The following is a 55,542-nucleotide window of genomic DNA, read 5'->3' as shown; positions in this document are numbered from 1 at the left end:
CTGCTGGAGATCGAGCGCGAGCCGTTCAAGCGCCTGCTGGCCAAGGCCAGCGCCAGCAGCTTCGGCCAGGACGTAAAGGCCATCCGGCCTAACCTCGACCGCCCGGATGACGATACCCGGGAAATCAGCCAAGCTGTCCAGGCCTTCACCGCCCGACGCATCCAGAAGCGCCTCGAAGAAACCATCGAGATCCCGCCGCTGGCCGATACCGCGCAGAAAATCATGAAGCTGCGTGTAGACCCCAACGCCAGCATCGACGACATCACCGGCGTGGTTGAAACCGACCCGGCACTGGCGGCCCAGGTGGTCAGCTGGGCGGCATCACCCTATTACGCCTCACCGGGCAAGGTACGCTCGGTGGAAGACGCCATTGTTCGCGTGCTGGGCTTCGACCTGGTCATCAACCTGGCCCTTGGCCTTGCGCTTGGCAAAACCCTGAGCCTGCCCAAGGATCAGCCTCAGCAGGCGACCCCCTACTGGCAACAATCGATCTATACCGCTGCAGTGATCGAAGGGCTCACCCGCGCCATGCCTCGGGCCGAGCGCCCGGAAGCGGGGCTCACCTACCTGGCAGGGCTGCTGCATAATTTTGGCTACCTGCTGCTGGCCCATGTGTTCCCGCCGCACTTTTCGCTGATCTGCCGCCACCTGGAAGTGAACCCGCACGTGTGCCACACCTACGTCGAACAGCACCTGCTGGGCATCAGCCGGGAGCAGATCGGTGCCTGGCTGATGAAGCTGTGGGACATGCCCGATGAGCTGTCGACGGCGCTACGCTTCCAGCACGACCCAGGCTATGACGGGGAGTACTCCGCGTTCCCCAACCTGGTGTTTCTGGCCACCCGGCTGCTGCGTTCTCGGGGCATCGGCTCTGGGCCGCAGGACGAAATACCCGATGAATTGCTGGAGCGGCTGGGCCTGGTGCGGGAAAAAGCCGAGGATGTCGTCAGCAAGGTGCTTGAGGCCGAGAGCCTGCTGCGGGAACTGGCTTCGCAGTTTCAGACGCCGCACTAACATGACAGGGGCCGCCTAGGCGGCCCCTGTTGTTTCAGCGTTTCTTTTTGGGTTTCAGGTATTTCATCAGGCCCTGGAACCACATCACCAACGCCGGGTTGCCCTTGATCTGGATGTGCTTGTCCTGAATACCCTGCATGAATGCCAACTGCTTGTTGGTGGCCTGCAGGGTGGCAAAGCCGTAGGCGGCGTCCTTGAAGGCAATGGCGAAGGCCGGCTCCGGGTATGAACCGCCCTTGCTGCTGACCCGCTCGTTACTGACGATGAAGTGCCGGGCCACCTTGCCGTCCAGCGTTTGCATCTGGAAAACCAGGTCCTTGCCCTTGAGCTGCTGCTGGAAGGCAGGGTTGTTGCGGCTGGCCCTGGCCATCAACAGCCCCATGGCCCAGAGAAGAAAGCGGAACTTCATCAACGCGCCTCGAATAAAAAGTGACTAAGCGCCGCAGTTTATCCTTTTATTGAGCAAATTAATCCATTCCGGGACATTTTCCTGCACCCATGAGAAGGGCGCCCTGAGGCGCCCGTCAGGCCATGTTCAACAGGCGCCAAGCGCAGTTACTTGCTCTTCTTCGCGGGTTTTGCAGGGCTGTTCACACCCTCGCGCAGGTCCTTGCCAGGTTTGAAAGCAACCGTGTTGCTGGCCTTGATTTTCACGGGCTCGCCAGTTTGCGGGTTTTTGCCGGTGCGGGCGCCCCGGTGGCGCTTCTCGAAGGTGCCAAAACCCACCAAGGTCACATTGCCCGTGTTAACGGCAAGGGTGATTTGCTCGAGAATTGTGTTCAACACCTCGTTGGCCTTGTCCTTGGACAGGTCAGCCTTCTCGGCGATGACGTTGGCGAGATCTGGTTTGCGCATGGTAAAGCCTCTTTGACGGAATTCTTGTTGTTATGCCGTGCTGCCCTTGGAGCAGCGCTCAAGGCACCGCAGGCTCTAATCTGCGGCAGACGAGAGTGAGAATGGCACGAGCATCAGGGCCGCGCCAGTATCAGCGCGGCCATTGTGTGGGCCATAAAAAGTCATTAGCGACAAAACATAAGCCATTCACGCCATTACAGGAGGGAGCTGACGATTCAATGCCAGCCGCTCCGTTACGGCCGCGCCGGTCAGCGCATAGCCCAGCAAGCTGCCCTCAACATCGAGGCACAGCGCCTTGATGTCATTGCCTTGGCCCTCTACCTGCCAAGCACCAGGCTGGCTCGTTGGCGGGGGCGACACCACCAGCGGGCATGCCGGTGTCTTGACGGTGATGGGCATTGGGCCGTAGGCGACCGCTGTGGGGTTACCGACCAGGGTCTGTGCCAAGGCCCGTACACAGCTCATCAGCGGCATGACATACAGCAGGTTGATGCCATCGACCTCTGCGCAATCGCCCAAGGCGTGGATGTTGGCATGTGAGGTACGCAGGTAGCGGTCAACGCTGACGCCGCGGCCAGCCTGCAAACCGGCAGCCGTGGCCAGGTCGGTGCGAGGTCGCAGGCCGATGGCCGAAATCACCAGGTCACAATTAACCACCAGGCCATCGGAAAGATGCGCTTGCAGGCCGCCGTCGCAGCGTTGCAAGCGCGTCAGCACCGGCCCCAGGTGAAAGCGCACACCCAGCTGCTGCAGCCCTGCCTGCACCGCTTTGGCCGCCGCAGGCGGCAGCAGGGTCGGCATCAATTGCTCGCACGGCGCCACCACGTCCACCTGGAAGCCGCCCAGGCTCAAGTCATTGGCAAACTCGCAGCCGATCAGCCCAGCCCCCAGAATCAACACCCGCTGCTTCCCTGCGGCCGCCGCGCGAAGGCGTGCGTAGTCTTCCAGGTCGTTGACCGGGAAGACCAGGTCGCCTGCATCACCGTCGACAGGCACTGCAATGGTTTGCGCGCCCACGGCAAGCACCAGGTCGCGATAGGGCACAGCCTCTTCACCCATCCACAGGCGCTTGTGACCCGGGTCGATACCACTGATGCGCGTGTGCGTGCGCACCTCGGCATTCAACTGCTCGGCCATGGCCCCCGGCTCGGCCATGCACAGGCCGTCGGCGTCTTTCTGCTTGGCGAAGCCGGTAGACAGCATGGGCTTGGAATAGGAACGGCCATCGTCCGCGGTTATCAGCAGCAACGGCGTCTGAGCGTCGAGTTTGCGAAATTCACGCGCCAGGTTGTAGCCCGCAAGGCCGGTACCGATGATCACCACAGGGGACGTCATGTGCCGCTCCTTTATCAGCCGATGGAAATCATTTCGAAGTCACCCTTGCCCACGCCGCAATCCGGGCATAGCCAATCCTCCGGCACGTCTTCCCATCGGGTGCCAGGGGCGATGCCGTCGTCAGGCCAGCCAGCGGCCTCATCGTAGATCAGGCCGCAGACAATACATTGCCACTTCTTCATAGAGACGCGTTTCCTCGGTTCAGGCTTGGTCAGGTTCGTGGTGGCACTCAGGTGGTGCCTGCACGGCCGGCTATTATGCTAGCAGCCGGGGCAATCATGCTAAGCTCGCGGCCTCTTTGGTTGTTACAAGCAGACCGACGTGTCGTACGCCTCCCCGCAAGCAGCCGCTGTCGCGTGGCTACCGTATTCACAGCTGGCCACCCCCCTCGACCAGCCCATTCTGGACTGGCTGCTGGATGAGGGGTCACTGACCCGCCGTCTGACCCGCCTATCATCCGACCACTTTTCGGTAACCCCGCTGTTCGAGGGCTGGCAGCCCTTGCGCCTGGATGAATGCCAGGCGCTGGGCATTGCCGAGGGTGCCGAAGGCTGGGTACGCGAAGTGTTCCTGCGCGGTCATGGCCAGCCGTGGGTGTTTGCCCGCAGCGTCGCCAGCCGCAGCGCCCTGGAACGCGGCGGGCTGGACCTGGAAACACTCGGCACTCGCTCACTCGGCGAGCTGCTGTTCTGCGACCAGGCGTTCATGCGCCACCCGCTGCAGGTTTGCCGTTACCCCCCGGCCTGGCTACCCGCCGAAGCGGCCTGCGAAGGCCTTTGGGGCCGTCGTTCGCGTTTTTCACGCGACGGGCTGGACCTGCTGGTGGCGGAGGTATTCCTGCCGGCGCTGTGGCAAGCCGCGCAACAGGAGGCCCGCTGATGTACCTGCAACTGCTCAAGTCGCTCAACCGGTTGCACCCCCGGGCCTGGGATTTCGTACAGCTCAGCCGCATGGACCGGCCCATCGGCATTTACCTGCTGCTGTGGCCGACGCTGTCGGCGGTGTGGATCGCGGGCAACGGCTCACCGACGCTGGCCAACGTGCTGATATTCGGCCTGGGCGTGGTGTTGATGCGGGCCGCGGGCTGCTGCATCAACGACTTCGCCGACCGCAAGGTCGACGGGCACGTCAAACGTACCGCAGACCGCCCATTGGCCAGTGGCCGGGTGAAGCCGCGCGAGGCCCTGGCGCTGTTCGCGATACTGGTGGCCGTGAGCTTTGCCCTGGTGTTGTGCACCAACAGCCGCACGGTGTGGTTGTCATTTGGCGCGGTAGCACTGGCGTTCTGCTACCCATTCATGAAGCGCTACACCTATTACCCGCAGGTGGTGCTGGGCGCGGCCTATTCCTGGGGCATCCCCATGGCGTTCACCGCAGCCGGCGGCCAACTGCCAGCCGCCGCCTGGCTGCTGTACATCGCCAACCTGCTGTGGACGGTGGGTTACGACACCTATTACGCGATGGTCGACCGTGATGACGACCTGAAGATAGGGGTGAAATCAACCGCCATCCTGTTCGGCGATGCCGACCGGGTGATCATCCTGAGCCTGCAGATGCTGTCGCTGGGGTGCCTGTTGCTGGCGGGCAGCCAGTTCGACCTGGGCGGCTGGTTCCACCTGGGCTTGCTGGGCGCGGCGGTGTGCTTTGCCTGGGAATATTGGTCTACCCGCAAGCTGGACCGCGAGTCCTGCTTCAAGGCGTTCTTGCACAACCACTGGGCGGGCATGCTGATCTTTATCGGCGTGGTGCTGGATTATGCGCTGCGCTGAAAGCGTGGGCCGTTCACCGCTACGGCCCCGCCCACCCTGGCCCAGTCATGGAATGTAGCCAGAACCGCCAATACCCTGTCACACAGCTGCAATAATTCCGTTATCTAATGCGGGGCCAAGACAGCGAATCCAGGAGAGGTTTTGAGCATGGTTGGCAGAAACATTCTGATCGTCGACGACGAAGCGCCTATTCGCGAGATGATTGCCGTCGCCCTGGAAATGGCCGGTTATGACTGCCTGGAGGCAGAAAACTCGCAACAGGCCCACGCGATCATCGTCGATCGCAAACCAGACCTGATCCTGCTCGACTGGATGCTGCCCGGTACCTCGGGTATCGAGCTCGCCCGGCGCCTGAAGCGCGATGAGCTGACCGGTGACATCCCGATCATCATGCTCACCGCCAAAGGTGAAGAGGACAACAAGATCCAGGGCCTGGAGGTGGGTGCAGACGACTACATCACCAAGCCGTTCTCGCCGCGTGAGCTGGTGGCGCGTCTCAAGGCCGTGCTGCGCCGCACCGGCCCGAGCGACAGCGAAGCACCGATTGAAGTCGGCGGCCTGCTGCTCGACCCCATCAGCCACCGCGTCACCATCGATGGCAAGCCCGCTGAAATGGGCCCTACCGAATACCGCCTGCTGCAATTCTTCATGACCCACCAGGAACGTGCCTACACCCGCGGCCAACTGCTCGATCAGGTCTGGGGTGGCAATGTGTATGTGGAAGAACGCACCGTCGATGTGCATATCCGCCGCCTGCGCAAAGCCCTGGGTGAGGCCTACGAAAATCTGGTACAAACCGTACGCGGTACCGGCTACCGCTTCTCCACCAAGAGCTAGCTGCAAGCCATTCGTTTCAAGCTAGAAAAAGGACTATCAGCATCACAGATCCGCTTCATCTTGCAGCTTGAAGCTCGCAACGTGCCGCCGGATCCGAAGGATTCCCCCCAAATTGAACCAGAACTGGCACGCGACGCTGATTCGCCACCTGCTGCTGCTGATTACGCTCTGCCTGATCGGCGGGCTGGTCAGTGGCTACTACGGCTGGAGCCTGGCCATCGGCCTGGCGCTGTACCTGGGCTGGACCCTCAAGCAATTGCTGCGCCTGCACGACTGGCTGCGCAACCATCAGCCCGATGAGGCCCCCCCCGATGGCTACGGCTTGTGGGGCGAAGTGTTCGACAGCATCTACCACCTGCAGCGCCGCGATCAGCGTGTACGCGGCAGGCTGCAGGCTGTGATCGACAGGGTTCAGGAGTCCACTGCGGCGCTGCGCGACGCCGTGATCATGCTCGACAGCCACGGCAACCTTGAATGGTGGAACCGTGCTGCCGAAACCCTGCTGGGCTTCAAAACCCCCCAGGATGGCGGCCAGCAGGTGACCAACCTGGTGCGCCACCCGCGCTTCAAGGAGTACTTCGAGGCCGAAAACTACCTTGAGCCCCTGGAAATCCCTTCACCGATCAACGACCGCATGCGGGTGCAGCTGCACATCACCCGTTACGGCAACAACGAACACCTCATGCTGGTGCGAGATGTCACCCGTATTCATCAGCTTGAACAGATGCGCAAGGATTTCGTCGCCAACGTTTCCCACGAACTGCGCACGCCACTGACAGTGATCACTGGCTACCTGGAAACCCTGCTGGACAACGTCGAAGACGTGAACCCACGCTGGCGCCGCGCTTTGCAGCAGATGAGCCAACAGGGCTCGCGCATGCAGACACTGCTCAACGACCTGCTGCTGCTGGCCAAGCTGGAGGCCACCGACTACCCGTCCGACAACCAGCCCGTGGCCGTCGATGCCCTGCTCGCCGCGATCAGGAACGACGCCCAGGCATTGTCCGGCGGGCGCAACCAGCGCATTACCCTGGACGCAACGCCAGGGGTGCGGCTCAAAGGCAGCGAATCGGAGCTGCGCAGTGCGTTTTCCAACCTGGTGTTCAACGCCGTCAAGTACACCCAGGACGAAGGCAACATCCGTATCCGCCTGTGGGTCGATGCCCAGGGTGCGCACCTGTCGGTGCAGGACTCAGGGGTGGGCATCGACGCCAAGCACTTGCCTCGCCTGACAGAGCGGTTCTACCGCGTGGACTCCAGCCGGGCCTCCAACACTGGCGGCACCGGGCTTGGCCTGGCGATCGTCAAGCATGTGCTGATGCGCCACCGCGGCAAACTTGAGATCAGCAGCGTGCCTGGGCACGGCAGCACCTTCACCTGTCATTTTGCGCCGGTACAATTGGCCAGCGACAAAGGCTGAAGCGGCTGCCTCACAGGCAGATGAACCCGTCACCCTTTGCTTTTGCAGCACCAGCCGCTACATTGGACCCCCAGTGCCGGCTGGAGCCGGCATTTTTCTTCCTACCTCATAGACGGACCCCGTAAAAACTCCATCATGGACCCTTCCCCTGGTATCAGCCTCACCTCTCTGTTCGCCGACTTCGGCATGATCATCTTTGCTTTGCTCCTGGTACTGCTCAACGGCTTCTTCGTTGCGGCAGAATTCGCCATGGTCAAACTGCGTGCCACGCGTGTGGAGTCCATTGCCGAGCAGCACGGCTGGCGCGGCAGCATCCTGCGCAAAGTGCACAACCAGCTCGACGCCTACCTCTCGGCCTGCCAGCTGGGTATCACCCTCGCCTCGCTGGGCCTGGGCTGGGTGGGCGAGCCGGCCTTTGCCCACCTGCTCGAGCCGTTGCTGGCCTACATGGGCGTCGATACGCCCGAGCTGATCAAGGCGGTGTCGTTCTTTGTCGCCTTCTTCGTGATTTCGTACCTGCACATCGTGATCGGTGAGCTGGCGCCGAAGTCCTGGGCCATCCGCAAGCCTGAGCTGCTGTCGTTGTGGACGGCGGTGCCGCTGTACCTGTTCTACTGGCTGATGTACCCGGCCATCTACCTGCTCAACGCCAGCGCCAATACCATTTTGCGCATTGCCGGCCAGGGTGAGCCAGGGCCCCACCACGAACACCATTACAGCCGTGAAGAACTCAAGCTGATCCTGCACTCCAGCCGTGGCCAGGACCCCAGCGACCAAGGCATGCGCGTGCTGGCCTCGGCCGTGGAAATGGGCGAGCTGGAGGTGGTGGACTGGGCCAACTCCCGCGAGGACATGGTCAGCATCGATGCCCATGCCCCGCTGAAGCAGATTCTAGGGCTGATACGCCGCCACAAGTTCAGCCGCTACCCGGTGTACGACGCCGAGCGCGAGGAATTCACCGGCCTGTTGCACATCAAGGACCTGCTGCTGGAGCTGGCCGAGTTGGAACAGCTGCCAGAAACCATCGACCTGGAAGACCTGGCTCGCCCGCTGGAGCGCGTCTCGCGGCACATGCCGCTGTCCCAGTTGCTGGAGCAGTTCCGCAAGGGTGGTGCCCACTTTGTGCTGGTGGAAGAGGCCGACGGCAAGGTCATCGGCTACCTGACCATGGAGGACGTTCTGGAAGTGCTGGTCGGCGACATTCAGGACGAGCACCGCAAGACCGAACGCGGCATCCTGGCCTACCAGCCGGGTAAGCTACTGGTGCGTGGCGACACCCCGCTGTTCAAGGTGGAACGCCTGCTGGGTGTGGACCTGGACCATATCGAGGCCGAGACGCTGGCCGGTTTGATCTATGAAACGCTCAAGCGCGTGCCCGAAGAGGAAGAAGTGCTGGAGGTCGAAGGGTTGCGCATCATCATCAAGAAGATGAAAGGGCCGAAGATCGTACTGGCCAAGGTGCTCAAGCTGGACTAAGGCTAACCGGGCTGTGCGTCAGCCCCTCATGCCCTCACGGGTTGCCTGCGGTGTAGTCAGGCGACCCGCTGATCGGCTTGTCGAACCGGTAGGGTATCGATTCCACAGCCAGCCCCACGTTGCGTTGCACCACAAAATGCAGGTGCGGGCCGGTGCTGTTGCCGGTGTTGCCTGATTTGGCCAGCACTTGCCCCTGCCGCACCCGCTGGCCAGGGGTAACTACCACCGAGCCGCGCATCAGGTGCAGGTACACGCCCATCGTCCCGTCCGGGTGCAGGATCCGCACAAAGTTGCCCGACGGGTTCTCGCCCCGCCCGCTCTGGCTGTTCTGCAGGCTCACCACCACCCCTTCCCGCGCAGCCACGATCGTGGTGCCTTCAGGCATGGCGATATCCATGGCATAACGCCCCTTGGGCCCGAAATGGCTGACCCGCCCGTTTGGCCCCTGGCTTATGCGAAAGGGCCCACCTACCCAGGGGAAAGCATAGCGATAGCCCTGCGGGCGCGCCCCGGGGTCGCCCATGGCCTGCAGCAGGGTGGAGCGATAATTGAGCAGGGTACCGGGCCGGCCCCGCAGCACGCTGAGCATTTGCGTTGACCGCGGCGGCAGCACACGCCGCACGATGCGCGGTGCATTGCCACCCTGCGCGTTCACCAGGTTGTCCAGGCGCAGCTCCACCTGCACGGCTACCGGCAGCTCGTTGCGCGCCGAAAAACTCACCCCGCCCTGAAACACGATGGCGTTGAGGCGCACGTCTTCGGGCTGGATCTCGATCATGGATTCGTCCGACAGCATGGGCTTCACCCCAGGCCCTGGGCGGTCGGCATAGGACACCGCACCCGATGCATCGGTGACAGCGTGCAGCGTCACCGCCAGGCTCGACGCCGAGGCCAGGAGCAACGCGCAAACAAGCAGCAGGCGTGCAGGCATGATAGTGGCTTTTTGACAGTTGGCGATCTGTCGAAGCCTAGCAGCGGGTGACGCGATGACCATGGCAGCTGGTCGGATGGCACAAGCCCCTGACGAAGCCCGCCACCCGCCGAACCGTGCGTCAGGCGCCCGGGGTGAAGTGTTTCTGGGCAGTGCCGCGGGCAATCAGCCGCGACAGGTAATCGAGCTTCTGGGCGTCCTGGTCGACGAATTTGAATGTGAGTTGCAGCCAGTCGCTGTCCGGTTTCGGCTCGAATGCAACGATCGCGTGCAGGTAGCCGTTCAAGCGGGCGACCTCGGCGTTCTCACCTTGCTCCAGGTCCAGCACGGCCCCTTCGAGCACCTGGGGCAGGGTTTCACTGCGCCGCACCACCAGCAGCGCCTCCTTCAGGCTCAGCGCCTTGATCACACAAGGCTGAGCGCCGCTGGCAAGGCGCAGCTGGCCCTGGCCGCGCCCACTGGGTGCAGCGGCAGGTGCAGCGGCGGCTGGCCTGGCTGCGCTGGGCACCGGCTTGGCGGGCGCTGGCGCGGCAACCTTCACCGCCTCAGGTCTGCCGGCAGTGAGAGCGTTGAGCGAGTCGTTGGCGAATGCCCCGCTGGAGCGTGCCGGCGCAGGCGCCATCAGGCTGTCGAGCTTGCCGATCTTGGCCAAGGCCTTCTTCACCTTGGTCAGCAGCTGCTCGTTGGTGAACGGCTTGCCGACAAAATCGGAAACCCCTGCCTGGATCGCCTGGATCACGTTTTCCTTGTCGCCGCGGCTGGTCACCATGATGAACTGAAGGTGTTTAAGCTCCGGTTGCTGGCGACACCAGGTGAGCAGTTCCAGGCCAGACATCTCTGGCATCTCCCAGTCGCAGAGCACCAGGTCGAAAGGCTCCTTGCCCAACAGAGCCATGGCTTTACGGCCATTCACAGCGTCATCTATGGTCATGCCGGGGAAGGCATTGCGCAGGCACTTGCGGACCAGATCGCGGATAAACGGGGCGTCATCCACGACCAGCACATTCACTTTACTCATCGATACTCCTTCTGATCCCGACTAGCCTACTGCCAATTGCTGGCCACTTGCTACTGCCTATCCAACGTCGGGACTTTTCCAACGGTTCGCCACGGCCCTGCTGGCTCTACGACCACAAACGAAAACGCCCGGCAGAGGCCGGGCGTCGATGCTCGGGAGCAACCTTATTTATCGTCCGCTTCACCCGGAACATTAGCTTTTTCGCCATGCACCGCCGCGCTGCCCTGCACTTCTGCAGTCATGCGCTTGAGGCCCATGTGGCGCACATCGGTGCCGCGTACCAGGTAAATGACCAGTTCGGAGATGTTACGCGCGTGGTCGCCGATGCGCTCCAGCGAGCGCAGCGCCCAGATCACGCTGAGTACCCGGGAGATCGACCGCGGGTCTTCCATCATGTAGGTCACCAGCTCGCGCAGCGCCGTCTTGTATTCGCGATCGATGGTCTTGTCGTATTGGGCCACCGACAAGGCCAGGTCGGCATCAAACCGGGCAAAGGCATCCAGGGCATCGCGCACCATGTTGCGCACCTGGTCACCGATGTGTCGCACTTCGACGTAGCCACGGGGCGACTCGCCCTCCTCGCACAACTGGATGGCCCGGCGAGCGATCTTGGTGGATTCGTCGCCGATGCGCTCCAGGTCGATCACCGACTTGGAGATGCTGATGATCAGGCGCAGGTCGGAGGCAGCGGGCTGACGACGGGCCAGAATGCGCACGCACTCTTCGTCGATGTTGCGCTCCATCTGGTTGATCTGCTCATCCACTTCGCGCACTTGCTGGGCCAGCCCGGAGTCCGCCTCGATGAGGGCCGTCACGGCATCATTGACCTGCTTTTCCACCAGCCCGCCCATGGCCAGCAGATGGCTGCGCACTTCTTCGAGCTCGGCGTTGAACTGCTGAGAGATATGGTGGGTAAGGCTTTCTTTGTTGATCATCCGGTCGCTCCGCTAAGCTGCAAGCTTCAAGCTGCAAGCTTCAAGTAGTTCGTGTTGTTCACTAGCTCCGTGCTTAGCCGCAGCCGCCTTGACTTGCAGCTTGCCGCTTGTAGCTTGCTGCTTGAGGCTTGCGGCTTGCCGCTGCTAGCCGTAGCGACCGGTGATGTAGTCTTCGGTCTGCTTTTTCGCAGGGTTGGTGAACAGGGTGTCGGTGTCGCCGAACTCCACCAGCTTGCCCATGTACATGAACGCCGTGTAGTCCGAGACCCGCGCGGCCTGCTGCATGTTGTGGGTGACGATGACGATGGTGTACTTGGCTTTCAGTTCGTAGATCAGCTCTTCGACTTTCAGCGTCGAGATCGGGTCCAGCGCCGAGCAGGGTTCGTCGAGCAGCAGCACCTCGGGTTCGACAGCGATGGTACGGGCAATCACCAGGCGCTGCTGCTGGCCACCGGACAAACCCAGCGCCGAGTCGTGCAGGCGGTCCTTCACCTCATCCCACAACGCAGCGCCCTTCAGCGCCCACTCCACGGCTTCATCGAGCACACGCTTCTTGTTGATGCCCTGAATGCGCAGGCCGTACACCACGTTCTCGTAGATGGTCTTGGGGAACGGGTTGGGCTTCTGGAACACCATGCCCACCCGGCGACGCAGCTCGGCCACGTCTTCGCCCTTGCGGTAGATGTTGTTGCCGTAGAGGTTGATCGCACCCTCTACCCGGCAACCGTCGACCAGGTCGTTCATGCGGTTGAAGGTGCGCAGCAGCGTGGACTTGCCGCAGCCCGACGGGCCGATGAAGGCGGTAACGCGCTGCTTGGGGATGTTCAGGCTGACATCGAACAGGGCCTGTTTGTCACCGTAGAACAGGCTCAGGCCCGGTACTTCGATGGCGACCGTTTCTTCGGCCAGGCGCAGGCTCTGCTTGTCGCGGCCCAAGGCAGACATGTCGATGCCGTGGGCGTGATTATCGTGTTGCATCGTCTCACTCCATTCGAAGCTGCAAGCTTCGCGCTGCAAGCTGCAAGTTTGAGCAAAGCGGCAATCAGCTTGATGCTTGCCGCTTGTGGCTTAAGGCTTGAATTAGCTGTCGAGCGCCTTGTACTTCTCGCGCAGGTGGTTACGAATCCACACCGCCGAAAGGTTCAGCGACGCAATCACCAGCACCAGCAACAGCGCGGTGGCGTACACCAGCGGGCGGGCCGCCTCCACGTTGGGGCTCTGGAAGCCCACGTCATAGATATGGAAGCCCAGGTGCATGATCTTCTGGTCCAGGTGCAGGTACGGGTAGTTGCCATCCACCGGCAGCGAGGGCGCCAGCTTCACTACACCTACCAGCATCAGCGGCGCGACTTCGCCGGCAGCGCGCGCCACCGCCAGGATCATGCCGGTCATCATGGCCGGGCTGGCCATGGGCAGGACGATCTTCCACAGCGTCTCGGCCTTGGTGGCGCCCAGCGCCAGCGAGCCTTCGCGCACCGTACGCGGGATGCGTGCCAGCCCTTCTTCCGTGGCCACGATCACCACCGGCACCGCCAGCAGCGCCAGGGTCAGCGATGCCCACAGCAGGCCGGGCGTACCCAAGGTAGGTGCCGGCAGGGCCTCTGGGAAGAACAGGCGGTCGATCGACCCGCCCAGCACGTAGACAAAAAAGCCCAGCCCGAACACACCGTAGACGATCGCCGGTACACCGGCCAGGTTGTTCACCGCGATGCGAATCAGGCGCGTCACAGGGCCCTGGCGCGCGTACTCACGCAGGTACACCGCCGCAAGTACACCGAACGGGGTGACGATCACCGCCATGATCAGGGTCATCATCACAGTGCCGAAGATAGCCGGGAAAATCCCGCCTTCGGTGTTGGCTTCACGCGGGTCGTCGCTGAGGAATTCCCAGACCTTGCCGAAGTAGGTGCCCAGCTTGGTGAAGCCGGACATGGCATTGGGCTGGATGGCATGCACCACCTTGCTCAGGTTGATTTCAACCTCCCGGCCATTGCCATCACGCGCCACCAGGCTGTCGCGGGCGAAAGCCTGGTGCAGGCCGGTCAGGCGCTCTTCCACGGCCTTGTAGCGGCTGTTCAGCTCGGCCCTGTCAGCGTCCATGTCAGCCTGGGCTGCGGCGTCCAGCTTGCCTTCCAGCTCAAGCTTGCGGGCCTGCAGGCGCAGACGTTCCAGGCCATGGTTGATGGCGCCGATGTCTTTCTTTTCCAGCGCCTGCAGCTGCCTGTTGAGCGTGTTGGCGCGCTGCAGGCGAGCCTGCAGTTCACCCCAGGCAGCGGGCCCCTGGGCGACCACGCGGCCTTCTTCCTTGACGCTGACCAGGTACCCGTAGAAGTTGCCCCATTCGCGACGCTCAAGGGCCATCAGCTCGGACGGGCGTTTTTCATCGACCAGCCATTCGCCCACCACCCAGGTGAAGTCGCTGCCGTTGAGGTCGCGGTTACCTACCTTGATCAACTCGCGGGTCATGAACTCAGGGCCCTGGTCGGGCACCGGCAGGCCGGCGCCCTTCAGGCGCGCACGCGGCACTTCTTCCTGCTGCACCACCTCGCCGATGACGGTCTGCTGCGCCTGGCCCGGCACCTTGTAGGTGGCCTGAACCAGGTCTGCCGGCCAGAAGTGGCCCAGCCCGCGTACGGCAATGACGGCCAGCAGCCCGACGGTCATGATCACCGCCATAGCCACCGCGCCGCCGCTCATCCATACGCCGGGGGCGCCGCTCTTGAACCAGCCTTTGAGGGAATCCTTTTTCACGGATCGCTACCTTTCTATCAAAGCGACGAGTATTTCTTGCGCAGACGCTGGCGAATCAGCTCGGCCAAGGTGTTCATGACGAAGGTGAACATCAGCAGCACCAGGGCGGCCAGGAACAGCACCCGGTAATGGCTACCGCCGACTTCCGACTCCGGCATCTCCACGGCCACGTTGGCAGCCAGGGTGCGCATGCCCTCGAACAGGTTCATTTCCATCACTGGGGTGTTGCCGGTGGCCATCAGCACGATCATGGTTTCGCCTACCGCCCGGCCCATACCGATCATCAGCGCCGAGAAGATACCCGGGCTGGCGGTGAGGATGACCACGCGGGTCAGGGTTTGCCAGGGCGTCGCACCCAGGGCCAGCGAGCCCAGGGTGAGGCTGCGTGGCACGCTGAACACGGCATCTTCGGCAATGGAGTAGATGTTCGGGATAACCGCAAAGCCCATGGCGATGCCCACCACCATGGCGTTGCGCTGGTCATAGGTGATGCCCAGGTCGTTGGTGATCCACAACCGCATATCGCCGCCGAAGAACCAGCTTTCCAGGTGCGGGCTCATGGTCAGGGCGAACCAGCCGGTGAGCAGAATGACCGGGATCAGGATCGCCGCTTCCCAGCCATCGGGCACACGCAGGCGCAGGGACTCGGGCAGCCTGCTCCAGGTGAACCCTGCCAGCAGGATGCCAAGCGGCATCAGCAGGAACAGGCTGAACACGCCTGGCAGGTGGCCTTCCAGGTACGGCGCCAGGAACAGGCCGGCGAAGAACCCGAGGATGACCGTGGGCATGGCTTCCATCAGCTCGATCACCGGCTTGACCTTGCGGCGCATGCCCGGGGCCATGAAGTAGGCCGTGTAGATAGCTGCAGCGATGGCGAGCGGGGCCGCCAGGATCATGGCGTAGAACGCCGCCTTCAGCGTACCGAAGGTGAGCGGAGACAAGCTGAGCTTGGGCTCGAAGTCGGTGTTCGAAGCCGTCGACTGCCAGACATACTTGGGCTCATCGTAGTTTTCGTACCACACCTTGCCCCACAGCGCGCTGAAGGATACCTCTGGGTGCGGGTTGCGCAGGCTCAGCGGCAGCAGCTTGCCCGCTGCTTCGATGATGATGCGGTTGGCCCGGGGCGACAGGGCGAGGATACCTGCGCCAGGGGCTACGGGTTCCACCAGCAGGGTGCGGTGCGCGGTGCTGTGGAACACGCCCAGCTTGCCGTCTGCATCCAGGGCGATGAAGCCCTTGCGGCGTTCCTCGGCGTCGATCTGCACGATAGGCGCCGTGCCCATCTGGAACGTCCGAATCTGTTTGAAACGCGACTCGCCATCCGGGTCGCGGGCCATGAACCACTGGGCCAGGCCGCCATCGGAGTTACCCACGACCAGCGAAATGCCACCGACCAGCTGGGTGGTCGCGGTCACTTCGGTGCCGGCGTTTTCAGACAGCTTGTAGCGGCCATTAAGGCTTTTGTCGCGCAGGCTGAACACGTCCGCGCTGGCGCGGCCGTTGATCACGTACAACCACTGCTGACGGGGGTCGATGAAGATGTTCTTCACCGTTTCGGTCATTTGCGGCAGGGCGATACGGTTCTGCTCGGTGGTGACCTCACCGGTCATCATGTTTTCGCTACGGGTCAGCGCCAGTACCTGCAACTGGGCTCCGGTGGAGCCGGCCAGCAGCAGGGTGTCACCATTGACGTTGACGCTGACGTGGTCCAGCCCACGGCCCTGCTCGTCCAGCACAAAGGGCTGTTCCCCATACGGGTAGTCGATGCCGGGGGTGATGGTCTTGTGATTGTCCGGGTAGGTGATCTTGTAGCTGTGGTGGAACACCAGCGCCTGGCCGTTGGACAGGCCCAACACCACCACCGGGCTGCCCGGCTGGTCGGCACCAATGGAGGTGACCTGGGTGCCGGTTGGCACGGGCAAGTCCACACGCTTGAGTTCATTACCCGTCTTGGTGTCGAAGAACAGCGCCTGGCCTTTGTCCGAAACGCGCATGCCGACCAGGTTCTGCTCTTCAAGGGCGATCATCAGCGGCTTGCCGGCATCCTGCTGCAGCCAGGCCGGGGCCAGGGCTTGCTTTTTGGTCAGCTCGGCGCCCTGGAACAACGGCAGCACCACGTAGGCCAGGTAGAAGAAGATCAACGTGATGGCGGCCAGCACAGCCAGCCCGCCCACCAGTACGTACCAGCGGGTCAGGCGGTCCTTCAAGGCGCGAATGCGCCGCTTGCGTTGCAGCTCCGGCGTATTGAAATCAATGCGCACAGGCTGGGAATTTTGGGTCATTGTGGAGTTGGCCAGATCATTCATGGGCACACCCTAGCGGTCCCGTATGACAAAAACATGACAATGCGATGACGCACGGAAGCCCGACGCACAGTAAGCCTGGCTTCGGGCTGGGAGTTGTGAAAGAGGCCGGTTTCCCCCGGCCCCTTCATCGGTCAATTACTGCTTGGCAACATTACCGGCGTGGGACAGGCCCAGGTCAGCCAGGGTCTTGTCGACCACCTTGGCCGGCAGCGGAATGTAGCCGTCCTTCACCACCACCTGCTGACCGGCCTGCGACAGCACCAGCTTGACGAACTCGGCTTCCAGCGGCGCCAGCGGCTTGTTCGGCGCCTTGTTGACGTAGACGTACAGGAAGCGCGAGAGCGGGTAGCTGCCGTTGAGGGCGTTGGTCTCGTTGTCTTCGATGAACTCCCCGCCTTCTTTCTTGGCCAGGGCCACGGTCTTGACGCTGGCGGTCTTGTAGCCGATGCCCGAGTAGCCGATGCCGTTCAGCGACGAGCTGATCGACTGCACCACCGAAGCCGAGCCAGGCTGCTCGTTCACATTAGGCTTGAAGTCGCCTTTGCACAGGGCTTCTTCCTTGAAGTAGCCGTAGGTGCCGGAAACCGAGTTGCGGCCGAACAGCTGGATTGGCTTGTTGGCCAGGTCGCCGGTTACACCCACGTCGCCCCAGGTCTTGATGTCAGCCTTGCCGCCGCACAGGCGGGTGGAGGAGAAGATTGCGTCAACCTGGGCCATGGTCAGGCCTTTGATCGGGTTGTCCTTGTGCACGAACACGGCCAGGGCGTCGACAGCCACCGGGATGGCAGTTGGCTTGTAGCCGTACTTCTGCTCGAACGCCTGCAGCTCCACGTCCTTCATCTTGCGGCTCATCGGGCCGAGGTTGGCGGTGCCTTCGGTCAGCGCAGGTGGCGCGGTGGAGGAGCCAGCAGCCTGGATCTGGATGTTGACGTTCGGGTATTCCTTTTTGTAGGCCTCGGCCCACAAGGTCATCAGGTTCGCGAGGGTATCGGAACCAACGCTGGAGAGGTTGCCCGAAACACCGGTGGTCTTGGTGTAGGTCGGGATTGCAGGGTCGACAGCAGCTACCGCGTTGGCGGTTGCAACGCCAGCGGCGGCAAAGGTGAGGGCCGCCATCAAACGCTTCAGTTTCATGCCTTGCTCCTAGCAGGAATAGGGGTGTGCAGCAGTGGAACGGGGCCCAGTATCAGCAGCTCGCATGAACAGCATATGACCCGATTGTGACAGTTGGATGAAATGCCATCATTGCAACCTGCCCCTCGATCAGCGCTTGTTGACAAGCAGATACACCCCCACTGCCAGCCCTACCCCGCACAACACCGCCACATAATAGGCAGGCGCCATCGGGCTGACTTTCAGCAGGCCGGTCACCGCCATCGGGGTAAGCCCGCCAAAGATCGCGTAGGCCACGTTGTACGAGAACGACAGGCCGCTGAAGCGCACGGCGGCCGGGAACGCCTTGACCATCACGTACGGCACCGCGCCGATCACCCCCACGCACAGGCCGGTCAGCGCATACAGCGGGAACAGCAGCTCAGGCCGGGTGGGCAGGCTGTGGTAGAACGTCCAGGAGCTGGCCAACAGCAGCAGGCTGCCGACCACGAACACCCGGCCCGCGCCAAACCGGTCAGCCAGGCTGCCCGCGCCGATACAGCCGACGCTGAGCAGCACGATGGCCAGGCTGTTGGCCTTGAGCGAGTCGGTGGGGCTGATGTGGTAGAGGCTCTGCAGCAGCGCCGGCGTCATCAGGATGACCACCACGATGCCGGCTGACAGCAGCCAGGTGAGCAGCATCGACAGCAGGATCGGGCCGCGGTGGTCGCGCAGTACGGCGCGCAGTGGCAGCTCTTCGGCCAGTGCCTTGCGCTGCTGCATCTCGGCGAATACCGGGGTTTCGTGCAGCCAACGGCGCAGGTACACCGAGAACAGGCCGAACACGCCACCGAGCAGGAACGGGATTCGCCAGGCGTAATCGGCGACTTCCTCCACGCTGTACACGCTGTTGATCAGCGTCGCCACCAGCGAACCGAGCAGAATGCCCGCCGTCAGGCCGGCGGTGAGGGTGCCGCAGGCATAGCCAGTGTTGCGGGCGGGTACGTGTTCAGACACGAATACCCAGGCGCCAGGCACCTCGCCACCAATGGCTGCACCCTGCACGACGCGCATGAGCAACAGCAGAATCGGCGCCCACAAGCCAATCTGCGCATAAGTAGGCAACAGGCCCATGATCAGCGTGGGCAAGGCCATCATGAAGATGCTCAGGGTGAACATCTTCTTGCGCCCCAGCAGGTCGCCGAAGTGGGCCATGATGATGCCGCCCAGCGGGCGCGCCAGGTAACCTGCGGCAAAGATGCCGAAGGTTTGCATCAGGCGCAGCCACTCCGGCATGTCGGCAGGGAAGAACAACTTGCCCACCACGGTGGCGAAGAACACGAAGATGATGAAGTCGTAGAACTCCAGCGCCCCGCCCAGTGCAGACAGCGAAAGGGTCTTGTAGTCATTGCGGGTCAGCGGCCGTGGGGCCTGCTCGATACTGCTGGGCACGGAAGTCATTGCGGGGCGTTCTCTTTATAAGGCGTGCGGGCCGCTTGGCATGCAGCTTCTTGATGTGGGGACAGGCGAAGATAGCAAATTGCCTGGCCAGGCCGAAAGCGATACAAAAACCATACAGATATTCACGAATGTACGGTCGTCGCTTGGGATGATGCTCTATATACTGGCGTTTCGTAGGAAAAGTGTGCTGCTAGCGTGGGATGTTGTGCGAAAACGCCGGTCACTATACTCAGGCGGTTTCGCAGAGTTTCCCTACGGCCGCCCCGTTATACGAAATCGGCGTAGTATGTTGTCAGCTGAATCGTCTACCCGGCCCTTGCGCCACACCAACGAAAAGCGTCACGGGTCAGAGGCCCCACCGCATGATTGAGCTCGAACAAGAAGATCCAATCCCCCAAGGCGACCTGGCCTTGCAGATCACGGCCCTGCCGCGCGAAACCAACGGCTTCGGCGACATCTTCGGCGGCTGGCTGGTTGCGCAGATGGACTTGGCCGGCACCGCCATGGCCAGCCGCGTGGCCGGTGGGCGCGTTGCCACCGTGGCCATCGACCGCATGGCGTTTCTGGTACCGGTCGCCGTAGGTGCGCAGCTGTCCTTCTATACCCAGACCCTGGAGATCGGCCGCAGCTCGATCCAGATGATGGTCGAGGTGTGGAGTGACGACCCGTTGTCCAGCGAATGGCGCAAGGTCACCGAAGCCGTCTTCGTGTTCGTCGCCATCGACGGCAGTGGCCGTACCCGCTCCGTCCCTCGTCGCTGAGCCCTGCCGGCGGTAAACTCGTTGCCTGTGCCCGGGTCCAAGGCCCACTGGCAATCAACGAGATGAATGCAATGGCTACCTTGCAGGTCGTAACCGAGCAACATGGCGAACTGAGCTGCTGGCGGATCAGCAGCGACCACGCCGAACTCCTGATCGCCCAGCAGGGCGCACAGATCCTCAGCTACCAGCGGCTCGGCGAACCGCCGCTGCTGTGGCTGAGCGACCAGGCCATCTTCCGCCAGGGCAAGTCGGTACACGCCGGGGTGCCGGTGTGCTGGCCATGGTTCGGCAACCTGCAGCGCAACCCCACTGCCGTTCAGGCCATGTACCAGGGTGAACAAGCCCCTGCCCACGGCCTGGCGCGCACCCGCGACTGGCAATTGCTGGGTATCGAGGAAGCGGGGGACGGGCTGCGCATCGAGCTGCAATTGCCCGAAGCGCAGGGGCAGCTCCCCGGCTGGCCCCACAAGGTAGAGCTGAAACTGGTGGTGCAGTTGGGTAATGACCTTGGCCTCACGCTCACAAGCCGCAACACCGGCAGCACCCCGGTGACCATCAGCCAGGCCCTGCACAGCTACCTTGCCGTCAGCGATGTACGCCAGGCGCGTGTGGAAGGCGTCGAAGGGTTGGGGTATATCGAAACCCTGGCGGACTGGGAACAGCGCCAACAGCAAGGCGCCCTGACGTTTACCGGTGAAACCGACCGCATCTACCTGGGCACCCCGAACACGCTGAGTATTGTCGACCCGCAATGGAACCGGCGCATCAACCTGACCAGCAGCGGCTCACGTTCTGCCGTTATCTGGAACCCCTGGACGGACCGGGCCAGGGAACTGCCAGACATGGCCGATGACGGCTGGCAGCGGATGCTGTGTATCGAAACAGCCAATGTGTGGGATGACGTGGTGACGTTGCAGCCGGGGGCGAGCCATTCGCTGGGCTTCAGGGTCGGTTGCGAAGTGATCTGAATATTGCAGTGGGCTGCGGGCCTCTTCGCGAGTGAGCCCGCTCCCAGCGGTACTGCATCAGACTTGAAATGAGTGAAGCGCTTGTGGGAGCGGGTTTACCCGCGAAGAGGCCCGCACAGGCAATCAAAGGTCCGCATCTACCACCACCCTCACTTTCCCCGCATCCAGGGCATAGGCGGCATCGGCCAAGTCATTGCTGACCTTTTCCACCTTCAACTTGCCGCTGACCCACAACGGTGTGTAGATGTCGTCGATCTTCAACCCCTTGGGGTAGCGCACCAGCACCAGCTGGTTAGGTGGGGGCGGCGGTACATGGATGCACGCGCCAGGGTATGGCACCAGGAAAAACAGCGTGCTGTTGCCCTTGGCGTCGCTTTCCAACGGCACCGGGTAACCGCCCAGGCGTATGTCCTTGCCATTCATGGCCGCTACGGTCTTGGTGGAATACATCACCGCAGGCAGGCCCTTGCCCTGCTTCATCCCGCCCTTGGCCGTGAAGGTCCCCATGGCTTCGGGTGAGTTGTGGTCGATTTCGGGCATCGCTTCGAGCGCCTTCTGGTCCGACTTGGGCATCAGCTCCAGCCAATCGGTTTCGGGCAGCTCGGCATGGGCCAGGGCACTGGCCAGCAGCAGGGGGAAGAGGAAAAAGGCACGCATGCTCGGCAACTCGGAAGAATTGCCGGGCATTCTAACCAGAATTCAGCGTTTCTTGATGAATCCGTAGATCACCAGAAGAATGATGGCACCGACCAGCGCACCGAAGAAGCCAGCCGCTTGCCCAGCCTGGTAGATACCCAGCGCCTGGCCGCCATACGTGGCCAGCAGCGAGCCTGCAATACCCAGCAGGATGGTCATGATCCAGCCCATGCTGTCGTCACCCGGCTTGAGGAAGCGGGCCAGCAGGCCGACGATGAGGCCGATGAAGATGGTTCCGATGATGCCCATGGCTATCCCTCTGCAGTGAAGATGAAGCACGTCAACGCATGGGTGCGCGTTGACGTGTTGCCTCTTCAGAGGGCCCGACGCCTGCAGAAGTTCGATACCTGCGCGTGATCACTCGCCGATCAGTGCTTGCACTTCGGCGATCTTGTGCTCCAGGGTAGCCATGTCGCTGCAACGCAGGGTCGCGTGGCCGACCTTGCGCCCGACCTTGAACGCCTTGCCATAGTGATGCAGGTGGCAGTCATCGATGGCGATCACTTTAGCCACAGCAGGCACTTCGCCGATGAAGTTGAGCATCGCGCTCTCCCCCACCTTGGCGGTGGAGCCCAGCGGCAAGCCGGCGACGGCACGCAGGTGGTTCTCAAACTGGCTGCACTCGGCACCTTCGATGGTCCAGTGGCCGGAGTTGTGTACCCGGGGTGCGATTTCATTGGCCTTGAGGCCACCGTCCACCTCGAAGAACTCAAAGGCCATGACGCCGACGTAGTCCAGTTGCTGCAATACGCGGCCAACGTAATCCTCGGCCAACGCCTGCAACGGGTGCGCCTGGCTGGCCACCGACAAGCGCAGGATGCCGCTCTCGTGGGTGTTGTGCACCAGCGGGTAGAAACGCGTTTCGCCGTCGCGGGCGCGCACGGCGACCAGCGACACTTCACCCGTGAACGGCACGAAGCCTTCCAGCAGGCAGGGCACGCTGCCCAGTTCGGCGAACGTACCCACGACGTCTTCGGGCGTGCGCAGCACCTTCTGGCCCTTGCCGTCGTAACCCAGCGTGCGGGTTTTCAGCACCGCCGGCAGGCCGATGCTGGCAACTGCCGCGTCTAGGTCTGCCTGCGACAGGATATCGGCGAAGGCCGGGGTGGGGATGCCCAGGTCACGGAACATGCTCTTTTCGAACAGGCGGTCACGGGCGATGCGCAGCGCCTCGGCGCTGGGGTACACCGGCACGAACTGCGAAAGAAACGCCACGGTCTCGGCCGGGACGCTCTCGAATTCGAAGGTGACCAGGTCGACCTCGTCGGCCAGCTGGCGCAGGTGATCCTGATCGCCGTAGTCTGCCCGCAGGTGCTCGCCCAGCGGCGCGGCGCAGGCATCTGGCGCCGGGTCGAGGAAGGCGAAGTTCATGCCCAGCGGGGTACCCGCCAGAGCCAGCATACGGCCCAGCTGGCCGCCACCGATAACACCGATCTTCATGGGTTGGGCCTCAAGCCTGACGCGGGTCTGGGTTGTCCAGCACGGTGTCGGTCTGTTCCGTACGGAACTGCTTCAACGCGGCGTGGAACTGCGGGTGCCTGGCACCGAGGATGCTGGCCGACAGCAGGGCAGCGTTGACTGCACCGGCCCGGCCGATGGCCAGGGTGGCGACAGGGACGCCAGCGGGCATCTGCACGATCGACAGCAACGAATCGACACCCGACAGCATCGACGACTGCACAGGTACACCCAGCACCGGCAGGTGGGTCTTGGCGGCGCACATGCCTGGCAGGTGCGCGGCACCACCGGCACCGGCGATGATCACCTCGATGCCACGGCCATCGGCCTCTTCAGCGTACTGGAACAGCAGATCCGGGGTACGGTGGGCGGAAACCACCTTCACCTCGTAGGGAATGCCGAGTTTTTCCAGCATATCGGCGGTGTGGCTAAGGGTGGACCAATCGGACTTGGAGCCCATGATCACGCCAACCAGTGCACTCATCGTCGAGCCTCTTCGCTTGTGCGCCCGCAGGCGCGTCAAAAAACAACAAGCCACGCGGGACGACCGGCGTGGCTTGTTTGCTGATCAGGACCGGACGCATCCGGTCAGAAGGCCGCGCAGTATACCGTAAGCAGGTGCGGTTAAGGCACCCCGGCGACCAACTGTCGGCCTTATTTTTCGGGGCTTTGGCTGACTTTCAGGTCAACCGTGGCGCCCTCCAGTTTGCGCCACAGCAGGCGGACATTGGCCTTGCGCACCAGCGCGCAGCGGTACAGGCGGATTTCCAGCGGCACGTGCCACTGGCTGCCGCCACAAATCACCAGTTCGCCACGCTCCAGCTCGCCACGCATCGACAGCCGGGGCACCCAGGCGATACCCATGCCTTCGAGCGCCATGCTTTTCAGGCTGTCGGCCATGGCCGTTTCATACACGGTGGTGTAACGCAGGTTGCGCTGGCGCAGCAGCAAACTCACCGAGCGCCCCAGAAATGCCCCGGCGGTATAGGCCAGCAGCGGCACGCTGGCGTCACCTTCAAGGTCGAACAACGGCTTGCCCTGAGCATCCACCGCGCACACTGGCAACATCTCGGTGGTTCCCATGTGCAGCGACGGGAAGATCTCGGCATCCATCTGCAGCGCAGCATCAGGGTCGTAGAACGCCAGCATCAGGTCACACCCCCCTTCACGCAGGGCATGCACGGCATCCCCGACGTTGGTCGCAACCAGGCGCGTGGCGATATTCAGGCCATCATTGCGCAACTGCGCCACCCAGCGAGGGAAAAACCCTGACGCCAGGGAGTGCGCGGCAGCCACCTGCACCACTTCACCCTGCCCCCCTTCCAGATGATGCAAATGGCGCAGAATTTCGCTCAACTGGTCGACAACGGTACGTGCGGTGACTAAAAAAAGCTGCCCCGCCTCGGTCAGCTCAATAGGCGTGCGCGACCGGTTGACCAGCTGCAGCCCAAGGGCGGCCTCCAGGCTGCGTATGCGCCGGCTGAACGCCGGCTGGGTGACAAAACGGCGTTCCGCCGCCTGGGAAAAACTGCGCGTGGCAGCCAGGGCACTGAAGTCTTCCAGCCATTTGCTTTCAAGGTTCATGAAGCACATCTCCCGGCGCGCACCAAAATGGACCACGCTCGAATATCAATCGGCGTCACATCAATCCCTATGCCGTTTGTGCATAGGTTAGCGTGCAACAGCATTGGCCGCAAAAACCCCTTCAGGCCTAGGATTGGCGCCATTCCGGCATGTGCCGGGTCAAACTTGAGATGATATACATCATGTCCTCCGCTGCATCGTTCCGCGTCGAAAAAGATTTGTTGGGTACCCTTGAAGTGCCAGCCGATGCCTACTACGGCATCCAGACCCTGCGCGCTGCCAACAACTTCCACCTCTCCGGTGTTCCGCTGTCGCACTACCCCAAGCTGGTCGTGGCCCTGGCCATGGTCAAGCAGGCAGCTGCCGACGCCAACCGTGAGCTGGGTCACCTGAGCGATGCCAAGCACGCTGCCATCAGTGCAGCCTGTGCACGCCTGATCAAGGGCGACTACCACGAGCAGTTCGTGGTGGACATGATCCAGGGCGGTGCGGGTACTTCTACCAACATGAACGCCAACGAAGTCATCGCCAACATCGCGTTGGAGGCCATGGGCCATCAAAAGGGTGAGTACAAATACCTGCACCCCAACAACGACGTGAACATGGCGCAGTCGACCAACGACGCCTACCCCACGGCCATCCGCCTGGGCCTGCTGCTGGGTCATGACGCCCTGCTGGCCAGCCTCGAAAGCCTGATCCAGGCCTTCGCCGCCAAGGGCAAGGAATTCGACCACGTCCTGAAGATGGGCCGTACCCAGCTGCAGGACGCTGTACCGATGACCCTGGGCCAGGAATTCCGCGCCTTCGCCACCACCATGACCGAAGACCTGCAGCGTCTGCGTTCGCTGGCACCGGAACTGCTCACCGAAATCAACCTGGGTGGTACCGCCATCGGCACCGGCATCAACGCCGACCCTGGCTACCAGGCCCTGGCCGTGCAGCGCCTGGCAACCATCAGCGGCCAGCCGCTGGTGCCGGCCGCCGACCTGATCGAGGCCACCTCCGACATGGGTGCCTTCGTACTGTTCTCGGGCATGCTCAAGCGTACCGCGGTCAAGCTGTCGAAGATCTGCAACGACCTGCGCCTGCTGTCCAGCGGCCCACGCACCGGCATCAACGAAATCAACCTGCCGGCTCGCCAGCCAGGCAGCTCGATCATGCCGGGCAAGGTCAACCCGGTCATTCCGGAAGCCGTCAACCAAGTCGCCTTCGCCATCATGGGCAACGACCTGGCACTGACCGTCGCGGCCGAGGGTGGCCAGCTGCAGCTGAACGTGATGGAGCCGCTGATCGCCTACAAGATCTTCGACTCGATCCGCCTGCTGCAGCGCGCCATGGACATGCTGCGCGAGCACTGCATCGTCGGCATCACCGCCAACGAACAGCGCTGCCGTGAACTGGTCGAGCACTCCATTGGCCTGGTCACTGCACTGAACCCGTACATCGGTTACGAAAACGCCACCCGTATCGCCCGTGTTGCCCTGGAGACAGGCCGCGGCGTGCTGGAACTGGTGCGCGAAGAGAAGCTGCTGGACGACGCGATGCTCGACGACATCCTGCGCCCGGAAAACATGATCGCCCCCCGCCTGGTTCCGCTGAAAGCGTAACCGCGGCTGTAAACAGTCTCACCAGGTCGAGGGACTAGACACCTCTCAACCTTTACCTAGCCCGGGGCGCTTGCCCTGGGTTTTTTTTTGCCTGAACCGGCACGCAACTTGCTCTGGAATGCGCTCCAGCCCGACGGGATCGCCCAGCATGCTGCACAGCCACCTGACCACCCTGAATGCGGTTTCGCTGATCCTCAACGTCTTCCAGGCAGACGGTTGCGAGGCCTCTGCGCTGCTGGCCGGCAGCGGCATCGGCCCGGCAGACCTGGGGCATGCCGATGCCCGTATCACCACCCAGCAAGAGCTGCAGGTGTGTGCCAATGCCGTGGCCAGGCGGCAGGACATCGGCCTTGAACTGGGCCGGCGCATGCATGTGTCCAGCTACGGGATGCTGGGTTACGCCCTGCTGTCCAGTGCCACTTTGGGTGACGCCTTGCGCCTGGCCCTGCAATATCCGGCACTGCTGGGAACAGTTTTCAAGTTGCGCTTGCAGGAAGACGGCCAGCGCGTCTGGCTCAGCGCCAGCGATTATCACGATAGCCCGGCGCTGAGCGCGTTCAACGCAGAGTTCTGCCTGGTATCGCTGAAGGTCATCTGCGACGACCTGCTGGGCCGTACCCTGCCACTGGTCGGCACCCGCTTCGAACACCCCCGGCCCGCTTATCACGCCCTGTACACCGACGCCTTCCAGTGCCCCGTCATCTTCGCCGCAGCAGGCAATGCCTTTGGCTTCGACAAACGCTGGCTGGATACACCGCTGCCGCTGGCCGACCCCATTACCCACAAGGCCATGAGCGAGCGTTGCCGGCGCCTGAACCTGGAGTTCACCGGCCGGCAGGCCTGGCTTGGGCGGATCCGCCACCTGCTGGCGCAACAACTGGCCGCAGCACCCGGCCTGGAAGGGCTGGCCCGGCAAATGAACTGCTCGTCACGCACCCTGCGCCGCCATTTGCAGGCGCTAGGTAGCAGTTATCAACAGTTGCTGGACGAGTTGCGCTTCGAGCGGGCCAAGCAGTTGCTGGCCGATGAGCAAATGCCCATCTACCGGATTGCCGAAGCCCTTGGCTTCAGTGAAACCGCCAGCTTCCGGCATGCGTTCCAGCGCTGGAGTGGTGTAGCACCCAGCCAGTTTCGCGGCTGACGTGTGCGTAGCAGGCCCTAACAGGCCACAGCACTTGGCCACATCGATCCCCTTTTGGCCATTTGGGTCGTTCTCGCGCGCTGGGCAGCCCGTGACAATTGGCCCACGCCAGTCCTTACCGGAGAACAACAATGCTGACGATCTATTCCGATGACCACCGCCTGCACCATGGCCGCTGCGAGCTGATCGATGGCAAGCTGATGCCCTGTTTCGAAATGCCGTCGCGGGCCGACCATGTGCTGGAGCAGGTCAAAAAGCGCAACCTCGGCGCCATTCAGCCGCCCACCGACCATGGGCGGGCGCCTCTGCTGAGGGTTCACAGTGCCGAATACCTGGCCTTCTTCGAGGGCGCCTGGGCGCGCTGGGCCGCGCTGGGGCAGGAAGGCGACCTACTGCCGTTTACCTGGCCGGCCCGCACCCTGCGGCAGGTAAAGCCCACAGGCCTGCACGGCGAACTGGGCTACTACAGCTTCGATGCCGGCGCCCCAATTACCGCCGGCACCTGGCAGGCCGCCTATAGCGCAGCGCAGGTAGCCCTGACTGCCCAGGCGGCGATTGAGCAAGGCGCGCACGCAGCCTTTGCGCTGTGCCGCCCGCCAGGGCACCACGCGGCCGGTGAGGTCATGGGGGGCTACTGCTACCTCAACAACGCCGCTATCGCCGCCCAGGCGTTTCTTGACCAGGGCCGGCGCAAGGTCGCCATCCTGGACGTGGACTACCACCATGGCAACGGCACGCAGGACATCTTCTACCACCGCAGCGACGTGTTCTTCGCATCGATCCACGGCGACCCGCAGGACGAGTTCCCCTATTTTCTGGGCTACGCCGATGAAACCGGCGAGGGCGCTGGCGAAGGCTGCAACGTCAACTACCCCCTGCCTGCCGGCAGTGACTGGGCTGCCTGGAGCACCGCCCTGGAAGACGCCTGCCAGCGCATCGCCGGCTACGACGCCGACGTGCTGGTGGTCTCGCTGGGTGTGGACACCTTCAAGGATGACCCGATTTCGCAATTCAAGCTCGACAGCCCCGACTACCTGGAGATGGGCAAGCGTATTGCCCAGCTGGGCAAGCCCACCTTGTTCGTGATGGAGGGTGGCTATGCCGTCGAGGAAATCGGCATCAACGCAGTCAATGTGCTGGAAGGCTTCCAGCGCGCCCAGCCTGGAGCCCAACCATGATCCGTCTCAAGCATCTGCTCGCCCCGTTGGTGGCTGCATCGCTGTTCACCGGCGCACTGCACGCGCAGGCCGAACAGCGCACCCTGCGGGTGTATAACTGGTTCGACTACATCACGCCGCAGACCCTGACCGGCTTCCAGCAGGACAGCGGCGTGAAACTGATCTATGACATCTTCGACACCAATGAAGCCCTTGAGGCCAAGCTGCTGACCGGTAATTCCGGCTATGACGTGGTGGTGCCCTCGAACGTGTTTCTGGCCAAGCAGATTGAGGCCGGGGTGTTTCAGCCACTGGACCGCAGCAAGCTGCCCAACTGGCAACACCTTGACCCGGCCCTGATGAAACTGATCGAGGCCAACGACCCTGGTAACCAGTTTGCAGTGCCCTACATGTACGGCACCGTACTCATCGGCTTCAACCCGGCCAAGGTCAAGGCGGCGCTGGGTGACAACGCGCCGGTAGACAGCTGGGACCTGATCTTCAAGGAAGAGAACATCGCCAAGCTCAAGCAATGTGGCGTGGCGCTGCTCGACTCACCGTCGGAAATCCTGCCGTTGGCCCTGCAGTACCTGGGCCTGCCGCCCAACAGCGACAAACCTGCGGACTATGCAAAAGCTCAGGCGTTGCTGCTGAAGATCCGCCCGTACATCACCTACTTCCACTCTTCCAAGTACATGGCTGACATCGCCAATGGCGATATCTGCGTGGCGGTCGGGTACAGCGGCAGCTTCTCCCAGGCCGCCAACCGCGCACACGAGGCCAAGAACGGCGTGGTCGTGGACATGCGCCTGCCGAAGGAAGGCGCACCGATCTGGTTCGACATGCTGGCGATTCCGAAGAACGCGGCCAACCCCGAGGATGCCTACACGTTCATCAATTACCTGCTGCGCCCTGAGGTGATTGCGCCGATCAGCGACTTTGTCGGGTACCCCAACCCGAACAAGGATGCGACCAACAAAGTGGACCCTGCTATCCGCAACAACCCCAACCTGTATCCGACCGCAGAGGCCATGGCCAAGCTGTATACGCTCACGCCGCTCGCTCGCGATGCTGAACGGGCGCGGACACGGGCCTGGACGCGGATCAAGTCCGGCACCTGACGGCGCGGGCCTTTGGCAGCGGGGAACCGTGGCGAGTCTCAGGCTCGCCACGCTCTGCGCAGGCGCATCAGCGCTTCGGCGATCTCCCCTTCCGGTACTGCCGCGAACCCCAGCACCAGCCCTGCCTGCTTATCAACAGGCACCGTGCTGTCGCCCAACCAGAAGTTGCTGAGCGGCGTCACCTCTACCCCGGCTGCACGGGCTTTGCCTACCAGAGCCTGCTCACGGGCGAAGTTATCCACATCCACCTTCACGTGTAGCCCTGCCGACACGTCGGGCATCGCTGCCAACCCGGGAATATCCACAGGCCAACCGGCCTTGAGCATGTTGCGCCGGCTCAGCGCGGCCTTGCGCATGCGGCGAACGTGCCGCTGGAAGTGCCCTTGGGCCATAAACTGCGCCATCACACATTGCGAACTCACTTCTGAGTGGCGCACGGCCAACGCCTTGGCCTGCCCGAACGCTTGTGCCAGCGGTGGGGGCAATACCAGGTAGCCCATGCGCAACGCCGGGAAGGCGATCTTGCCAAAGGTGCCGACGTACAGCACCCGCCCCTGTGTGTCCAAGGCGGCAAGCGGAGCCAAGGGGGCACCGCTGTAGCGGTATTCCCCATCATAATCGTCTTCGATGATCCAGCCCTGGTTGCGCTCCGCCCAGGCAAGCAACTGCAGGCGTCGGGCCAGGCTCATGGTGACGCCGGTGGGGTACTGGTGCGCCGGGGTCACATAAGCCAGGCGGCACGCCGGCCATTGCTCAAGCTGATCGCAGGCGACCCCTTCCTCATCCACCGCCACGCCGTACAAACGCGCACCCGCCAACGCAAAGGCATGCCCCGCTGCGCGATACCCGGGGTTTTCCACAGCCACAGCCTCACCCGGCTGCAACAGCAGCTGTGCACAAAGGCTGATGGCTTGCTGCGCACCACTGGTGATCACAATTTGTTCAGCAGTGCATACAAGGCCCCTTGAACTGCGCAGGTAGGCTGCGATCAATTCACGCAGCTCACGCTCACCTGCAGGGTTGCCGTAGCCCAGCTTTGCAGGGTCGGGGTTGCGCCAGAAACCCGCCTGCAGCTTGGCCCAGACGCCGAACGGGAAGAGGTCGAAGGCAGGCAGACCCAAACGAAATGCCTTGGGTGAGCCCTCCGGGGGTGGCACCAAATGATGTTTTTTCAGCCGCTGCAAAGGCCCGTTACTGGCGCCTGAACTGGATAAATCATCAGTGTCAGACGGTGAATTTGTGGATAAACCTGTTGATAAGCACTGGGATAACCCTGTGGACAACTGTGTGGACAGTTTTGGCAGCTGGCTTACGTAGGTACCGTCCCCAACCCGGCTCTCGATGTAGCCTTCTGCATACAATTGATCATAGGCACGCACCACGCTGTTACGCGACAGGGCCAGCATGGCGGCGAGTTCGCGAGTGGCCGGCAAGCGTGTGCCACTGCCAAGGCGGCCATCGAGCACGCGAATCCGCAGCGCCTGGTACAACTGCCGGCTCAGCCCACGGCTACGGTCCAGGGTGATGCCCGTGGGGTCGAACGGTAACGGGGGGCGAGTTTCACTCATGAATTGGACCTTCCAAATTTGCAGTCAATGGCTCTTACCCGGAGCCAATCATCTGCCTAGGATGGCACCATTGCATAAGGAAACCGAGCATGTACTCCAGCAAGCCTCATCAAGAGCACGATGTTGCACAGTTGCACGCAGCGATGCTGGCTACACGCCTGGCCATTCTGATCACCCATGGCGCACATGGCTTGCTGGCTACCCACCTGCCTGTGCTGGTCGAAACGGCAGAAGGTGAATTGGGTACCGTGTATGCCCACCTGGCACGGGCCAACCCCCAATGGCAGGATTTGGCCCAGGCAAGCGAGGCGCTGCTGGTGTTTCCGGGTGCCGATGCCTACGTCAGCCCCGGTTTCTATCCCAGCAAGCAAGCCAACCCCAAAGTCGTCCCTACCTGGAATTACCTGGCTGTGCATGCCTACGGCACCGCCGAAGTTATCCACAAGCCCGAGTCGCTGTTGGCGATCGTCCGCCGGCTCACCGACCTGCATGAACAAGGCGCCAGCATGCCTTGGCGCGTCAGCGACGCACCGGCTGATTACCTGGCCAGCATGCTCAAGGCCATCGTGGGTGTGCGCCTGCCCATCAGCCGCGTGCAAGGTGCTCGCAAGCTCAGCCAGAACCGCCCGCCGCAGGACATTGCCGGCGTGCGTGAGGCACTGAGCGCCAGCCCCGACCCTCTCGACAACCAACTGGCGGCGCACATGCGCCACCTCTAAGGAAGGCATCGCCCATGACCAGCGTTACCCTGCGCCCTGTAACCGCCCAAGACCATGCAGCCTGGCTTGAACTGTGGCAGGCCTACCTGTGCTTCTACGAGTCCGAGGTGGCAGACCCGGTCAGCCTCAGCACCTGGCAGCGCCTGCTCGACCCCAACGAGCCCACCCACTCGGCCTTGGCCTGGGCCGATGGCAAGGCCGTCGGCATGGTCAACTGGATCTATCACCGCTCCAACTGGAGCATCGAGAACGCCTGCTACCTGCAGGACCTCTACGTCGACAGCGCCCAGCGCGGCCTGGGTATCGGCCGCCGCTTGATCGAGCACGTGTATGCGGCGGCCAAGGCCGATAACTGCATCAAGGTGCACTGGCTCACCCACGAAACCAATGCCACGGCCATCAGCCTGTACCAGCAGGTGGCCGAACGCTCTGGCTTCATCCAATTTCGCAAAGGGCTGGAGGGCAACCATGACTGATGCCTTGAACTGGAAACCGGCCGCGATACCCAAGGCCGACACCCTCGAGGGCCGCTTCGTGCGCCTGGAAAAGCTCGCCCCCGCGCGCCATGGCGATGACCTGTGGCAGGTGCTGCAAGGCCCCGGGGCAGACCCCTCCCTCTGGGATTACCTGCCCTACGGCCCCTTCACCGAGCGCGGAGCCTTCGACCGCTGGCTGCAAGCCAATGCGGCCGGTACCGACCCATTGTTCTATAGCGTCATCGACCGCAGCAACGGGCAGGCACAGGGCATCCTCAGCCTGATGTCGATCGTGCCCGATCACGGCCGCATCGAAATAGGCCACATCGCCTTCGGCGCGGCCATGCAGCGCACGCCCAAAGGCACCGAGGCGGTTTACCTGCTGGGCAAGCTGGGTTTCGCACTGGGCAACCGGCGCCTGGAGTGGAAGTGCAACAACGCCAACGCCCGCTCCAAGCGCGCGGCCGAGCGCTTCGGCTTCACCTTCGAAGGGGTGTTCCGCAAGCATCTGGTGGTGAAGGACCACAACCGCGATACGGCGTGGTATTCGATTACCGACGATGAATGGCCTGCCGTGGCTGCAGGGTTCGAGCGGTGGTTGGGGGATGCCAACCAACAACCGCAAGGCCAGGTTGAAACGCTCGAAGTGTGCCGTAGAGGCTGAGGGTTGGCTTCACTGCCCAGCACGCTTCGGGGTGGGCCATGCGACCGAAAAAAAGGGGAGCATGCGCTCCCCAGAGGTAAACCGTTATAGCCCCGGGCGTTTATCAGCCCTCGATTTCGATCAGGATCTCGCCGGGCGTGACGCGGTCGCCCTTGGCCACGTGGATAGCCACGACCTTGCCGGCGATGGCCGCCTGCACTTCGGTTTCCATCTTCATGGCTTCGGTGATCAATACAGCCTGGCCAGCCTTGACCGTGTCGCCCTCCTTCACCAGCACATCGACGATGTTGCCAGGCATGGTGGTGCTGACATGGCCGGGTGCGCTGGCTTGCTTGCGCTTGCTGCCGCCACCACCGACGAACTCGTTCAAAGGCTCGAATACCACCTCTTCGGGCATGCCATCAATCGACAGGTAGAAGTGGCGTTTGCCTTCGGCCTTGACGCCGACCCCGGTGATATCCACCCGGTAGGTTTCACCGTGCACGTCGATGACGAACTCGGTGGGCACACCCTCGCCACCCGGGGCAGCGACGGCGCCAGCCTCAGGAATGGGCAGCAACACTTCTGGAGTGAGCGTGCCGGCCTCGCGCTCTTCAAGGAACTTGCGCCCGATGTCCGGGAACATGGCGAAGGTCAGCACGTCCTCTTCGCTGCGGGCCAGGGCACCGATCTCGGTGCGCAGCTTGGCCATTTCCGGCTTCAACAGGTCGGCCGGGCGCACGTCGATCACATCTTCGCTGCCGATGGCCTGGCGGCGCAGTTGCTCGTTCACCACGCCAGGTGCCTTGCCGTAACCGCCTTGCAGGTAAAGCTTCACCTCGTTGGTGATGGTTTTGTAGCGCTCGCCGGCCAGCACGTTGAAGAACGCCTGGGTGCCGACGATTTGCGAGGTTGGCGTGACCAGCGGCGGGAAGCCCAGGTCTTCACGCACACGCGGGATCTCGGCGAGCACTTCGCTCATGCGGTTGAGGGCGCCCTGCTCCTTCAACTGGTTGGCCAGGTTGGAAATCATGCCACCCGGCACCTGGTTGACCTGCACGCGGGTGTCCACGGCGGTGAACTCGCTTTCGAACTGGTGGTACTTCTTGCGCACGGCGTAGAAATACAGGCCGATTTCCTGCAGCAGTTCCAGGTCGAGGCCAGTGTCGAACTCGCTGCCCTTGAGCGCGGCGACCATCGATTCAGTACCCGGGTGGCTGGTGCCCCAGGCAAAGCTGGAGATGGCCGTGTCGATATGGTCGGCGCCGTTTTCCACAGCCTTGAGCTGGCACATGGCAGCCAGGCCTGCAGTGTCGTGGGAGTGAATGAACACCGGCAGCGACTGTTCGGCTTTCAATGCCTTGACCAGTTCGCCCGTGGCGAACGGTGTCAGCAGGCCTGCCATGTCCTTGATTGCCACCGAGTCGCAGCCCATGGCTTCCATCTGCTTGGCCTGGTTCACGAAGGCTTCGATGGTGTGCACCGGGCTGGTGGTGTAGGCGATGGTGCCCTGGGCATGCTTGCCCGCCGCCTTGACCGCTTCGATGGCCACGCGCAGGTTACGCACGTCGTTCATGGCGTCGAAAATGCGGAATACATCGATGCCGTTTACAGCAGCCTTGGCCACGAAAGCCTTGACCACGTCATCGCTGTAGTGGCGGTAGCCCAGCAGGTTCTGGCCGCGCAACAGCATCTGCAGACGCGTGTTGGGCAGGGCGGCGCGCAGCTTGCGCAGGCGCTCCCAGGGGTCTTCCTTGAGGAAGCGCACACAGGCGTCGAAGGTGGCACCACCCCACACTTCCAGCGACCAGTAGCCAACCTTGTCGAGCTTGTCGCAGATCGGCAGCATGTCTTCGGTACGCATGCGGGTCGCCAGCAAAGACTGGTGGGCGTCGCGCAGGATCGTGTCGGTTACGTGGATTTTCTTGGACATTGTTATCTCCTTTTAGCGGCAAGCTCGTAGCGGTAAGCCGCAAGAAAAGCCGATTCGCTTCTACTTGCAGCGTGCCGCTCGCAGCTTGCCCCTGCATTCAGATGCCGGCGTGGGCGGCGATGGCGGCGGCGATGGCCAGGGCCAGCTCTTCGGGTTTGCGCTTGATCGAGTAGTTGGTCAGTTCAGGGTGGCTTTCGACAAAGCTGGTGTTGAACTGGCCGCTACGGAATTCCGGGTTGCGCAGGATTTCCTGGTAGTACGCGGCGGTGGTCTTCACGCCTTGCACGCGCATGTCGTCCAGGGCCCGCAGGCCGCGGTCCATGGCTTCTTCCCAGGTCAACGCCCACACCACCAGTTTCAGGCACATGGAGTCGTAGAACGGCGGAATGGTGTAGCCCGTGTAAATGGCCGTGTCGGTACGCACGCCAGGGCCACCGGGGGCGTAATAACGCGTGATCTTGCCGAAGCTGGGCAGGAAGTTGTTTTTCGGGTCCTCGGCGTTGATCCGGAACTGCAACGCGTAGCCGCGGTGCTGGATGTCTTCCTGTTTCACCGACAAAGGCAGGCCGGAGGCGATGCGGATCTGCTCGCGGACAATATCGATGCCGGTGATTTCTTCGGTGATGGTGTGCTCTACCTGCACCCGCGTGTTCATTTCCATGAAATACACTTCGCCATCGGCCAGCAAGAACTCGACGGTACCGGCGTTCTCGTAATCCACTGCCTTGGCTGCGCGCACGGCCAGGTCGCCGATGTAGGCGCGCTGCTCAGGCGTGAGCTGTGGGCTGGGTGCGATTTCAATGAGCTTCTGGTTGCGGCGCTGAATGGAGCAGTCACGCTCGAACAGGTGCACCACGTTGCCGAAGCTGTCACCGAGAATCTGCGCCTCGATGTGCTTGGGGTTGACGATGCACTTCTCCAGAAACACCTCGGCCGAACCGAATGCCTTGGTGGCCTCGGAGATGACCCGCGGGAAGTTCTGTTCCAGCTCTTCGCGGCTGTTGCAGCGGCGGATGCCACGCCCGCCGCCACCGGAGGTCGCCTTGAGCATCACCGGGTAACCGATGCGCTCACCCTCGCTGAGGGCTTCGTGGATGTCGGCCACGTTGCCTTCGGTACCCGGGGTTACCGGTACCCCCGCCGCGATCATGGTGCGACGCGCTTCCGTCTTGTCGCCCATGCGGCGAATCACGTCGGCGGCCGGGCCGATGAACTTGATGCCACGCTCTGCACAGATCTCCGCCAGTTCGGCGTTTTCCGACAGAAAACCATAACCCGGGTGCAGCGCATCACAGCCGGTTTCCACCGCCAGGTTCACCAGCTTGCGCGGGTTCAGGTACCCGGCCAGCGGCTCAGCACCAATGCTGTGGGCTTCGTCGGCGCGCTTCACATGCAGGGCGTGCCGGTCGGCGTCGGAAAAGATCGCTACCGAGCGGATGCCCATCTCGGCGCAGGCGCGCACGATCCGAACTGCAATTTCACCTCGGTTGGCGATCAGGATTTTTTTTATCACTGGAGTCTTCCCAAAGCCGTAGGAACAGTCGAGCCGGTTCTACCGGTCGGCGCGTGGCCAGGCGTTGCTGGCCAGTCGCACTTTCACCCTAGCGCTGTGGGTTGATAAACAAAAATCAATATTTGTTAGAGGCAGTATTAGCAAAAGCTTATAGTGAAGTAACAAGGTATTGCCCAAGAGCCCAATAAAATGCGTAAGTCCTTGATGCGTATGACATTGCGTCAATTACAGATCTTCAATGAGGTGTGCGACCTGCGGTCTTACAGCCGCGCCGCAGAAGAAATGGCGTTGACGCAACCCGCCGTAAGTCTACAGATACGCCAGCTGGAAGAGCTCATCGGGCAGCCGCTGTTCGAATACGTGGGCAAGAAGTTGTACCTGACCGAAGCCGCCGAAGCCTTGCAGCGCGCCAGCCATGACATTTTCGGGCGCCTGGAGAGCCTGGACATGCAACTGTCGGACATGCAGGGGTCATTGCAGGGGCAGTTGAAACTGGCCATCGAGTCCAGTGCCAAGTACTTCGTTCCACACCTGTTCGCCGCCTTCAAGCAGCGTCACCCGGAGGTGAACCTGACCTTGACGGTGGTCAACCGTGCCCAGGCCATCCGGCGCCTTTCCGACAACCGCGACGACCTGATCATCATGTCCATGGTGCCGCAGGACATGGGCCTTGAGTTCCTGCCTTTCCTCAATAACCCGATCATTGCCGTGGCCCCGCCCGATCACCCGCTGTGCAAGCTGGCGCAGTTGCGCCTGCAGGACCTGGAGCCTCATACGCTGCTGATCCGCGAGCAGGGGTCGGGAACCCGCAGGGCCTGCGAGGAATACTTCAAGGAAAAGCGCGTGCACTTCACCCAGACCCTGGAGGTGGCATCCGCCGACGCCCAGCGCGAGTGCGTGATCGCCGGCCTGGGCATCGCCCTGCTGACCCGGCATGCGGTCAACCTTGAACTGGCTACCGGGGCGCTTGCGGAACTGCCGGTAGAAGAACTGCCGTTGTACCGCAGCTGGTGCGTGGTGCAGTCCAAGGCCAAGCGGCAATCGCCAGTGGCGCTTGCCTTCCAGGCATTCATCCGCAGTGAACGAACGTTGATCAGCGGCCTGGTTGAGCGTTTTTCGGGGCGCTTGCCGCCGACGCCTGCCACACCGTGAGTTCTTGCAGTTCGGGGTAATCCACCAGGTCGCGCAGCAGCTGACGCTGATCGCAGTAGCTTTCGATCGCGCGGCGGTATTCCATGCGGCGCTGGTCCTTTTCCTGCTGCTTGCGAGCTTTGGCGTTGGGTTGGTAGATACCGTCGTGGTCACGAGCCATTGCCTGTCTCCCTGGTAGGATGCGGGAGTTTCAGACTGGCCCAGGGGGTTTACGGTTTTGCGCCGAAATGGTGACAGGATCGTGAATTTTCACTGCTACAGGGTACTACCGCATGCACAGTGCTGCCTGGCTGAACAGGCGCGCAGGGTGCTGCTCAGTCGTCGGTCGCCTTGATCGATTTAGGCGACAGGCGCAGGCTGCGCAAACTGCGCTTCACGCTCTTGAGGTGGTTGACCAGGCTGGGACCCCGCGCCATGGCAACGCCCATGGCCAGCACGTCGATGACCACCAAGTGGGCGATGCGTGAGGTGAGCGGGGTGTAGATTTCGGTGTCTTCGTGCACGTCGATGGCCAAATTGACCGTGGACAGCTCGGCCAGCGGGGTCTGGCTGGGGCACAGGGTGATCAGGTTGGCACCGCTCTCGCGTACCAGGTTGGCAGTGATCAACAGGTCTTTGGAGCGGCCCGACTGGGAAATGCACACTGCCACGTCACCTGGCTTGAGCGTGACGGCCGACATCGCCTGCATGTGCGGGTCGGAGTACGCCGCCGCGCTTAACAGCAAGCGAAAGAACTTGTGCTGAGCATCCGCCGCTACCGCACCGGACGCACCAAAGCCGTAAAACTCCACACGCTGTGCCTGGGCCATGGCACTTACCGCCTGCTGCAGTGCGTGCGCGTCGAGGTGCTCGCGCACCTCCATCAGGGTATGCAGGGTGGTGTCGAAGATCTTCAGGCTGTAGTCGGCGACGGAGTCGTCTTCGTGAATGGCAAACTGCCCGAAACTGGCCCCGGCGGCCAAGCTCTGCGCCAGCTTGAGCTTTAGGTCCTGAAAACCCGTACACCCAATGGCCCTGCAGAAACGTACGATGGTCGGTTCGCTGATACCGACGCTGTGCGCGAGGTCGGCCATGGAGCTGTGCATCACGGCAGCCGGGTCGAGCAGCACGTGGTCGGCCACTTTCAGTTCCGATTTGCGCAGCAGGTGGCGCGATTGGGCGATATGTTGCAACAGATTCACGGGCTGGACTCGGTTATGATCGGCTGGCCGGGTTGTAGCTTTCTTGTAGTTATACTACATGGACGCCAACCCGCCCAGTTAAACGAACGTGGAGCGTGGTGGTTTGACTATTCCTTGCGACATTCTGGTCTTCGGCGGCACTGGCGATCTGGCCCTGCACAAATTGCTCCCGGCGCTCTACCACCTGTTTCGCGAGGCTCGCCTGGACCCGGCCGTCAGGGTCATCGCCCTGGCCAGGCGGCAACTGCCACGCAACGAATACCTCAAGCTCGCCGAGCGCCACTGCCGCGCGCAGATTGCCCGTAGCGAATTCGACGATGAAGTCTGGCGGCGTTTTTGCGCACGCCTGGACTACTTCGCCATGGACGCCTCGCAAAGTGCAGACTTCGGCCGCCTGGCACGCTACCTGGGTGAGCCCGGGGGGCTGACGCGTATCTTCTACCTGGCCACGGCGCCCTCGCTGTTCGTGCCTATCGCCACGCACCTGCGCATCGCCGGGCTGGCTGACAGTGAAGCACGCATCGTGCTGGAAAAACCCATCGGCCATTCGCTGGCGTCGGCCACGGCCATCAACGAATCGATCGGTGCCGTGTTCGAAGAGCGCCAGGTGTTTCGCATCGACCATTACCTGGGCAAGGAAACCGTGCAGAACCTCATGGCCCTGCGCTTTGCCAACGCCTTGCTGGAGCCGGTATGGCGCAATAGCCAGGTCGACCATGTGCAGATCAGCGTGGGGGAAACCCTGGGGGTAGAAAACCGCGGCGGTTACTACGACCGCGCAGGGGCGACGCGCGACATGCTGCAGAACCACCTGCTGCAGCTGTTATGCCTGGTGGCCATGGAGCCCCCGGCGCAGTTCGAAGCAGAAGCGGTGCGTGACGAAAAGGTGAAGATTCTGCGCGCACTGAAACCGATCACCGGGCAGGATGTGCAGGACAAGACCGTACGCGGCCAGTACGGTGCCGGGCATATCGGCGGCCAGGAAGTGATGGCCTATTACTTCGAAAAGGATGTGGATAACGATAGCGACACGGAAACCTTTGTCGCGATCGAGGCGCACATCGACAACTGGCGCTGGGCTGGCGTGCCCTTCTACCTGCGCACAGGCAAGCGCATGGCGCGGCGCTCTTCGCAGATCGTCATCCAGTTCAAGCCGGTACCCCATGAGCTGTTCAACGGTGGCCAGGTAAACCAGTTGCTGATCCAGCTGCAACCGGACGAGCGCATCAGCCTGCGCATGATGACCAAGACCCCTGGGAAGGGCATGCGGCTGGAGCCGGTAGACCTGAACCTGAACCTGGCGCAGGTGTTCAGCCAGACCCGCCGCTGGGAAGCCTACGAACGGCTGCTGCTGGATGTGCTGGAGGGCGACTCGACGCTGTTCATGCGCCGCGACGAAGTGGAAGCGGCCTGGGCGTGGGTGGACCCGATCATCGCGGGCTGGGAAGAGCACTTCCAGGCGCCCCGCCACTACGCGGCCGGCAACAACGGGCCGGAGCAGGCCAACAGCCTGCTGGCCCGTCATGGCAGAACCTGGCACGGGTGAAGCATTGCCAAATCCAAGCCTTGCGCAGACTAGGGGAAAGTGGCTGTGCGCTCCGGCGCTACTTTCACCCCCTACAGGACTCTACCTAAAATGGCTAAATGCACCGATTTTGTCGCTTACAACCAAACCGCTGCGGGCGAACAGACCTTCCGCGTCCACGGCACCGTCACTGTACCTAGCCCGGCATTCGAGCCGGTACTGGTCGAGCCGGACGTCCGCCACCGCGGCAATTGGGAGGTACTGCATCTGGAGCTGGTGGATACCGGCGTGGTAGCCAATGCCGTTCTGACCGAAAAAACCGTCGAATTTCTTCGCGACGGCGCCTGCCCGTTCAGCCAAGTAGAAATCATTCATTCGGAAGGTTCCTTCAAGGTTGAGATCGAACCGGCCCAGGCCTGCGATTGATACGCCCAGCCAGGTGGCATACGGTTGCCGCCTGGCTTCCCACCGCTGGCCGTCGGCCGGGGTGAATATTCATACAGTAGGCGTTTGCCCCCGGGTCAGCCTCCCCCTAGAATGGCGGGATGCACACAGACGACCTCTCCCTCCTGCTGAACTCCCTCAACGATGCCCAACGCCAGGCCGTAGCCGCCTCGGTCGGGCGTCAACTGGTGCTTGCCGGCGCCGGTTCCGGTAAAACCCGCGTGCTGGTTCATCGCATTGCCTGGCTCATCCAGGTAGAGCAGGCCTCGCCGCATTCGATCCTGTCGGTGACGTTCACCAACAAGGCGGCGGCAGAAATGCGCCACCGGATCGAGCAACTGCTGGGCATAAACCCGGCGGGCATGTGGGTGGGCACGTTCCACGGGCTGGCCCATCGCTTGCTCCGGGCCCACTGGCAGGAAGCAGGCCTGGTGCAGAACTTCCAGATTCTCGACAGTGACGACCAGCAGCGGCTGGTCAAGCGGGTAATGCGCGAGCTGGGCCTGGACGAGCAGAAGTGGCCGGCACGCCAGGCACAGTGGTTCATCAACGGGCAGAAGGACGAGGGCCTGCGGCCGCAGCATATCCAGCCTGGGGGCGACCTGTTCCTGTCCACCATGCGCGACGTGTACAGCGCCTACGAGCAGGCGTGCGAGCGGGCCGGGGTCATCGATTTCTCCGAGCTGCTGCTGCGCGCGCTGGACTTGTGGCGGGACCACCCCGGTTTGCTGGAGCACTACCAGCGGCGCTTCCGCCATGTACTGGTCGACGAGTTCCAGGACACCAACGCCGTGCAGTACGCCTGGCTGCGCCTGCTGGCGCGCGGCGGCGACAGCCTGATGGCGGTGGGCGACGACGACCAGTCGATCTACGGCTGGCGCGGCGCCAAGATCGAGAACATCCACCAGTACACGGCCGATTTCCCTGACGCCGAGCTGATCCGCCTGGAGCAGAACTACCGCTCCACAGGCGGCATCCTCAAGGCTGCCAACGCCTTGATCGCCAACAACAGCGGCCGCTTGGGCAAAGAGCTGTGGACCGACATGGGTGAAGGCGAACCGCTCACCTTGTACGCCGCCTACAACGAGCATGATGAAGCGCGCTACGTGGTGGAAACCATCGAAAGCCTGATCAAGCAGGGCAATACCCGCAGCGACATCGCCATTCTGTACCGCTCCAACGCCCAGTCGCGGGTATTGGAAGAAGCCCTGCTGCGCGAGCGTATTCCTTACCGTATCTATGGCGGCCAGCGCTTCTTCGAGCGTGCGGAAATCAAGAATGCCATGGCCTACCTGCGCCTGATCGAGGGCCGGGGCAACGATGCCGCCCTGGAGCGGGTAATCAACGTCCCGCCTCGCGGAATCGGTGAGAAAACCGTCGAGGCCATCCGCGAGCATGCGCGTCACAGCCAGGCTTCAATGTGGCAGGCCATGTGCCAGCTGATTGCCGCCAAAGCGCTGAAAGGCCGCGCCGCCAGTGCGCTTGGCGCGTTCATCGAGCTGATCGAAGGGTTGGCTGCCAAAGTGGCGGACATGCCGCTGCACACCATGACACAGACCACCATCGAGCAGTCGGGCCTGATTATCTACCATCAGGAAGAAAAGGGTGAAAAGGGCCAGGCACGGGTAGAAAACCTTGAGGAACTGGTGAGCGCGGCGCGTAATTTCGAATCCACCGAAGAAGACGCCGACCTTTCGCCGCTGTCCGCCTTCCTCGGCCATGCCTCGCTCGAAGCGGGCGATGCGCAGGCTGACGAGCATGAAGACAGCGTCCAGCTGATGACCTTGCACAGCGCCAAAGGCCTGGAATTCCCTTATGTGTTCCTGGTGGGCATGGAAGAAGGCCTGTTCCCGCACAAGATGAGCCTGGAAGAACCTGGGCGCCTGGAAGAAGAGCGTCGCCTGGCCTATGTGGGCATCACCCGGGCCATGCGCCAGCTGGTCATGAGCTATGCCGAGACGCGTAGGCTTTACGGTAGCGAAACCTACAACAAGGTTTCACGGTTCGTACGTGAAATTCCGGCAGGCCTGGTTCAGGAAGTGCGTTTGTCCAACAGCGTCAGCCGCCCGTTCGGCGGGGCCAAAACAGCTGCTGGCAGCAACCTGTTCGCCAACGCCAATATCCCGCAGACCTCGTTCAACCTCGGCCAGCGCGTACAGCACGCGGTATTTGGCGAAGGCGTGATCCTGAATTTCGAAGGCTCAGGCGCCCAGGCACGGGTTCAGGTGAATTTCGACGAAGGCAGCAAGTGGTTGATGCTGGGGTATGCCAAGCTGGAAGCGATCTGAACCCTGGGCCGTCCCTTGCGGGTGCGGCCCTGCAACATTTAGGCAAAAGCTCGAAACATTATGTCGCTGGTCATGTGCCCAGGAACCTGTGCACCATGACGCGCGTGCAATCCACAACAGGGGATATCCCACTTATGCAACGTTTTCTTAGCATCGCACTGGCGCTTTGCGTCGGCCTGACGCTGAGCCTGGACGCCAACGCCAAACGCTTTGGCGGCGGCAAGAGCTCGGGCTCCGCGCCTATCCACCAGACCCGTCAAGCTACGCCAACCACGCCCGCTGCCACGCCGACCGCGCCTGGCCGTGCACCGGCAGCTGCCAGCGGTGCTTCGCGCTGGCTGGGCCCACTGGCAGGCTTGGCCGCCGGTGGCCTGCTGGCGTCCATGTTCATGGGCGACGGCTTCGAGGGCTTCCAGATCATGGACTTCCTGATCGTCGCGCTCATAGCCTTCCTGGTCTTCCGCTTCATTGCCGCACGACGTCGCCAGCAGCAGCCACACATGGCCGCGCCTGGCCATGCGCCGATGCAGCGTGAGGTGTACGGCCAGCCTGCGCAGCCCTCCATCTTCGGCGGCTCGGCGGCACCTGCTGCGGCAGCGGCCCCGGTGATCAACGCGCCAGCCTGGTTCAACGAGCAGAGCTTCCTGGCCGCTGCCCGCAACCACTTCCAGTCGCTGCAGCAGCACTGGGATGCCAACGAAATGGACAAGATCGGCGAGTTCGTTACCCCGCAGATGCTCGAGTTCCTCAAGCGCGAGCGTGCCGAACTGGGTGATGGCTTCCAGTCGACCTATATCGACAACCTCGAAGTGCAGCTGGACGGTGTTGATGATCGCGCCGACCGCACCGACGCTACCCTGACCTTCCGCGGCGTGTCGAAAAACTCGCGCTTCGACCAAGGTGAGGCATTCAGCGAAAGCTGGCACATGGTTCGCGCCCAAGGCGATAACCAGCCATGGCTGGTTGCCGGTATCCGCCAAAACGGCTAACCGCGCACGCTGCACCCAAAAACCCCGGGGCCATCCCCGGGGTTTTTGCTTTTGTCATAGCGGCCTACTAGGGTATAACCCGCAGCGTTGTCATCTAGGTCTGAGGAAGTGAACCGTGGAAGAAGTGATCGAACAACTCCGTGAAGCCAACGAGCCAGTGCCGGTGCCCCTCGAGCTTCCGGATGAGGAATTGTTGGTCGAGATCGAAGAACAACTGTTCATCAACATTCCGTTTGTGTTCAAAGAGTTCTTGTTGAACGTAAGTGACGTTGTATACGGCTCACTGGAGCCTGTTACGGTCACTGACCCGCAATCCCACACCTACCTGCCTGAAGTCGCCGCCAATGCATGGGACGCCGGCGTACCGCGTGAGTTGATCCCGCTGTGCCAGGATGGCGAGAACTACTACTGCGTTGAAGAGGACGGCACGGTGGTGTTGTGGGATGCCGACGAGGAGCTGGTCGGTGAAGAGAGCTGGGAGTCGGTGTGGCACTGGGCGCGGGATGTCTGGCTGGAAAGCTGAGCCAATGGCCGGGTGATTGGCCTGTAAGAGCGGGCTTGGCGGCGGGATGGGGCGGGCGCCGCTCTCGCGGCGCATCGCGAGCTTTGCTCGCTCCTACATGCGGTGTTAGTGGGTGTTCTCCCGGCTGTTCTCCAAGGTTTCCAGCAAGGCGATCTGCATGCGTGTATGGACGCGGATGAACCAGCGCCACAGCAACGCCACTACTACCGCCGCAACCACCGCGATAATCAGCAACAGCTCGTTGGTAGGCAGAATGCTCGCCGACAGTGCCGAGAGCAGCAGGAAGATCACCAGCAGCGACAACAGCGGTATCACCTCTGCGATTACACGCCGTACACGTTGGGTATGGCGCCCGGCCATTTCTGGCTTCACACCCATCTCGGCCAACAGCATCGACAGCGCCTTGAGCTTGCGATAGGCCGCAATCAGGAAGGGCAGCGACAACAACAGTGCCGCCCCCCAGATCATCGCCTTTTGCTGGCTGATATCGCCCACCCATTGCGTGAGCCAGGCACCGATACGCCCTGCAAAGTAACCGCCACTGAAGAAGATGGCGATCACCAGGGCCAGGTTTACCCCGACCTGCATGAGGATGCGCCGTATCATCGCCGCCACCATGGCACCCTCACCCTGGGGCTGGATGCTGCGCAACCACTCGCCATATAACGACAACACCCTGGCCAGACGACCAGGCACCACCTTGCCCAGCTTGATAGACAACGGGTCAGCGGCACGAATCAGGTAGGGGGTAAGCAGTGTGGTGATGGCCGATACGGCAACGGCTACCGGGTATAAAAAGTCACTGGTGACCTGCAGGGTCATACCCAACGCGGCGATGATGAATGAAAATTCGCCAATCTGGGAAAGGCCCATGCCAACCCGTAACGAAGTGCGCCCATCATTACCGGCGATAAAGGCCCCCATGCCGCACGACAGCATCTTGCCCAGCACCACCGCCAAGGTGATCACCACGATGGGCCAGGCGTAATCTATCAGCACCTGCGGGTCGATCATCAGGCCGATGGCGACGAAAAAGATGGCGCTGAACATGTCACGCACCGGCTCGATCAGGCGTTCGATTTTCAGCAACTGACGGGATTCAGCCATGATCGCGCCAATCAGGAACGCCCCCAGCACCATGCTGTATTCCAGCTTCACCACCAGCAGGCAGAAGCCGAAACACAGGCCCAGCACGGTGATGAGCAGCATCTCGTTGCTTTCGAACTTGGCCACATAAGCCAGCAGGCGCGGTACCAGCAAAATGCCGATAACCAGGGCAACGATCATGAACAGCGACAACTTGCCAACGGTGGAGAACACCTCACCGGAGCTGACCGTGCCACTGACGGCAATCCCCGAAAGCAGCGCAATGATGCCGATGCCCAGAATGTCCTCGACAATCAGCACGCCGAAGATCAGCTGGGCAAAGCGCTCGTTTTTCATCTTCAGGTCGTTGAGCGCCTTGACGATGATGGTGGTTGAAGAAATGGCCAGGATGGCGCCCAGGAACAGCGAATCCATGGTGTTCCAGCCAAACCAGCGGCCAATTTCGAAGCCGATCCATATCATCAGCACGATTTCCAAGAAGGCCGCGATGAACGCAGTAGCGCCAACCTTGAACAACTTGCGCAAGCTGAATTCGAGCCCAAGGCAGAACATGAGGAAGATCACCCCCAGTTCGGCCAGGGTCTTGATGGTGTCCTCATCGTGGATAAGGCCGAAAGGCGGGGTATGCGGGCCGATGATGAAACCGGCAACGATGTAGCCCAGTACCACAGGCTGCTTGAGGCGATGAAAAAGGATGGTGACCACGCCCGCGACCAGCATGATGACCGCCAGGTCCTGGATGAAGCTGATGGCATGCATGGCGCGATACTCCTTTTCTCGTCATTTGGTGAATACCCAGGCAGACCGCGCCTGCGCCGAGGCAAGCCAAGCAAGCAGTACAGACTGTATTGAACACTGGAAGGCCCGTGGTTCACGGGTGTACTCAGGTTAACATTGCACCCGGGCGCAAAATGCCAGTGCAATATGATGAAACAGATCGACCGGGTAAACGCCGCCGATGGCAGTATCGGCGTGACGCCCGCGCGCCCACCGACGTCCCGTATTGGCCTGGCAACTCAACGAGAGGGGAACTGCGATGCCTGAAGATAACGCCCCCCATTTGCCCGATTCAGCGCAACCACACCGTGAGCACACTATGGAACCTGGAAACGCCCAGCTGAGCATGACTGTCCTGATGACCCCGGACATGGCCAACTTTTCTGGCAACGTACATGGCGGCACCCTGCTCAAGTACCTCGACGAGGTGGCCTATGCATGCGCCAGCCGCTATGCCGGCTCCTATGTGGTGACCCTGTCGGTCGACCAGGTGATCTTCCGCGAGCCCGTGCACGTGGGCGAGCTGGTGACCTTCCTGGCGTCGGTGAACTACACCGGCAACACGTCCATGGAAGTAGGCATCAAGGTGGTGACCGAGAACATCCGCGAGCGCTCGGTACGCCATTCCAACAGCTGCTTCTTCACCATGGTGGCCGTGGATGACAACCGCAGGCCGGTGTCGGTCCCGCCGCGCCAACCGCAAACCAGCGAAGAAAAGCGCCGCTTCCTGCAAGGCCAGCAGCGCCGTGAGATTCGCCAGGAACTGGAAAAGCGCTACCAGAACCTGAAAACCGACGCGAACTAGAACGCCAGCGGCTGCGCCTCGAAGCGTACCCGGGGGTGAGCGATGCGATCCTGGGCACGCACCAGTTGCAGTTCGTAGCTGGCGCACGCCTGGGTTTCCAGCAGCACCTCGTGCACGGCCGCTGCGGCGAATTCGAAGGCCTGCTCCCAACTGTCGCCCAGCAGCACCCGGGCCAGAAAAAGGCCAGAGGTAAGGTCGCCAACCCCTACCGGCTGACGCGGGAACGTCAGCAAAGGCCTGCGCAGGTGCCAGCTGTGCTCAGCGGTTACCAGCAGCATTTCGAAGTGGTCTTCGCCACGCCCGGGGTAGGCCAGGTGCTTGACCAGCACTACCTTGGGCCCCCGTTGCAACAGGCTGCGTGCCATGCCAACGCAATCCTGCAGGGACTGCGCGCGGCGCCCGAAGAAGCTGTCCAGCTCCAACTGGTTGGGGCACAGGATATCGGCCTTGCCAACGGCTTCTTGCAGCAAAAATTGGCTGACTTCCTGCGGCACGCTGCAGCCCTTCTCCGGGTGCCCCATCACCGGGTCGCACACATACAGTGCTTTGGGGTTTACCGCCTTGATGCGCGCCACACCAGCCAGAATCGCCCTGCCCTGTTCGGCACTACCCAGGTAACCGGACAACACCGCGTCACAGTGCCCCAACTCACCGATATTGGAAATGCCTTCCACCAACGCAGGAATTTGCGCAGGGGCGAGCACTTCGCCGGCCCACTGGCCATACTGTGTGTGGTTGGAGAACTGCACGGTATTGAGCGGCCAGACATTGACCCCGATACGCTGCATGGGAAACACCGCAGCGCTGTTGCCGGCGTGGCCGAACACCACATGGGACTGAATGGCGAGCAGGTGCGGAGTACGTTTCATGCAGGGGTTCCAAAGCGGTTTCAAGACTGCGCAGTATGAACTCGATTGCCATCTGTACGACAGGCCAGGGACGCAGTTAAGCTGGATCTACCTGTTTGGAGCATACGCAAATGTTGACCCTGGAGAACCTCTTCCTGCTGATGCTGGTGGCCACAGCAGGCGCCTGGCTGTGGCACAACCACGGCTTGCGCGAAAAAGCCCTGGAACGGGTCAAGCAGCATTGCGCCAAGCTGGACCTGGAGTTGCTGGACGATGCGGTCGCCCTCAAGCGCATCGCCTTCGTGCGCGATGCCAAGGGCCGCAAACGGCTGGCGCGCATCTATGGGTTCGAATTCACCGTGACCGGCGAGCAGCGCCACCCGGGGACCGTGACCCAGTTCGGCGCGCACAGCGTGCAAATTGAGCTGGCGCCCTACCCGTTCGAAATCAAGACGCCGCCGCGCACCGATAACGTCATCGAAATGCAGCAGTGGCGCCAGCAGCATAACCGCTGGCATAACTGATCAGCTCACCCGGCACGCAGCGAACACGGCCTGAAGCGACGCCTCGGGTTGCGGTTCATCGAAAATCAACTCGATACGGCTATCGGTGCGCCAATCGCTGGGTTGCCAGGCTGGGACACTGCCATCCAGCCCATTGAAAGACTGCCAACCAGCCGCAGTGTGGATAACCCCCTTCGCTCGCCGCCACGGCAGGCGCTCCAGCGCGGCTGCGATGGCTTGTGGATAAAAATGCTGGCTCGGGTGCCAGCGCCAGCCAATGCTCCAGCCGCCCTCCCCCTGCTGCGTCATGGACAGTGGCAGCGTAGGATCCGCCCAGACGACCAAGGGCCTGCCGTGCAGATTGTCGACAATCTGGTTATCCACAGGTGAATGCTGGATAACGCCGCCACTGCGCAGTGGAAGGTTTGCCAGAGGCAGGCGTCCCTGCTCCACCCAAGCAAGCTTAACTGTTGATAATTTGTTATTTATCAACAGTTTAGTATTTTCATCCACAGTGTCTGACTTGTTGATTACCAGTAGCTCGCAAGCTGCCAGAGCACGCCTTTGTGCATCCGAAAGCAGATCATCCACCAGCAGAGAGCGGGCATCGACCACCATGATCAGAGGCTGCACCGTCAACACATGCTGCCAAGGTTCGCTTTTCAGCTGATTTAGCAACTGCAACGGGTGCCCCAACCCGGAAGGCTCGATGAACAGCCTGTCGGGCTTGGCCTTACGCAGAAGCCGACCCAAACCAACCTGGAAAGGCACACCACTCACGCAACACAAACAACCGCCAGCCACTTCGCCTATCGCGACGCCATCCTCGTCGCGGGCCAGCAAAGCGGCGTCCAGGCCCACCAAGCCGAATTCGTTCACCAGCACTGCCCAGCGCTCGCTGGCAGGCCGTTGTGCCAGCAAATGGCGGATCAGAGTGGTCTTGCCGGCCCCCAACGGGCCTGCAATCACGTGGGTGGGGATATCGTGGAACATGGCTGATCTATGGCTGGCTGGGGTAGCCCACTATGCGCCGTCACGCCAGCCAGTCAAGGCTGAGCAGCAGGCGGCGCTGTGGCCCGGCAGGTGATCGGTGCACAAGCCCCGCCCCCTCATTGCCCTGCCACTTCTCACCTTTGAGCAAGGCCACCTCACCCGCGTGCAAACGCTTTATCCTGTGCAGATCAACCACCGCTGTGGATAAGTTTTCTCGGGTGTGGGTATCACTCTCCAGCCATTCGCTCCCTGGCCCTGAGTAGGTACACAGCAGCCTCACAGGCACGTTATCCACATGGAAGCGTGGGCACATCGGCCCTTCCAGCACGCGAATGCGCAGCCCTACCCGGCGAGCGCCCAGCAGGCAGGTGAAGGCCTCGACCAACCATGTCACATCAGCCACGAAGGCCCCGTAACCCTCCACGTCGGCGGCCTCCGACAACAGGTCGGCAAGTACCGGGGCCCTGTGCTCATCCACCTCGATCACGCTCTGGTCTGCCAGTGATGGGCCAAGGCCCACCACGACTGCGGCGAAGTCCTCCAACTGCGGCGGCAAATGCCTGCGCCACACAGACATGTTCACACCGTCCTGCAGCACATCCGCCAGTATCTGAGGAGAATCGCCGAATGCCTGGCGGATATCCACAAGCTGAAGGGCCTGACTCATGCGGCGGCCTGCTCAAGCCATGGCCCAAACGGATCCCCCAGCCGCAGCCAGCCCATCGGGCCAAGTTCCATCTCCTCATCGGTGAGCAAGCAAGCCTCCAGCGCTGTGGATAATTCATCGAAATCGATGTTTTGCCCTATAAACACCAGCTCTTGCCGGCAGTCGCCGGTGTCAGGCGTCCAATGCTTAAGAATGGCAGCGGTGTTATCCACATCCTCCGGCCACTGATCCTTGGGTACGAATCGCCACCATCGCCCTGCCAAGCCATGACGCATCATGCCGCCCGCCTGGGACCAGCTACCCGCCTCCTGATACTTACTGGCCAGCCAGAAGAAGCCTTTCGAGCGCAGTAGGCGCCCATTGGTCCAAGGGGTGTGGATAAAGTCGAAGAAGCGCTGTGGATGAAGCGGGCGCCGTGCCTGCCATGTGCTGGCGGCGATGCCGTATTCCTCGGTTTCAGGCACGTGCTCGCCGCGCAGTTCCTGCAGCCAGCCCGGCGCCTGGGCTGCCTCGTCAAAATCGAACAGGCCGGTGTCGAGAATCCTGGCCAATGGGACTTGGCCCATGACCATAGGCACAATCTGCGCCCGGGCGTTGAGGCTACGCAGAATCGCGATGAGTTCTTCCCGTTCTGCCTGGCTGATCAGGTCGATCTTGCTCAGCAACAATACGTCGGCAAACTCCACCTGCTCGATGAGCAGGTCGGTAATCGAGCGCTCGTCTTCATCGCCTAATGTTTCGCCACGGCTGGCCAGGCTATCGGCAGCTTGATAATCACTCATGAAATTCAGGCCATCGACAACGGTGACCATGGTGTCCAGCCGCGCCAGGTCTGACAGGCTGCGCCCTTGCTCGTCCCGGAAGGTGAAGGTTTCTGCAACGGGTAGCGGCTCTGAAATGCCCGTCGACTCGATAAGCAGGTAATCGAAACGGCCTTCTTCAGCCAGCCGCGCAACCTCCTCCAGCAGGTCTTCGCGCAATGTGCAGCAGATACAACCGTTGCTCATTTCCACCAGCTTTTCTTCGGCACGGTTCAAGCTGACGTTGCGTTGCACCTCGCTGGCATCAATGTTGATTTCACTCATGTCGTTGACGATAACCGCCACCCGAAGGTTGTCGCGGTTACGCAGTACATGGTTGAGCAACGTGCTTTTGCCGGCCCCCAGAAAGCCGGAGAGCACGGTAACGGGAAGGCGATCAGACATGGCAAACCTCTACAGGCAGAAGCATTCGAAACGATGCATTGCACAATGTTATAAAGTAACAATACAATTTCGCCAAGCTGTTCCTGACAAACGAGAGCTCGCCAGTGCCCCAGATGAACGTGCAACGCATCCTCATGCTACTGATGCTCGCCTTGCCCTGCAGCGCGTTGGCGATGCCTCCCAGCCCTAAACTCGCCCTTTGCACCCGTAGCGCCACGCTGCTGGCCTGCCAGGACCGCGCTGGCGGCTACTACAGCGTGCGAACAGAGGGCAGCACGTTTTATTTACGTGGCTACGACGTGCAGAGCAGGCGCCTATGGGCACAGACCAATAGCCGCTACGGCAGCCTGACTTTCTTCACAGGCCTGGCAAGCAATGGGGAAGCATGGGTTGGATACAGCCGCAGGGTGGGCTGGACCACGTTGAATAGGGTATCCAGCTCAAGCGGCCAGCGTTTCAACCTGCACTGCAGCCTGGTAGGCGGATGCCTCTGAAAACACTACTTTCTGGAATACCCAATGACTCAGCTGAAGCTACCCGATATCGCCGCACAGAACCTGGACCAGTCCCAGCCGTTGGATTGGGTAGGCATGTGCGGCATCGCTTTGCCCATCATCTTCGAAGGGCGTACGGCGGCTGCAAAGATCGACGCGGGAGTAAGCCTGGTGGATGGCAGCTCCAGAGGCATTCACATGTCACGGCTTTACCTGGCGCTGGAATCTCTAGAGCAAGTGCCGTTGACGCCTGTCGTACTACGACGGCTACTGGCCAACTTCCTCACGAGCCATGAGGGGCTTTCATCCGCGAGTTACATCCGCCTACGCTTCGAGCATTTGCTGAAAAGACCTGCACTGGTTAGCCCTCTAGCTGGCTGGAAGAGCTACGAAGTAGAAGTGAATGCGCGTATCGAAAACGAAATGTTCCACGTGGAACTATCCGTGTCAGTCCCCTACTCGTCTACCTGCCCATGCTCGGCGGCCTTGGCCAGACAACTCATCCAGCAGCAGTTCCAAGCCTCATTCACGGCTGAGCACGTGGACCGGGAAGCGGTAATGAGGTGGCTGGGAACGGCAGAGGGCATCGTTGCAACCCCCCATAGCCAAAGAAGCCTGGCCAAGATTCAAGTCAGGCTGCGGAGTAATCAGGCGACGTTACCCATCACCGAACTGATCGATCAGGTGGAGACCAGCCTGGGTACTGCCGTGCAAACAGCGGTAAAGCGTGCTGATGAGCAAGCTTTCGCGCTGGCCAATGGCCAAAACCTGATGTTCTGCGAAGACGCCGCGCGAAGGCTGCATGAAACATTGAAGCATGCGCCGTGGAGCAGCGCGTTCAAGATACGCGTGGAGCATGCAGAAAGCCTGCATGCCCACGACGCTGTGGCGACAAGCCAGTGGGGCTGGGAGGTCAGGTGCGAGGCTTGACCGCGCCGCAATCGTTGCCCAGCCATACAGCGCGGGTATTCATGCTGCCCTGCTGCTGCACCCCAGAGGCATTAAAGGTACCGTTCACCTGCGTGGTGAATTCCCTGTCACTGAGGAACGTGGCCTGACCGCTGCCTTGGGCTTTGGGGCAGCTGAACTGAAACTTCCAGACGTTGCCCGTGCGGTCGGTGATTTTCTGCGTGCAGCCGGACTTGGGGTCCTGCAAGGGGATGTCGTTGGTTGCCACCTGCTGCGGGGTCAGGCAAGAGCGCACGCCCTTACCGCCAACGGTAACGCCCTGTTTGGCCAACACACCTTCCATCATTGCCCGTTGCTCGGGTGGCAGGTTTTTCAACTGGCTGAGCATGAATTCCATATCGGGTAGCGGTTTACCGTCCACCTGCATGTTGCTGGTGGTCAACTCCCACAAACCCGGTTGCAGCATCTGGGCCTGCGCACCGGCACTGCTCAAACCCAGGGCCAACGCCAACAGTGGCAGACGAATCTTCATGGACAAACGCTCCTGAAAAAAGCCGGACGACCCGGACAATATCCCGCTTAGACGCTAAAAATAAGCGGTTGTTGCAGGCGAACCCGGAACGTGTTCTGTTACCTAAGGTGTATTCAATAAGCAGGATGCATATGGATTACCACAGCCCCTACTTCTTCGGTTACCTCTTGGGTGTTGTTCACCTGTTGGGGGTCGTCGCCGCACTGCACGCGCTGTTTACCGTGCGCACTGCCCAAGGTGCGATCGCCTGGGCGATGCCGCTGTTTTTCATCCCGTACTTCACGTTGATCCCTTACCTGATATTCGGTGCCCGCTCGTTCTACGCCTACATCAAGGCCAGGCGCCAGGCCAATCAGGAGATGCACGTGGCAATGGCCAACCTGAACTGGCGACCGTGGGTTGAAGAAGCGCTGGCGGCCCGCGCCTCGGCCAGCTACGCCGCGCTAAGGGCGATGCCCAAGCTCAGCCGCATGCCATGCCTGGCCAATAACCAGGTGGAGTTGCTGATTGATGGCAAGCAAACCTTCGATGCGATCTTCGAAGCCATCGAGAACGCCAAGGAAGTCGTGCTGGTACAGTTCTTCATCATCCACAACGACGCTTTGGGTAAAGCGTTGCAAGCGCTGTTGCTGCGCAAGGCTGCCGATGGCGTGAAGGTGTTCGTGCTGTACGACCGGGTAGGCAGCCACGCTTTGCCGGCGAGTTACAGCCAGCGGTTGCGCGAAGGCGGTGTACAGATCCATGCCTTCGCCACACGCCGAGGCTGGTTCAACCGCTTGCAGGTCAACTTCCGCAACCATCGCAAGATCGTCGTGGTGGACGGCGTGGTGGGCTTCATCGGCGGGCACAACGTCGGTGACGAATACCTGGGGGCCGACCCCAAGCTGTCACCCTGGCGGGATACGCACGTACGCATCAACGGGCCTGTGCTGGCCTGCCTGCAGGAATCCTTTGCCGAAGACTGGTACTGGGCCACCCGCCAGCTACCGCCGTTGATTCTGCTGGATACCTACCCCGATAACGGCGTGCTCTGCCAGGCCCTTGCCAGCGGCCCGGCCGACTCGCAGGAGACCTGCGCGCTGTTCTTCCTGGAAGCGATCCACTCCGCCACCCGGCGAGTCTGGATCACCAGCCCCTACTTCGTTCCCGACGAGGCGGTATTCGCCGCACTGCGCCTGGCGGTGTTGCGGGGTGTGGACGTGCGGGTACTGATCCCGTCACGCCCGGACCACCGTGTGGTCTACGCCGCCTCCAGCCTATTCGCGTTCGAAGCCGTGCGCGCGGGTGTGCGCATGTTCCGTTATCAGCCGGGGTTTCTGCATCAGAAAGTGGTGCTGGTGGATGACGAGATCAGCGCGATAGGCAGCGCCAACCTGGACAACCGTTCGTTCCGCCTTAATTTTGAAATTACCTTGCTGACCGTGGACCGAGACTTCGCCGACAAGGTCGAGCAAATGCTCAATGACGACTTTGCACAAGCACGGGAGATAACCGCCGAAGACAGCCAGACCACTCACCGGGTGCAGCAATTGGGCATGCGCATTGCGCGCCTGATTTCACCCGTTCTGTAGGCGCCATACACAACCAAGGCGACCCTGCCATTTCGGTAGGGTCGCCCGGTTTGCGACGGCGGTCAGCGATACAGGTGTTCGCGGGTCCAGGGCAGCTCGTGGTGCCCATCTGCGTAGGGCTTCACTGCCAGTATCTGGTGCAGGTTGATCCAACCCTTTTCGAAGGCATAGGCACAACCTGCCAGGTACAGCCGCCAGATACGCAGGGTTTTTTCCGGGACCAACGCAGCGGCATTGTGCAGCTGGTTTTCCAGGTTCTCGCTCCAGTGGTGCAAGGTCTTGGCGTAGTGCATGCGCAAGCTCTCGACATCCACCACCTCAAGCCCCGCTTCGCACACGCTGGCCGTAATCATCGACAAGTGCGGCAGCTCCCCATGGGGGAATACGTAGCGGTCGATGAACTCACCCGCCCCCCGCCCTACAGGCCGACCATCCACATGCTTGGCCGTGATGCCGTGGTTCATTACCAGGCCGCCTTCACGTA

Annotated in this window: 55 protein-coding genes (2 of these 55 running past the window's edge); 26 read left to right on the top strand and 29 right to left on the bottom strand. The window is 61.9% G+C overall.

Annotation, left to right across the window (positions count from 1 at the left end; genetic code table 11):
* Positions 1-1,014, top strand: partial view of an aminoacyl-tRNA deacylase and HDOD domain-containing protein gene (locus tag PPA02S_RS02545; RefSeq protein ID WP_028632879.1) — the 3' portion only. 390 nt of this gene lie to the left of the window's left edge; the window shows 1,014 of its 1,404 coding nt (coding positions 391-1,404); its start codon lies beyond the left edge, outside the window; its stop codon occupies positions 1,012-1,014.
* Positions 1,015-1,048: 34 nt separating this feature from the next.
* Here the strand turns inward: PPA02S_RS02545 and PPA02S_RS02540 are convergent, their stop codons facing one another.
* The 4 genes from PPA02S_RS02540 to PPA02S_RS02525 form a co-directional block, all read right to left on the bottom strand.
* Positions 1,049-1,423 carry an SCP2 sterol-binding domain-containing protein gene (locus PPA02S_RS02540; RefSeq protein ID WP_028632878.1) on the bottom strand — a complete coding sequence of 125 codons (375 nt, stop codon included), beginning with the start codon at positions 1,421-1,423 and terminating at the stop codon, positions 1,049-1,051.
* Positions 1,424-1,569: 146 nt separating this feature from the next.
* Positions 1,570-1,869, bottom strand: coding sequence for an HU family DNA-binding protein (locus PPA02S_RS02535; protein WP_028632877.1), 300 nt, complete (start codon positions 1,867-1,869; stop codon positions 1,570-1,572).
* Positions 1,870-2,055: 186 nt separating this feature from the next.
* Positions 2,056-3,204 carry an NAD(P)/FAD-dependent oxidoreductase gene (locus tag PPA02S_RS02530; protein ID WP_028632876.1) on the bottom strand — a complete coding sequence of 383 codons (1,149 nt, stop codon included), beginning with the start codon at positions 3,202-3,204 and terminating at the stop codon, positions 2,056-2,058.
* Positions 3,205-3,218: 14 nt separating this feature from the next.
* A complete protein-coding gene (locus PPA02S_RS02525) occupies positions 3,219-3,386 on the bottom strand; it encodes a rubredoxin (protein ID WP_028632875.1) in 168 nt (55 codons plus the stop codon).
* A 139-nt stretch (positions 3,387-3,525) separates the two neighbouring features.
* Between PPA02S_RS02525 and PPA02S_RS02520 the strand changes: the two genes are divergently transcribed.
* The 5 genes from PPA02S_RS02520 to PPA02S_RS02500 all read left to right on the top strand — a co-directional run bounded on the left by PPA02S_RS02520 (position 3,526) and on the right by PPA02S_RS02500 (position 8,706).
* Positions 3,526-4,083, top strand: a complete 558-nt coding sequence (locus PPA02S_RS02520) for a chorismate--pyruvate lyase family protein (RefSeq protein ID WP_028632874.1) — start codon at positions 3,526-3,528, stop codon at positions 4,081-4,083.
* Complete coding sequence (gene ubiA / locus PPA02S_RS02515; protein ID WP_028632873.1) at positions 4,083-4,973, top strand: 4-hydroxybenzoate octaprenyltransferase; 891 nt, start codon at positions 4,083-4,085, stop codon at positions 4,971-4,973. The genes PPA02S_RS02520 and ubiA overlap by 1 nt, the downstream gene beginning before the upstream one ends.
* Positions 4,974-5,120: 147 nt before the next feature.
* The gene (phoB, locus tag PPA02S_RS02510) at positions 5,121-5,810 is read left to right on the top strand and encodes a phosphate regulon transcriptional regulator PhoB (protein ID WP_003253341.1); all 690 of its coding nucleotides are present in this window, start codon (positions 5,121-5,123) and stop codon (positions 5,808-5,810) included.
* 112 nt (positions 5,811-5,922) lie between these two features.
* Positions 5,923-7,230 (top strand): phosphate regulon sensor histidine kinase PhoR, encoded by a 1,308-nt coding sequence (gene phoR, locus PPA02S_RS02505; protein WP_028632872.1) that lies wholly within the window; start codon positions 5,923-5,925, stop codon positions 7,228-7,230.
* Between the two features lie 135 nt (positions 7,231-7,365).
* Positions 7,366-8,706 carry a hemolysin family protein gene (locus tag PPA02S_RS02500; protein ID WP_028632871.1) on the top strand — a complete coding sequence of 447 codons (1,341 nt, stop codon included), beginning with the start codon at positions 7,366-7,368 and terminating at the stop codon, positions 8,704-8,706.
* 34 nt (positions 8,707-8,740) lie between these two features.
* On the opposite strand, the gene PPA02S_RS02495 is transcribed toward PPA02S_RS02500, so the two are convergent.
* The 8 genes from PPA02S_RS02495 to PPA02S_RS02460 all read right to left on the bottom strand — a co-directional run bounded on the left by PPA02S_RS02495 (position 8,741) and on the right by PPA02S_RS02460 (position 19,200).
* The gene (locus PPA02S_RS02495; protein WP_028632870.1) at positions 8,741-9,637 is read right to left on the bottom strand and encodes a M23 family metallopeptidase; all 897 of its coding nucleotides are present in this window, start codon (positions 9,635-9,637) and stop codon (positions 8,741-8,743) included.
* A 121-nt stretch (positions 9,638-9,758) separates the two neighbouring features.
* On the bottom strand, positions 9,759-10,655 hold the full coding sequence (locus PPA02S_RS02490; RefSeq protein ID WP_028632869.1) for a response regulator: 897 nt from the start codon (positions 10,653-10,655) through the stop codon (positions 9,759-9,761).
* A 164-nt stretch (positions 10,656-10,819) separates the two neighbouring features.
* Complete coding sequence (gene phoU / locus PPA02S_RS02485) at positions 10,820-11,590, bottom strand: phosphate signaling complex protein PhoU (protein WP_028632868.1); 771 nt, start codon at positions 11,588-11,590, stop codon at positions 10,820-10,822.
* Positions 11,591-11,734: 144 nt separating this feature from the next.
* On the bottom strand, positions 11,735-12,568 hold the full coding sequence (gene pstB, locus PPA02S_RS02480; RefSeq protein WP_028632867.1) for a phosphate ABC transporter ATP-binding protein PstB: 834 nt from the start codon (positions 12,566-12,568) through the stop codon (positions 11,735-11,737).
* 102 nt (positions 12,569-12,670) lie between these two features.
* Entirely contained in the window at positions 12,671-14,287 is a 1,617-nt protein-coding gene (gene pstA / locus PPA02S_RS02475) for a phosphate ABC transporter permease PstA (protein ID WP_174435874.1), read from the bottom strand.
* A gap of 71 nt (positions 14,288-14,358) precedes the next feature.
* Positions 14,359-16,647 (bottom strand): ABC transporter permease subunit, encoded by a 2,289-nt coding sequence (locus PPA02S_RS02470; RefSeq protein WP_028632865.1) that lies wholly within the window; start codon positions 16,645-16,647, stop codon positions 14,359-14,361.
* Between the two features lie 135 nt (positions 16,648-16,782).
* Positions 16,783-17,781 carry a phosphate ABC transporter substrate-binding protein PstS gene (locus tag PPA02S_RS02465; RefSeq protein ID WP_028632864.1) on the bottom strand — a complete coding sequence of 333 codons (999 nt, stop codon included), beginning with the start codon at positions 17,779-17,781 and terminating at the stop codon, positions 16,783-16,785.
* 129 nt (positions 17,782-17,910) lie between these two features.
* Positions 17,911-19,200 (bottom strand): MFS transporter, encoded by a 1,290-nt coding sequence (locus PPA02S_RS02460; protein WP_028632863.1) that lies wholly within the window; start codon positions 19,198-19,200, stop codon positions 17,911-17,913.
* Positions 19,201-19,562: 362 nt separating this feature from the next.
* Between PPA02S_RS02460 and PPA02S_RS02455 the strand changes: the two genes are divergently transcribed.
* Positions 19,563-19,961, top strand: a complete 399-nt coding sequence (locus tag PPA02S_RS02455; protein WP_003253317.1) for an acyl-CoA thioesterase — start codon at positions 19,563-19,565, stop codon at positions 19,959-19,961.
* Positions 19,962-20,032: 71 nt separating this feature from the next.
* Positions 20,033-20,929: a D-hexose-6-phosphate mutarotase gene (locus PPA02S_RS02450; RefSeq protein WP_028632862.1), complete on the top strand. Its 897-nt coding sequence runs from the start codon at positions 20,033-20,035 to the stop codon at positions 20,927-20,929.
* Positions 20,930-21,052: 123 nt separating this feature from the next.
* Here PPA02S_RS02450 and PPA02S_RS02445 read toward each other — a convergent pair whose 3' ends face one another.
* The 5 genes from PPA02S_RS02445 to PPA02S_RS02425 form a co-directional block, all read right to left on the bottom strand.
* Positions 21,053-21,586: a DUF3299 domain-containing protein gene (locus PPA02S_RS02445; protein ID WP_028632861.1), complete on the bottom strand. Its 534-nt coding sequence runs from the start codon at positions 21,584-21,586 to the stop codon at positions 21,053-21,055.
* A gap of 42 nt (positions 21,587-21,628) precedes the next feature.
* On the bottom strand, positions 21,629-21,874 hold the full coding sequence (locus tag PPA02S_RS02440) for a GlsB/YeaQ/YmgE family stress response membrane protein (protein ID WP_028632860.1): 246 nt from the start codon (positions 21,872-21,874) through the stop codon (positions 21,629-21,631).
* Positions 21,875-21,982: 108 nt separating this feature from the next.
* The gene (locus tag PPA02S_RS02435) at positions 21,983-23,065 is read right to left on the bottom strand and encodes a 5-(carboxyamino)imidazole ribonucleotide synthase (RefSeq protein WP_028632859.1); all 1,083 of its coding nucleotides are present in this window, start codon (positions 23,063-23,065) and stop codon (positions 21,983-21,985) included.
* Between the two features lie 10 nt (positions 23,066-23,075).
* Complete coding sequence (gene purE, locus PPA02S_RS02430; RefSeq protein WP_028632858.1) at positions 23,076-23,567, bottom strand: 5-(carboxyamino)imidazole ribonucleotide mutase; 492 nt, start codon at positions 23,565-23,567, stop codon at positions 23,076-23,078.
* A gap of 170 nt (positions 23,568-23,737) precedes the next feature.
* Positions 23,738-24,667 (bottom strand): LysR substrate-binding domain-containing protein, encoded by a 930-nt coding sequence (locus tag PPA02S_RS02425; RefSeq protein ID WP_028632857.1) that lies wholly within the window; start codon positions 24,665-24,667, stop codon positions 23,738-23,740.
* Between the two features lie 182 nt (positions 24,668-24,849).
* Between PPA02S_RS02425 and aspA the strand changes: the two genes are divergently transcribed.
* From aspA to PPA02S_RS02405, 4 genes are all read left to right on the top strand, one after another.
* Positions 24,850-26,274 (top strand): aspartate ammonia-lyase, encoded by a 1,425-nt coding sequence (gene aspA, locus PPA02S_RS02420; RefSeq protein WP_028632856.1) that lies wholly within the window; start codon positions 24,850-24,852, stop codon positions 26,272-26,274.
* Positions 26,275-26,422: 148 nt separating this feature from the next.
* Positions 26,423-27,415 carry an AraC family transcriptional regulator gene (locus PPA02S_RS02415; RefSeq protein WP_028632855.1) on the top strand — a complete coding sequence of 331 codons (993 nt, stop codon included), beginning with the start codon at positions 26,423-26,425 and terminating at the stop codon, positions 27,413-27,415.
* Positions 27,416-27,546: 131 nt separating this feature from the next.
* A complete protein-coding gene (locus tag PPA02S_RS02410; protein WP_028632854.1) occupies positions 27,547-28,593 on the top strand; it encodes a histone deacetylase family protein in 1,047 nt (348 codons plus the stop codon).
* On the top strand, positions 28,590-29,693 hold the full coding sequence (locus tag PPA02S_RS02405; protein ID WP_028632853.1) for a polyamine ABC transporter substrate-binding protein: 1,104 nt from the start codon (positions 28,590-28,592) through the stop codon (positions 29,691-29,693). Before PPA02S_RS02410 ends, PPA02S_RS02405 begins: the two co-directional genes overlap by 4 nt.
* Positions 29,694-29,731: 38 nt before the next feature.
* On the opposite strand, the gene pdxR is transcribed toward PPA02S_RS02405, so the two are convergent.
* A complete protein-coding gene (gene pdxR / locus PPA02S_RS02400) occupies positions 29,732-31,261 on the bottom strand; it encodes a MocR-like pyridoxine biosynthesis transcription factor PdxR (RefSeq protein ID WP_028632852.1) in 1,530 nt (509 codons plus the stop codon).
* 89 nt (positions 31,262-31,350) lie between these two features.
* Between pdxR and PPA02S_RS02395 the strand changes: the two genes are divergently transcribed.
* The 3 genes from PPA02S_RS02395 to PPA02S_RS02385 are packed head-to-tail and all read left to right on the top strand — an operon-like array spanning position 31,351 to position 33,120.
* Complete coding sequence (locus PPA02S_RS02395) at positions 31,351-31,980, top strand: FMN-binding negative transcriptional regulator (protein ID WP_028632851.1); 630 nt, start codon at positions 31,351-31,353, stop codon at positions 31,978-31,980.
* A gap of 14 nt (positions 31,981-31,994) precedes the next feature.
* A complete protein-coding gene (locus PPA02S_RS02390; protein WP_028632850.1) occupies positions 31,995-32,456 on the top strand; it encodes a GNAT family N-acetyltransferase in 462 nt (153 codons plus the stop codon).
* Entirely contained in the window at positions 32,449-33,120 is a 672-nt protein-coding gene (locus PPA02S_RS02385) for a GNAT family N-acetyltransferase (RefSeq protein ID WP_028632849.1), read from the top strand. Before PPA02S_RS02390 ends, PPA02S_RS02385 begins: the two co-directional genes overlap by 8 nt.
* A 103-nt stretch (positions 33,121-33,223) precedes the next feature.
* Here the strand turns inward: PPA02S_RS02385 and oadA are convergent, their stop codons facing one another.
* Both oadA and PPA02S_RS02375 read right to left on the bottom strand, forming a co-directional pair.
* The gene (gene oadA, locus PPA02S_RS02380) at positions 33,224-35,032 is read right to left on the bottom strand and encodes a sodium-extruding oxaloacetate decarboxylase subunit alpha (protein WP_028632848.1); all 1,809 of its coding nucleotides are present in this window, start codon (positions 35,030-35,032) and stop codon (positions 33,224-33,226) included.
* 97 nt (positions 35,033-35,129) lie between these two features.
* Complete coding sequence (locus PPA02S_RS02375; protein WP_028632847.1) at positions 35,130-36,545, bottom strand: acetyl-CoA carboxylase biotin carboxylase subunit; 1,416 nt, start codon at positions 36,543-36,545, stop codon at positions 35,130-35,132.
* Positions 36,546-36,734: 189 nt separating this feature from the next.
* Here PPA02S_RS02375 and PPA02S_RS02370 point away from each other — a divergent pair, with 189 nt between their 5' ends.
* Positions 36,735-37,697 carry a LysR family transcriptional regulator gene (locus PPA02S_RS02370; RefSeq protein WP_028632846.1) on the top strand — a complete coding sequence of 321 codons (963 nt, stop codon included), beginning with the start codon at positions 36,735-36,737 and terminating at the stop codon, positions 37,695-37,697.
* Here the strand turns inward: PPA02S_RS02370 and PPA02S_RS22340 are convergent.
* Both PPA02S_RS22340 and hexR read right to left on the bottom strand, forming a co-directional pair.
* Positions 37,639-37,857, bottom strand: a complete 219-nt coding sequence (locus PPA02S_RS22340; RefSeq protein ID WP_028632845.1) for a PA3496 family putative envelope integrity protein — start codon at positions 37,855-37,857, stop codon at positions 37,639-37,641. The genes PPA02S_RS02370 and PPA02S_RS22340 overlap by 59 nt on opposite strands.
* Before the next feature lie 154 nt (positions 37,858-38,011).
* On the bottom strand, positions 38,012-38,878 hold the full coding sequence (gene hexR / locus PPA02S_RS02360) for a transcriptional regulator HexR (RefSeq protein ID WP_028632844.1): 867 nt from the start codon (positions 38,876-38,878) through the stop codon (positions 38,012-38,014).
* 103 nt (positions 38,879-38,981) lie between these two features.
* On the opposite strand from hexR, the gene zwf reads away from it, so the two are divergent.
* The 5 genes from zwf (at position 38,982) to PPA02S_RS02335 (ending at position 44,647) form a co-directional block, all read left to right on the top strand.
* Positions 38,982-40,424 carry a glucose-6-phosphate dehydrogenase gene (gene zwf / locus PPA02S_RS02355; protein ID WP_028632843.1) on the top strand — a complete coding sequence of 481 codons (1,443 nt, stop codon included), beginning with the start codon at positions 38,982-38,984 and terminating at the stop codon, positions 40,422-40,424.
* Between the two features lie 90 nt (positions 40,425-40,514).
* A complete protein-coding gene (locus PPA02S_RS02350; RefSeq protein ID WP_028632842.1) occupies positions 40,515-40,829 on the top strand; it encodes a hypothetical protein in 315 nt (104 codons plus the stop codon).
* 119 nt (positions 40,830-40,948) lie between these two features.
* Positions 40,949-43,135 carry a DNA helicase II gene (gene uvrD, locus PPA02S_RS02345; RefSeq protein ID WP_028632841.1) on the top strand — a complete coding sequence of 729 codons (2,187 nt, stop codon included), beginning with the start codon at positions 40,949-40,951 and terminating at the stop codon, positions 43,133-43,135.
* A 134-nt stretch (positions 43,136-43,269) separates the two neighbouring features.
* On the top strand, positions 43,270-44,124 hold the full coding sequence (locus PPA02S_RS02340) for a Tim44 domain-containing protein (protein WP_028632840.1): 855 nt from the start codon (positions 43,270-43,272) through the stop codon (positions 44,122-44,124).
* A gap of 115 nt (positions 44,125-44,239) precedes the next feature.
* Positions 44,240-44,647 carry an SMI1/KNR4 family protein gene (locus PPA02S_RS02335; RefSeq protein ID WP_028632839.1) on the top strand — a complete coding sequence of 136 codons (408 nt, stop codon included), beginning with the start codon at positions 44,240-44,242 and terminating at the stop codon, positions 44,645-44,647.
* Positions 44,648-44,752: 105 nt separating this feature from the next.
* Here PPA02S_RS02335 and PPA02S_RS02330 read toward each other — a convergent pair whose 3' ends face one another.
* Positions 44,753-46,513: a cation:proton antiporter gene (locus PPA02S_RS02330; RefSeq protein WP_028632838.1), complete on the bottom strand. Its 1,761-nt coding sequence runs from the start codon at positions 46,511-46,513 to the stop codon at positions 44,753-44,755.
* A gap of 337 nt (positions 46,514-46,850) precedes the next feature.
* Between PPA02S_RS02330 and PPA02S_RS02325 the strand changes: the two genes are divergently transcribed.
* A complete protein-coding gene (locus PPA02S_RS02325; protein ID WP_028632837.1) occupies positions 46,851-47,336 on the top strand; it encodes an acyl-CoA thioesterase in 486 nt (161 codons plus the stop codon).
* Here PPA02S_RS02325 and pdxY read toward each other — a convergent pair.
* Positions 47,333-48,205, bottom strand: a complete 873-nt coding sequence (gene pdxY / locus PPA02S_RS02320; RefSeq protein ID WP_028632836.1) for a pyridoxal kinase PdxY — start codon at positions 48,203-48,205, stop codon at positions 47,333-47,335. The two genes, PPA02S_RS02325 and pdxY, sit on opposite strands and share 4 nt — an antisense overlap.
* Positions 48,206-48,315: 110 nt before the next feature.
* Here pdxY and PPA02S_RS02315 point away from each other — a divergent pair, with 110 nt between their 5' ends.
* Entirely contained in the window at positions 48,316-48,708 is a 393-nt protein-coding gene (locus tag PPA02S_RS02315; protein WP_028632835.1) for a DUF3301 domain-containing protein, read from the top strand.
* Here the strand turns inward: PPA02S_RS02315 and PPA02S_RS02310 are convergent, their stop codons facing one another.
* From PPA02S_RS02310 to zigA, 3 genes are read right to left on the bottom strand one after another with little or no spacing between them, the layout of a single operon-like run.
* Complete coding sequence (locus PPA02S_RS02310) at positions 48,709-49,680, bottom strand: CobW family GTP-binding protein (protein ID WP_028632834.1); 972 nt, start codon at positions 49,678-49,680, stop codon at positions 48,709-48,711.
* A 40-nt stretch (positions 49,681-49,720) separates the two neighbouring features.
* Positions 49,721-50,347 carry a DUF1826 domain-containing protein gene (locus tag PPA02S_RS02305; RefSeq protein WP_028632833.1) on the bottom strand — a complete coding sequence of 209 codons (627 nt, stop codon included), beginning with the start codon at positions 50,345-50,347 and terminating at the stop codon, positions 49,721-49,723.
* Positions 50,344-51,552 carry a zinc metallochaperone GTPase ZigA gene (zigA, locus tag PPA02S_RS02300; protein WP_028632832.1) on the bottom strand — a complete coding sequence of 403 codons (1,209 nt, stop codon included), beginning with the start codon at positions 51,550-51,552 and terminating at the stop codon, positions 50,344-50,346. The genes PPA02S_RS02305 and zigA overlap by 4 nt, the downstream gene beginning before the upstream one ends.
* Before the next feature lie 113 nt (positions 51,553-51,665).
* Here zigA and PPA02S_RS23270 point away from each other — a divergent pair, with 113 nt between their 5' ends.
* Positions 51,666-52,046: a hypothetical protein gene (locus PPA02S_RS23270; protein ID WP_028632831.1), complete on the top strand. Its 381-nt coding sequence runs from the start codon at positions 51,666-51,668 to the stop codon at positions 52,044-52,046.
* A gap of 24 nt (positions 52,047-52,070) precedes the next feature.
* Entirely contained in the window at positions 52,071-52,976 is a 906-nt protein-coding gene (folE2, locus tag PPA02S_RS02290) for a GTP cyclohydrolase FolE2 (protein WP_028632830.1), read from the top strand.
* Here the strand turns inward: folE2 and PPA02S_RS02285 are convergent.
* Positions 52,960-53,487 (bottom strand): DUF3617 domain-containing protein, encoded by a 528-nt coding sequence (locus PPA02S_RS02285; protein ID WP_028632829.1) that lies wholly within the window; start codon positions 53,485-53,487, stop codon positions 52,960-52,962. The genes folE2 and PPA02S_RS02285 overlap by 17 nt on opposite strands.
* Before the next feature lie 131 nt (positions 53,488-53,618).
* Here PPA02S_RS02285 and cls point away from each other — a divergent pair, with 131 nt between their 5' ends.
* Positions 53,619-55,058 carry a cardiolipin synthase gene (gene cls, locus PPA02S_RS02280; protein ID WP_028632828.1) on the top strand — a complete coding sequence of 480 codons (1,440 nt, stop codon included), beginning with the start codon at positions 53,619-53,621 and terminating at the stop codon, positions 55,056-55,058.
* Positions 55,059-55,120: 62 nt separating this feature from the next.
* On the opposite strand, the gene cfaB is transcribed toward cls, so the two are convergent.
* Positions 55,121-55,542, bottom strand: partial view of a C17 cyclopropane fatty acid synthase CfaB gene (gene cfaB / locus PPA02S_RS02275; protein WP_028632827.1) — the 3' portion only. The gene runs 763 nt beyond the window's last position; the window shows 422 of its 1,185 coding nt (coding positions 764-1,185); its start codon lies beyond the right edge, outside the window — the gene reads right to left on this strand; its stop codon occupies positions 55,121-55,123.

Origin of the sequence: Pseudomonas parafulva NBRC 16636 = DSM 17004 (assembly GCF_000730645.1) — a bacterium.
GTDB classification, from domain to species: domain Bacteria; phylum Pseudomonadota; class Gammaproteobacteria; order Pseudomonadales; family Pseudomonadaceae; genus Aquipseudomonas; species Aquipseudomonas parafulva.
The sequence above is the reverse complement of the archived record's forward strand: the minus strand, read 5'-3'. Positions and strand labels throughout refer to the sequence as shown.

Coding starts and splice junctions, on each gene's coding strand:
- PPA02S_RS02500 (WP_028632871.1), top strand. CDS start 7,366: ATGGACCCTTCCCCTGGTATCAGCCTCACCTCTCTGTTCGCCGACTTC.
- phoU (WP_028632868.1), bottom strand. CDS start 11,590: ATGATCAACAAAGAAAGCCTTACCCACCATATCTCTCAGCAGTTCAAC.
- PPA02S_RS02330 (WP_028632838.1), bottom strand. CDS start 46,513: ATGCATGCCATCAGCTTCATCCAGGACCTGGCGGTCATCATGCTGGTC.
- PPA02S_RS02440 (WP_028632860.1), bottom strand. CDS start 21,874: ATGGGCATCATCGGAACCATCTTCATCGGCCTCATCGTCGGCCTGCTG.
- pdxY (WP_028632836.1), bottom strand. CDS start 48,205: ATGAAACGTACTCCGCACCTGCTCGCCATTCAGTCCCATGTGGTGTTC.
- PPA02S_RS02405 (WP_028632853.1), top strand. CDS start 28,590: ATGATCCGTCTCAAGCATCTGCTCGCCCCGTTGGTGGCTGCATCGCTG.
- PPA02S_RS02390 (WP_028632850.1), top strand. CDS start 31,995: ATGACCAGCGTTACCCTGCGCCCTGTAACCGCCCAAGACCATGCAGCC.
- PPA02S_RS02310 (WP_028632834.1), bottom strand. CDS start 49,680: ATGTTCCACGATATCCCCACCCACGTGATTGCAGGCCCGTTGGGGGCC.
- PPA02S_RS02415 (WP_028632855.1), top strand. CDS start 26,423: ATGCTGCACAGCCACCTGACCACCCTGAATGCGGTTTCGCTGATCCTC.
- PPA02S_RS02370 (WP_028632846.1), top strand. CDS start 36,735: ATGCGTAAGTCCTTGATGCGTATGACATTGCGTCAATTACAGATCTTC.
- PPA02S_RS02285 (WP_028632829.1), bottom strand. CDS start 53,487: ATGAAGATTCGTCTGCCACTGTTGGCGTTGGCCCTGGGTTTGAGCAGT.
- purE (WP_028632858.1), bottom strand. CDS start 23,567: ATGAGTGCACTGGTTGGCGTGATCATGGGCTCCAAGTCCGATTGGTCC.
- PPA02S_RS02325 (WP_028632837.1), top strand. CDS start 46,851: ATGGAACCTGGAAACGCCCAGCTGAGCATGACTGTCCTGATGACCCCG.
- cls (WP_028632828.1), top strand. CDS start 53,619: ATGGATTACCACAGCCCCTACTTCTTCGGTTACCTCTTGGGTGTTGTT.
- PPA02S_RS02450 (WP_028632862.1), top strand. CDS start 20,033: ATGGCTACCTTGCAGGTCGTAACCGAGCAACATGGCGAACTGAGCTGC.
- phoB (WP_003253341.1), top strand. CDS start 5,121: ATGGTTGGCAGAAACATTCTGATCGTCGACGACGAAGCGCCTATTCGC.
- PPA02S_RS23270 (WP_028632831.1), top strand. CDS start 51,666: ATGAACGTGCAACGCATCCTCATGCTACTGATGCTCGCCTTGCCCTGC.
- folE2 (WP_028632830.1), top strand. CDS start 52,071: ATGACTCAGCTGAAGCTACCCGATATCGCCGCACAGAACCTGGACCAG.
- zigA (WP_028632832.1), bottom strand. CDS start 51,552: ATGTCTGATCGCCTTCCCGTTACCGTGCTCTCCGGCTTTCTGGGGGCC.
- PPA02S_RS02445 (WP_028632861.1), bottom strand. CDS start 21,586: ATGCGTGCCTTTTTCCTCTTCCCCCTGCTGCTGGCCAGTGCCCTGGCC.
- pstB (WP_028632867.1), bottom strand. CDS start 12,568: ATGCAACACGATAATCACGCCCACGGCATCGACATGTCTGCCTTGGGC.
- PPA02S_RS02425 (WP_028632857.1), bottom strand. CDS start 24,667: ATGAACCTTGAAAGCAAATGGCTGGAAGACTTCAGTGCCCTGGCTGCC.
- PPA02S_RS02540 (WP_028632878.1), bottom strand. CDS start 1,423: ATGAAGTTCCGCTTTCTTCTCTGGGCCATGGGGCTGTTGATGGCCAGG.
- PPA02S_RS22340 (WP_028632845.1), bottom strand. CDS start 37,857: ATGGCTCGTGACCACGACGGTATCTACCAACCCAACGCCAAAGCTCGC.
- oadA (WP_028632848.1), bottom strand. CDS start 35,032: ATGTCCAAGAAAATCCACGTAACCGACACGATCCTGCGCGACGCCCAC.
- PPA02S_RS02535 (WP_028632877.1), bottom strand. CDS start 1,869: ATGCGCAAACCAGATCTCGCCAACGTCATCGCCGAGAAGGCTGACCTG.
- PPA02S_RS02305 (WP_028632833.1), bottom strand. CDS start 50,347: ATGAGTCAGGCCCTTCAGCTTGTGGATATCCGCCAGGCATTCGGCGAT.
- PPA02S_RS02490 (WP_028632869.1), bottom strand. CDS start 10,655: ATGAGTAAAGTGAATGTGCTGGTCGTGGATGACGCCCCGTTTATCCGC.
- PPA02S_RS02385 (WP_028632849.1), top strand. CDS start 32,449: ATGACTGATGCCTTGAACTGGAAACCGGCCGCGATACCCAAGGCCGAC.
- PPA02S_RS02395 (WP_028632851.1), top strand. CDS start 31,351: ATGTACTCCAGCAAGCCTCATCAAGAGCACGATGTTGCACAGTTGCAC.
- ubiA (WP_028632873.1), top strand. CDS start 4,083: ATGTACCTGCAACTGCTCAAGTCGCTCAACCGGTTGCACCCCCGGGCC.
- PPA02S_RS02525 (WP_028632875.1), bottom strand. CDS start 3,386: ATGAAGAAGTGGCAATGTATTGTCTGCGGCCTGATCTACGATGAGGCC.
- PPA02S_RS02470 (WP_028632865.1), bottom strand. CDS start 16,647: ATGAATGATCTGGCCAACTCCACAATGACCCAAAATTCCCAGCCTGTG.
- PPA02S_RS02340 (WP_028632840.1), top strand. CDS start 43,270: ATGCAACGTTTTCTTAGCATCGCACTGGCGCTTTGCGTCGGCCTGACG.
- PPA02S_RS02460 (WP_028632863.1), bottom strand. CDS start 19,200: ATGACTTCCGTGCCCAGCAGTATCGAGCAGGCCCCACGGCCGCTGACC.
- PPA02S_RS02315 (WP_028632835.1), top strand. CDS start 48,316: ATGTTGACCCTGGAGAACCTCTTCCTGCTGATGCTGGTGGCCACAGCA.
- PPA02S_RS02495 (WP_028632870.1), bottom strand. CDS start 9,637: ATGCCTGCACGCCTGCTGCTTGTTTGCGCGTTGCTCCTGGCCTCGGCG.
- PPA02S_RS02350 (WP_028632842.1), top strand. CDS start 40,515: ATGGCTAAATGCACCGATTTTGTCGCTTACAACCAAACCGCTGCGGGC.
- PPA02S_RS02455 (WP_003253317.1), top strand. CDS start 19,563: ATGATTGAGCTCGAACAAGAAGATCCAATCCCCCAAGGCGACCTGGCC.
- PPA02S_RS02465 (WP_028632864.1), bottom strand. CDS start 17,781: ATGAAACTGAAGCGTTTGATGGCGGCCCTCACCTTTGCCGCCGCTGGC.
- PPA02S_RS02435 (WP_028632859.1), bottom strand. CDS start 23,065: ATGAAGATCGGTGTTATCGGTGGCGGCCAGCTGGGCCGTATGCTGGCT.
- PPA02S_RS02410 (WP_028632854.1), top strand. CDS start 27,547: ATGCTGACGATCTATTCCGATGACCACCGCCTGCACCATGGCCGCTGC.
- pdxR (WP_028632852.1), bottom strand. CDS start 31,261: ATGAGTGAAACTCGCCCCCCGTTACCGTTCGACCCCACGGGCATCACC.
- PPA02S_RS02530 (WP_028632876.1), bottom strand. CDS start 3,204: ATGACGTCCCCTGTGGTGATCATCGGTACCGGCCTTGCGGGCTACAAC.
- pstA (WP_174435874.1), bottom strand. CDS start 14,287: ATGAGCGGCGGCGCGGTGGCTATGGCGGTGATCATGACCGTCGGGCTG.
- aspA (WP_028632856.1), top strand. CDS start 24,850: ATGTCCTCCGCTGCATCGTTCCGCGTCGAAAAAGATTTGTTGGGTACC.
- uvrD (WP_028632841.1), top strand. CDS start 40,949: ATGCACACAGACGACCTCTCCCTCCTGCTGAACTCCCTCAACGATGCC.